At 73.3% G+C, this 56,680-nt stretch carries 50 protein-coding genes, 2 tRNA genes and 3 pseudogenes (1 of these 55 cut by a window edge); 14 read left to right on the top strand and 41 right to left on the bottom strand.

The features are described from left to right. From AC230_RS22320 to AC230_RS22310, 3 genes are all read right to left on the bottom strand, one after another. Window positions 1–1,104, bottom strand: partial view of an ATP-binding protein gene (locus AC230_RS22320; protein WP_049718130.1) — the 5' portion only. The gene continues 1,479 nt to the left of window position 1, outside the view; the window shows 1,104 of its 2,583 coding nt (coding positions 1–1,104); its start codon is at window positions 1,102–1,104; its stop codon lies off the left edge, out of view. A gap of 217 nt (window positions 1,105–1,321) precedes the next feature. Then, window positions 1,322–1,666, bottom strand: coding sequence for an STAS domain-containing protein (locus tag AC230_RS22315; protein WP_049718129.1), 345 nt, complete (start codon window positions 1,664–1,666; stop codon window positions 1,322–1,324). A gap of 144 nt (window positions 1,667–1,810) precedes the next feature. Next, complete coding sequence (locus AC230_RS22310) at window positions 1,811–2,659, bottom strand: 3-hydroxyacyl-CoA dehydrogenase family protein (protein ID WP_049718128.1); 849 nt, start codon at window positions 2,657–2,659, stop codon at window positions 1,811–1,813. Between the two features lie 203 nt (window positions 2,660–2,862). Here AC230_RS22310 and AC230_RS22305 point away from each other — a divergent pair, with 203 nt between their 5' ends. Continuing rightward, window positions 2,863–3,435 carry a cob(I)yrinic acid a,c-diamide adenosyltransferase gene (locus AC230_RS22305; RefSeq protein WP_049718127.1) on the top strand — a complete coding sequence of 191 codons (573 nt, stop codon included), beginning with the start codon at window positions 2,863–2,865 and terminating at the stop codon, window positions 3,433–3,435. A gap of 59 nt (window positions 3,436–3,494) precedes the next feature. On the opposite strand, the gene AC230_RS22300 is transcribed toward AC230_RS22305, so the two are convergent. After that, the gene (locus tag AC230_RS22300) at window positions 3,495–4,046 is read right to left on the bottom strand and encodes a hypothetical protein (RefSeq protein WP_049718126.1); all 552 of its coding nucleotides are present in this window, start codon (window positions 4,044–4,046) and stop codon (window positions 3,495–3,497) included. Window positions 4,047–4,203: 157 nt separating this feature from the next. On the opposite strand from AC230_RS22300, the gene AC230_RS22295 reads away from it, so the two are divergent. From AC230_RS22295 to AC230_RS22285, 3 genes are all read left to right on the top strand, one after another. After that, entirely contained in the window at window positions 4,204–5,379 is a 1,176-nt protein-coding gene (locus AC230_RS22295; RefSeq protein WP_049718125.1) for a sensor histidine kinase, read from the top strand. Next, a complete protein-coding gene (locus tag AC230_RS22290) occupies window positions 5,376–6,035 on the top strand; it encodes a response regulator (RefSeq protein WP_241833339.1) in 660 nt (219 codons plus the stop codon). The genes AC230_RS22295 and AC230_RS22290 overlap by 4 nt, the downstream gene beginning before the upstream one ends. Before the next feature lie 172 nt (window positions 6,036–6,207). After that, window positions 6,208–8,520, top strand: a complete 2,313-nt coding sequence (locus AC230_RS22285; RefSeq protein WP_053161334.1) for a glycoside hydrolase family 18 chitinase — start codon at window positions 6,208–6,210, stop codon at window positions 8,518–8,520. Between the two features lie 109 nt (window positions 8,521–8,629). Here AC230_RS22285 and AC230_RS22280 read toward each other — a convergent pair whose 3' ends face one another. The 25 genes and pseudogenes from AC230_RS22280 to AC230_RS22160 all read right to left on the bottom strand — a co-directional run bounded on the left by AC230_RS22280 (window position 8,630) and on the right by AC230_RS22160 (window position 34,326). After that, entirely contained in the window at window positions 8,630–9,088 is a 459-nt protein-coding gene (locus AC230_RS22280) for a DUF2550 domain-containing protein (protein ID WP_049718123.1), read from the bottom strand. Window positions 9,089–9,206: 118 nt separating this feature from the next. Next, window positions 9,207–9,584: a F0F1 ATP synthase subunit epsilon gene (locus AC230_RS22275; protein WP_049718122.1), complete on the bottom strand. Its 378-nt coding sequence runs from the start codon at window positions 9,582–9,584 to the stop codon at window positions 9,207–9,209. Window positions 9,585–9,698: 114 nt separating this feature from the next. Continuing rightward, window positions 9,699–11,141: a F0F1 ATP synthase subunit beta gene (gene atpD / locus AC230_RS22270; RefSeq protein WP_049718121.1), complete on the bottom strand. Its 1,443-nt coding sequence runs from the start codon at window positions 11,139–11,141 to the stop codon at window positions 9,699–9,701. Beyond that, complete coding sequence (locus AC230_RS22265) at window positions 11,142–12,062, bottom strand: F0F1 ATP synthase subunit gamma (protein ID WP_049718120.1); 921 nt, start codon at window positions 12,060–12,062, stop codon at window positions 11,142–11,144. Between the two features lie 2 nt (window positions 12,063–12,064). Further along, window positions 12,065–13,636, bottom strand: coding sequence for a F0F1 ATP synthase subunit alpha (gene atpA / locus AC230_RS22260; RefSeq protein WP_049718119.1), 1,572 nt, complete (start codon window positions 13,634–13,636; stop codon window positions 12,065–12,067). Window positions 13,637–13,752: 116 nt separating this feature from the next. Next, window positions 13,753–14,568, bottom strand: a complete 816-nt coding sequence (locus AC230_RS22255; RefSeq protein WP_049718118.1) for a F0F1 ATP synthase subunit delta — start codon at window positions 14,566–14,568, stop codon at window positions 13,753–13,755. Then, complete coding sequence (locus tag AC230_RS22250) at window positions 14,565–15,125, bottom strand: F0F1 ATP synthase subunit B (protein ID WP_422125619.1); 561 nt, start codon at window positions 15,123–15,125, stop codon at window positions 14,565–14,567. Before AC230_RS22250 ends, AC230_RS22255 begins: the two co-directional genes overlap by 4 nt. A gap of 44 nt (window positions 15,126–15,169) precedes the next feature. Next, entirely contained in the window at window positions 15,170–15,418 is a 249-nt protein-coding gene (locus tag AC230_RS22245; RefSeq protein ID WP_049718117.1) for an ATP synthase subunit c family protein, read from the bottom strand. A gap of 75 nt (window positions 15,419–15,493) precedes the next feature. After that, window positions 15,494–16,288, bottom strand: a complete 795-nt coding sequence (atpB, locus tag AC230_RS22240; RefSeq protein ID WP_049718116.1) for a F0F1 ATP synthase subunit A — start codon at window positions 16,286–16,288, stop codon at window positions 15,494–15,496. Window positions 16,289–16,567: 279 nt separating this feature from the next. Continuing rightward, window positions 16,568–17,007 (bottom strand): annotated as a pseudogene (locus tag AC230_RS22235) (hypothetical protein). 246 nt (window positions 17,008–17,253) lie between these two features. Continuing rightward, on the bottom strand, window positions 17,254–18,576 hold the full coding sequence (locus AC230_RS22230; RefSeq protein WP_241833338.1) for an MraY family glycosyltransferase: 1,323 nt from the start codon (window positions 18,574–18,576) through the stop codon (window positions 17,254–17,256). A gap of 112 nt (window positions 18,577–18,688) precedes the next feature. Beyond that, on the bottom strand, window positions 18,689–19,969 hold the full coding sequence (locus AC230_RS22225) for a serine hydroxymethyltransferase (RefSeq protein WP_049718114.1): 1,281 nt from the start codon (window positions 19,967–19,969) through the stop codon (window positions 18,689–18,691). Between the two features lie 64 nt (window positions 19,970–20,033). Next, window positions 20,034–20,696, bottom strand: coding sequence for an arsenate reductase/protein-tyrosine-phosphatase family protein (locus AC230_RS22220; protein WP_049718113.1), 663 nt, complete (start codon window positions 20,694–20,696; stop codon window positions 20,034–20,036). Beyond that, complete coding sequence (locus AC230_RS22215; RefSeq protein ID WP_049718112.1) at window positions 20,693–21,340, bottom strand: L-threonylcarbamoyladenylate synthase; 648 nt, start codon at window positions 21,338–21,340, stop codon at window positions 20,693–20,695. Before AC230_RS22215 ends, AC230_RS22220 begins: the two co-directional genes overlap by 4 nt. 73 nt (window positions 21,341–21,413) lie before the next feature. Beyond that, window positions 21,414–22,259 (bottom strand): peptide chain release factor N(5)-glutamine methyltransferase, encoded by an 846-nt coding sequence (prmC, locus tag AC230_RS22210; RefSeq protein ID WP_049718111.1) that lies wholly within the window; start codon window positions 22,257–22,259, stop codon window positions 21,414–21,416. 72 nt (window positions 22,260–22,331) lie between these two features. Further along, a complete protein-coding gene (gene prfA, locus AC230_RS22205) occupies window positions 22,332–23,408 on the bottom strand; it encodes a peptide chain release factor 1 (RefSeq protein WP_049718110.1) in 1,077 nt (358 codons plus the stop codon). 101 nt (window positions 23,409–23,509) lie between these two features. Further along, on the bottom strand, window positions 23,510–23,734 hold the full coding sequence (rpmE, locus tag AC230_RS22200) for a 50S ribosomal protein L31 (RefSeq protein WP_049718109.1): 225 nt from the start codon (window positions 23,732–23,734) through the stop codon (window positions 23,510–23,512). A 146-nt stretch (window positions 23,735–23,880) separates the two neighbouring features. Beyond that, window positions 23,881–24,996, bottom strand: a complete 1,116-nt coding sequence (locus AC230_RS22195; protein ID WP_049718108.1) for an LCP family protein — start codon at window positions 24,994–24,996, stop codon at window positions 23,881–23,883. A gap of 320 nt (window positions 24,997–25,316) precedes the next feature. Then, on the bottom strand, window positions 25,317–27,320 hold the full coding sequence (gene rho / locus AC230_RS22190) for a transcription termination factor Rho (protein WP_049718107.1): 2,004 nt from the start codon (window positions 27,318–27,320) through the stop codon (window positions 25,317–25,319). A gap of 419 nt (window positions 27,321–27,739) precedes the next feature. Beyond that, window positions 27,740–28,657 carry a homoserine kinase gene (thrB, locus tag AC230_RS22185; protein WP_049718106.1) on the bottom strand — a complete coding sequence of 306 codons (918 nt, stop codon included), beginning with the start codon at window positions 28,655–28,657 and terminating at the stop codon, window positions 27,740–27,742. Window positions 28,658–29,027: 370 nt separating this feature from the next. Continuing rightward, window positions 29,028–30,116 carry a threonine synthase gene (thrC, locus tag AC230_RS22180; protein WP_049718105.1) on the bottom strand — a complete coding sequence of 363 codons (1,089 nt, stop codon included), beginning with the start codon at window positions 30,114–30,116 and terminating at the stop codon, window positions 29,028–29,030. A gap of 19 nt (window positions 30,117–30,135) precedes the next feature. Continuing rightward, the gene (locus AC230_RS22175; protein ID WP_049718104.1) at window positions 30,136–31,428 is read right to left on the bottom strand and encodes a homoserine dehydrogenase; all 1,293 of its coding nucleotides are present in this window, start codon (window positions 31,426–31,428) and stop codon (window positions 30,136–30,138) included. A gap of 105 nt (window positions 31,429–31,533) precedes the next feature. Then, window positions 31,534–32,925, bottom strand: a complete 1,392-nt coding sequence (gene lysA, locus AC230_RS22170; protein ID WP_049718103.1) for a diaminopimelate decarboxylase — start codon at window positions 32,923–32,925, stop codon at window positions 31,534–31,536. A gap of 24 nt (window positions 32,926–32,949) precedes the next feature. Beyond that, on the bottom strand, window positions 32,950–33,768 hold the full coding sequence (gene nrtL / locus AC230_RS22165) for an ArgS-related anticodon-binding protein NrtL (protein WP_078871493.1): 819 nt from the start codon (window positions 33,766–33,768) through the stop codon (window positions 32,950–32,952). 57 nt (window positions 33,769–33,825) lie between these two features. Further along, on the bottom strand, window positions 33,826–34,326 hold the full coding sequence (locus AC230_RS22160; protein ID WP_078871492.1) for a response regulator: 501 nt from the start codon (window positions 34,324–34,326) through the stop codon (window positions 33,826–33,828). Window positions 34,327–34,443: 117 nt separating this feature from the next. Here AC230_RS22160 and AC230_RS22155 point away from each other — a divergent pair. Together AC230_RS22155 and AC230_RS22150 are read left to right on the top strand one after the other, a co-directional pair. Then, a tRNA-Arg gene (locus AC230_RS22155) sits at window positions 34,444–34,515 on the top strand. 174 nt (window positions 34,516–34,689) lie between these two features. Beyond that, window positions 34,690–34,762: transfer RNA gene (locus AC230_RS22150), tRNA-Arg, on the top strand. Between the two features lie 166 nt (window positions 34,763–34,928). Here AC230_RS22150 and AC230_RS22145 read toward each other — a convergent pair. Next, on the bottom strand, window positions 34,929–35,534 hold the full coding sequence (locus tag AC230_RS22145) for a polysaccharide deacetylase family protein (RefSeq protein WP_049718101.1): 606 nt from the start codon (window positions 35,532–35,534) through the stop codon (window positions 34,929–34,931). A 570-nt stretch (window positions 35,535–36,104) separates the two neighbouring features. Here AC230_RS22145 and AC230_RS22140 point away from each other — a divergent pair. The 4 genes from AC230_RS22140 (at window position 36,105) to AC230_RS22125 (ending at window position 39,615) form a co-directional block, all read left to right on the top strand. Continuing rightward, complete coding sequence (locus AC230_RS22140; RefSeq protein ID WP_049718100.1) at window positions 36,105–37,031, top strand: AurF N-oxygenase family protein; 927 nt, start codon at window positions 36,105–36,107, stop codon at window positions 37,029–37,031. 126 nt (window positions 37,032–37,157) lie between these two features. Beyond that, on the top strand, window positions 37,158–37,898 hold the full coding sequence (locus tag AC230_RS22135) for a TetR/AcrR family transcriptional regulator (RefSeq protein WP_049718099.1): 741 nt from the start codon (window positions 37,158–37,160) through the stop codon (window positions 37,896–37,898). Window positions 37,899–37,952: 54 nt separating this feature from the next. Next, on the top strand, window positions 37,953–38,303 hold the full coding sequence (locus AC230_RS32710) for a hypothetical protein (RefSeq protein WP_049718098.1): 351 nt from the start codon (window positions 37,953–37,955) through the stop codon (window positions 38,301–38,303). Between the two features lie 124 nt (window positions 38,304–38,427). Beyond that, window positions 38,428–39,615: a C40 family peptidase gene (locus AC230_RS22125; RefSeq protein ID WP_078871491.1), complete on the top strand. Its 1,188-nt coding sequence runs from the start codon at window positions 38,428–38,430 to the stop codon at window positions 39,613–39,615. Here AC230_RS22125 and AC230_RS22120 read toward each other — a convergent pair. From AC230_RS22120 to AC230_RS22100, 5 genes are read right to left on the bottom strand one after another with little or no spacing between them, the layout of a single operon-like run. Further along, window positions 39,564–40,847 carry a styrene monooxygenase/indole monooxygenase family protein gene (locus AC230_RS22120; protein ID WP_049718097.1) on the bottom strand — a complete coding sequence of 428 codons (1,284 nt, stop codon included), beginning with the start codon at window positions 40,845–40,847 and terminating at the stop codon, window positions 39,564–39,566. The genes AC230_RS22125 and AC230_RS22120 overlap by 52 nt on opposite strands. Further along, window positions 40,829–41,533, bottom strand: coding sequence for a GTP-binding protein (locus tag AC230_RS22115; protein ID WP_078871490.1), 705 nt, complete (start codon window positions 41,531–41,533; stop codon window positions 40,829–40,831). The genes AC230_RS22120 and AC230_RS22115 overlap by 19 nt, the downstream gene beginning before the upstream one ends. Beyond that, window positions 41,514–41,867: a DUF742 domain-containing protein gene (locus AC230_RS22110; RefSeq protein WP_049718096.1), complete on the bottom strand. Its 354-nt coding sequence runs from the start codon at window positions 41,865–41,867 to the stop codon at window positions 41,514–41,516. The genes AC230_RS22115 and AC230_RS22110 overlap by 20 nt, the downstream gene beginning before the upstream one ends. Continuing rightward, window positions 41,864–42,349: a roadblock/LC7 domain-containing protein gene (locus tag AC230_RS22105; protein WP_049718145.1), complete on the bottom strand. Its 486-nt coding sequence runs from the start codon at window positions 42,347–42,349 to the stop codon at window positions 41,864–41,866. The genes AC230_RS22110 and AC230_RS22105 overlap by 4 nt, the downstream gene beginning before the upstream one ends. Window positions 42,350–42,384: 35 nt before the next feature. Further along, complete coding sequence (locus AC230_RS22100; RefSeq protein WP_053161331.1) at window positions 42,385–44,922, bottom strand: nitrate- and nitrite sensing domain-containing protein; 2,538 nt, start codon at window positions 44,920–44,922, stop codon at window positions 42,385–42,387. A gap of 349 nt (window positions 44,923–45,271) precedes the next feature. Between AC230_RS22100 and AC230_RS22095 the strand changes: the two genes are divergently transcribed. Continuing rightward, window positions 45,272–46,045 (top strand): protein phosphatase 2C domain-containing protein, encoded by a 774-nt coding sequence (locus AC230_RS22095; protein ID WP_049718143.1) that lies wholly within the window; start codon window positions 45,272–45,274, stop codon window positions 46,043–46,045. Window positions 46,046–46,067: 22 nt separating this feature from the next. On the opposite strand, the gene AC230_RS22090 is transcribed toward AC230_RS22095, so the two are convergent. Further along, the gene (locus tag AC230_RS22090) at window positions 46,068–46,538 is read right to left on the bottom strand and encodes a MarR family winged helix-turn-helix transcriptional regulator (protein ID WP_049718095.1); all 471 of its coding nucleotides are present in this window, start codon (window positions 46,536–46,538) and stop codon (window positions 46,068–46,070) included. A 135-nt stretch (window positions 46,539–46,673) separates the two neighbouring features. Between AC230_RS22090 and AC230_RS22085 the strand changes: the two genes are divergently transcribed. After that, on the top strand, window positions 46,674–47,492 hold the full coding sequence (locus tag AC230_RS22085) for a lysozyme (protein WP_241833337.1): 819 nt from the start codon (window positions 46,674–46,676) through the stop codon (window positions 47,490–47,492). Between the two features lie 66 nt (window positions 47,493–47,558). Here the strand turns inward: AC230_RS22085 and AC230_RS22080 are convergent, their stop codons facing one another. Next, the gene (locus AC230_RS22080; protein WP_078871487.1) at window positions 47,559–50,327 is read right to left on the bottom strand and encodes a M4 family metallopeptidase; all 2,769 of its coding nucleotides are present in this window, start codon (window positions 50,325–50,327) and stop codon (window positions 47,559–47,561) included. 294 nt (window positions 50,328–50,621) lie between these two features. Between AC230_RS22080 and AC230_RS22075 the strand changes: the two genes are divergently transcribed. Next, window positions 50,622–51,587, top strand: a complete 966-nt coding sequence (locus tag AC230_RS22075) for a hypothetical protein (protein WP_049718093.1) — start codon at window positions 50,622–50,624, stop codon at window positions 51,585–51,587. 183 nt (window positions 51,588–51,770) lie between these two features. Here AC230_RS22075 and AC230_RS22070 read toward each other — a convergent pair whose 3' ends face one another. Beyond that, window positions 51,771–52,205, bottom strand: a complete 435-nt coding sequence (locus AC230_RS22070; RefSeq protein WP_049718092.1) for a lamin tail domain-containing protein — start codon at window positions 52,203–52,205, stop codon at window positions 51,771–51,773. 321 nt (window positions 52,206–52,526) lie between these two features. Here AC230_RS22070 and AC230_RS22065 point away from each other — a divergent pair, with 321 nt between their 5' ends. Next, window positions 52,527–53,351, top strand: a complete 825-nt coding sequence (locus AC230_RS22065; RefSeq protein WP_049718091.1) for a class I SAM-dependent methyltransferase — start codon at window positions 52,527–52,529, stop codon at window positions 53,349–53,351. 285 nt (window positions 53,352–53,636) lie between these two features. Here AC230_RS22065 and AC230_RS33965 read toward each other — a convergent pair. The 3 genes and pseudogenes from AC230_RS33965 to lon form a co-directional block, all read right to left on the bottom strand. Beyond that, a pseudogene (locus tag AC230_RS33965) lies at window positions 53,637–53,990 on the bottom strand (MerR family transcriptional regulator); the annotation flags it as partial. Beyond that, window positions 53,965–54,240, bottom strand: a pseudogene (locus tag AC230_RS34730) (MerR family transcriptional regulator); the annotation flags it as partial. The pseudogenes AC230_RS34730 and AC230_RS33965, both read right to left, overlap by 26 nt. Next, entirely contained in the window at window positions 54,237–56,675 is a 2,439-nt protein-coding gene (gene lon / locus AC230_RS22060; protein ID WP_049718141.1) for an endopeptidase La, read from the bottom strand. The gene lon and the pseudogene AC230_RS34730, both read right to left, overlap by 4 nt. Between the last annotated feature and the right edge of the window lie 5 nt (window positions 56,676–56,680).

Genomic DNA, 56,680 nt, shown 5'->3' with positions numbered 1-56,680 from the left:
GGTGTCGCCGACGAGGGCCGGCAGCTGCGCCTGGTGGGGCACCTCGCCGCCGAGGGCGAGCGCGAGGCGCAGGGTGTCGCGGGCCGCCGGACCGAGCCGGGCGGCGAGCGGCACGGCCGGCGCGACCCCGCGCGGCAGCCCGGCGAGCCCGACGGCCGGCTCCTCCGCGCCCGCCGGGGCGCCGTCCTCCGGGATGCTGAACGGCCGTTCGTCCGTGACGACGGCGGACCCGGCGACGTCCGCGTCCCGCAGCCGCAGCACCGCCCCCGCCTGGACGAAGCGCAGCGGCAGCCCGTCGGACTCGACCCACAGGTCGGCGGCCCAGTCGGCCTCCTCGTCCGTCAGCGGCCGCCCGGCGGCCGCCTCCAGCAGCTCCAGGCAGTCGGTGCGGTCGAGCCCGCCGAGCGCCACCTCCTCCACGTGGGCGCCCTCGGAGGGCGCGGCCACGCCCGGCGCCGCCGCGAAGAGGAAGGCGCACTCGGGGGTCGCGTCCAGCAGCTCGTCGAGCGCGGCGCCGCCGAACTCCAGGTCGTCCAGGACGACGACGGCGCCGATCTCCCGGACGACGGCGAGGAGTCCGGCCCGGTCCGGCCGGTGCAGCGGCGCGTGGTGGACGGCGGCGAAGAGCTCGTGCAGGAGGTCGGCGGCGGTGCGGTGACGGCCGTTCAGCCGGACGACGCCGTCGGGCGCGAGGTCCGCGCAGTCGGCGGCGACCGCGTCGAGCAGGGCGGTGCGCCCGGAGCCCGCGGGGCCGGTGAGGCGTACGGAGCGTCCGCGCGAGAGGAGTTGGCCGAGTCTGCCGCGCACCTCGCCGCGGCCGACGAGGGGCAGCGCGGGCCCGGTGTCCCCGGCGGGCTCCGGCGGCGCGGCGGCCCGGTCCCGGTCGGCGCGGCCGGCGGCGTCGTGGCGCTCGGCGGGGGCGGGCAGCCGGCCGGGCGGGCAGGGCTCTATCTCGCTGCCGTCGACGGGGTTGACGGTCAGCAGGTAGTCGCCGGCGACGAGCTGGACGACCCGGACCGGCCCGGGTTCGCGCGCGGCGGCGTCCTCCGCGGACGCGTCCGCGTCCGTGCGCGGTGCCTCGGGTTCCCGGTTCGTCGGGTCCATGGTCCAAGCCCCCAGTCGCGTGGCGTGCCTCGTGTCTCCCGGCCTTGTCCGGGCGCTGCGACCTCGGGTCCGGCGACCGCCGAGGACCGGAGCACAGACGGGAAACCGAACAGACCTTGGGACAGTATCTCCGACGGGGAGGGCACCACGGTGCCCCGGGCGTCACAGTCTCATGAGGATTGCGGACGCCGCTCCGGCGAGGCCGGCGGGCGCCGCCTCAGCGGGTGCGCTCGCACGTGGGGAGGGGGGCCTCGGGCCCCGGCTGACCGCCGTCCTCGAAGGCGAGGATGCGGTGCAGCCGGGTGGCCACCAGGACCCGGCGCATACGGTCCGGCACCCCGCGCAGCACCAGCCTGCGGCCGGTGCGCCCGGCGCGGCGGTGGGCCCCCATGATGACGCCGAGCCCGGTGGCGTCCCAGGAGTCGAGCTCGGTCAGGTCGAGGACGAGGTCGCCCCGCCCGGCGTCGAGGGCGGAGTGCAGGACCGTTCGGGCGTCCGCCGCGTTGCGGACGTCGAGGCGGCCCCCGACGACCAGTTCGGCGTGGTCGCCCCTGATGTGCATATGCGCTCCCCTGGGTGCGGCAGTGCGGTGGGATGTGGATGTGGCTCTAAGGAACTGACGGCCTCTCGCACAACAAAGTTGCCGTCTGTTAGCGAACCAATACCCAATTCACACGGTGGGGTGAACGAGTCTGGCGCCAGCGGCTCAGTACTGGTAGAAGCCCTGTCCGCTCTTGCGGCCCAGATCCCCCGCGTCGACCATGCGGCGCATGATCTCCGGCGGCGCGAACTTCTCGTCCTGGGTCTCGGTGTAGATGTTGCCCATCGCGTGCAGCAGGATGTCCACGCCCGTGAGGTCGGTGGTCGCCAACGGGCCCATGGCGTGGCCGAATCCGAGCCGGCAGGCGACGTCGATGTCCTCGGCCGAGGCGACGCCCGACTCGTACAGCTTGACGGCCTCGCCGACCAGCGCCGTGATCAGCCGGGTCGTCACGAACCCCGCCACGTCGCGGTTGACCACGATGCAGGTCTTGCCGACGCCCTCGGCGAACTCCCGCGCCGCGGCGAGGGTTTCGTCGCTCGTCTTGTGCCCGCGCACCAGCTCGCACAGCTGCATCAGCGGGACCGGGGAGAAGAAGTGGACGCCGACGACCCGCTCGGGCCGGCGCGTCGCCGCCGCGATCTTGGTGATCGGGATGGCCGAGGTGTTGGAGGCGAGGACCGTCCCCTCGCCCACCATCCCGTCCAGCGCCCGGAAGATGTCCTTCTTGACCTCGACGTCCTCGAAGACCGCCTCGACGACGACGTCGGCGCCGGCCGCGGCGTCCAGGTCCGTCGTCGCGGTGATCCGCGCGAACGCCGCGTCCGCCGCGGCGGCCTCCAGCTTGCCCTTCGCCACGAACTTGTCGTACGACGCGCGGATCCCGTCGGTCCCCCGCTTCAGGGCCTCGTCCGTCACGTCCCGCAGGACGACGTCCCAGCCGGCCTGGGCGGACACCTGAGCAATGCCGGACCCCATCAGTCCTGCCCCGATGACGGCGAGTTTCTTGGCCACTGGTGTCCCCTTCTCCCTGTGCGTGCACGGCTGTTCACGGCGGACCTTAGCGCCCGCCCGTGCGCTGGAGGAGGGTTAGAGATGCGCGTCACGTCCCACATGACGGACGTCACACTGGACAGCGCTACCGGGAGGAACACACGCCGCATTCGCGCCACTTCCGGGAAGGGCGCCCCCGCCCGCCGCGGACTACGCTCGGTGGCATGGTCAACCTGACGCGCATCTACACCCGCACCGGAGACAAGGGCACCACCGCCCTCGGCGACATGAGCCGCACCGCCAAGACCGATCCGCGCATCGCGGCGTACGCGGACGCGAACGAGGCCAACGCGGCGATCGGGGTCGCGCTGGCGCTCGGGCGGCTGCCGGACGAGATCGTGGCGGTGCTCGGGCGGGTGCAGAACGACCTGTTCGACGTGGGGGCCGACCTGGCGACGCCGGTCGTCGAGGACCCCGAGTACCCGCCGCTGCGGGTCGAGCAGACCTACATCGACCGCCTGGAGGCGGACTGCGACCGCTTCCTGGCCGGACTGGAGAAGCTGCGCAGCTTCATCCTGCCGGGCGGGACGCCGGGGGCGGCGCTGCTGCACCAGGCGTGCACGGTGGTGCGGCGGGCGGAGCGCTCCACCTGGAAGGCGATGGAGACGCACGGCGAGACGATGAACCCGCTCACCGCGACCTACCTGAACCGCCTCTCGGACCTGCTGTTCATCTTGGCCCGAACGGCGAACAAGGAGGTCGGCGACGTCCTGTGGATCCCCGGCGAGAACCGCTGACCGACCGCACCGGCCCCCACCCCGGCCGGGGGCGGGCGCAGCGGCCGCGCCCCGGGCGCTCAGCGCGAGCCGGCCCCGTCCGGCTCGCGCTTGGGCCAGAGCGTGTAGCTCAGGGCGATGACGAGGTTGATGCCGACCACGTAGAGCATCGCCTGCTGCCAGCCCCGCAGGGAACTCGTGTCCCCGGAACCCCCGACGTACCAGATCGCGGCCTGGAGCAGGGCGAGCGCCACCACCGCCGCCAGGATCCACCTGCCCGCCGCCCGCCACTCGTGGACGGTCCGGGCCCGGCCGTACTTCGGCGGTTTGACCGGCGGCGGCCCACCCGCGAAGCGGTGGGCCACGCGCTGGTCCACCCACTTGATCGTGGCGTGGCCCAGGCCCACGGAGTAACCGATGTAGACCGCCGCGATGCCGTGCTTCGTGCTCGCCGCGGCCCCGTTGCGCAGGTCGATCGCGGTGGCGATCAGCAGGACGAGCTCCAGCAGCGGCTCCAGCAACAGCACCGCCGCCCCCGCGCGCGGCATCTTCGCCAGGTAGCGCAGGGCCAGCCCGCCGGCCAGCAGGATCCAGAAGCCGACCTCGCAGGCGACGATCAGCGTGACGATCACGGTCTCTCCTTCCCTCCCCACCAGGATCCCGGTCCCCGGCGGCCGTTCCGTCGTCACCGGTGGCGATCGTGGACTGCATCCTTCGATGTACGCGGCGGACCGCCCGGCGGACCGCCGGCGGACGCCCGCACCCGCTCCGACGTGCTGTGATGGTGGCATGCCCCGCCTCCTCCCCCACCGCGACGACCTGCTGATCGCGGCCGCCGGACTCACCGGCGGCCTGGTGCTGTACGCGCTGGGGCTGGGCAGCCGGCCGGTCGTCGGGGGCCTCCCGGGGCGGCTGGCGCTGCTCGCGCTGGCGGCGATCGCCGGGGCGGAGCTGCTGCGCCGCCGCAGGCCGCTCGCCGGGCTCGCCGTGGGGGTGCCCGCCCTGGCCCTGGACCTGTGCTCGGGGAACCTCGTCACCACCACGGTGATGTTCACCGACCTGGTGTACGCGGCCGTGCTGTACGGCCCCCCGGCCGCGTACCGCCTCCTGCCCCGCGCCTGCGAGATCCTCAGCGTGTCCGGGATGCTGCTGGCGGTGGCGCTGGTCCGGCGGCCGGATGCGGTGCTGATCGGGCTCGCGCTGGCGGTGGTCACCGTCGCCCCCGCCTGGACCGGCGTCGGCGTCCGCCGCCACCGCGACGCCGCCGAGGCCGCCCGCCTGGCGGCCGAACAAACCGTCCTGCTGGCCGAGATGGACCGGCGCCAGGCCGTCGGCGCCGAGCGCGCGCGGATGGCGCGCGAGCTGCACGACCTCGTCGCGGGCCACCTGTCGGCGATCGCGATCCACTCCACCGCGGCCCTGTCGATCAACGAGGAGGAGGCGTCCCGCGAGGCGCTCGGCGTGATCCGGGAGAACAGCGTCCAGGGGCTCGCGGAGATGCGCCGCCTGATCGACCTGCTGCGCAGGGCGGGCGACGCGGACGAGCCGGCCCCCACGCCCACCCTCGACGGACTCGACGCCCTGCTCGGCCGGGCCCGCGCGGCCGCGCACGGCGCCGGCCTCCGCTTCGCGCTCCGCGACGGACGCGCCCCGGCCCGGCTGCCCGCCCCCGTCGAGCTCGCCGCCTACCGCGTCGTCCAGGAGTCGCTGACCAACGCGGTCAAGCACGCCGCCCCCGGCGAGGTGACGGTGGAACTCGCCCGCGCCGACGGGGCGTTGACGGTGCGCGTGACGAGCCCGCTGGGCGGCGGCGGGGACGGCCCGAGGGCGCCCGGCTCCGGGGCCGGCCTGATCGGGATGCGCGAGCGGGTCGCCCTGCTCGACGGGGAGTTCACGGCCGGCCCGGCCGGGGACGGGACATGGCACGTACGGGCGGTACTGCCCGTGGACGAGGAGAGCACGTGACCACCACCGTACGGATCGTCGTCGCCGAGGACCAGGCAGCCGTCCGCTCCGGCCTCGTGCTGATCCTCCGCTCCGCGCCCGGCGTCGAGGTCGTGGGCGAGGCGGCGGACGGCGAGGAGGCGGTGCGGCTGGCGCGCGGACTGCGCCCCGACCTCGTCCTGATGGACGTCCAGATGCCCCGCCTGGACGGCATCTCGGCCACCCGTCTGATCACCGGCGAGGGCCTGGCCGACGTCCTCGTCCTGACGACGTTCGACCTCGACGAGTACGTGTTCGGCGCGCTGCGCGCCGGCGCGGCGGGCTTCCTGCTCAAGGACAGCGAGGCCGCCGAACTGGTCGCGGCGGTACGGACGGTGGCGCGCGGCGAGGGCCTGATCTCTCCCGCCGTCACGCGCCGCCTCATATCGGAGTTCGCCCGCCGCTCCCCCGCCCCGGAGGCGGACGCCGAGGCCCTGGGGGCGCTCACCCGGCGCGAGCGGGAGGTGCTGGTGTGCCTGGGCGAGGGGCTGTCCAACGCGGAGATCGCCGACCGGCTGGGGATGGCCGGGGCCACGGCGAAGACCCATGTCAGCAGGCTGCTCGGCAAGTTGGGACTGCGGAGCCGGGTGCAGGCGGCGGTGCTGGCCCAGGAATGGGGTCTGGTCCAGACCTCTTGACCATTGGTACGGACCTTCTTACGCTCCCCTCACAGCTGTGGTGAGCGTCACCGCGAACACACCCCCCAACCACCTTTCAGCGCCCTCCGTTTTCGCATGCTCACCTCACGGCTCACAGGTCACGGAAGCAGCTCCATCCCCACCCTCTCCGGACCTCACCCGAGGAGCATCCTTGAACAGACATACCTCCCGGCTGACCAGGATCACCGCCGCGCTGGGCACGCTGCTGCTCCCGGCCGCGGCGCTCGTCGGCCTCGCCGCCCCGGCCAACTCGGCCGCCGCGGACGGCCCTTCGGCGACGGCGACCTTCGCGAAGACCTCCGACTGGGGCGGCGGCTACCAGGGCGAGTGGACCGTCAAGAACACCGGCACCACGACGATCGACGGCTGGACCGTCGAGTGGGACCTCCCCTCCACCACCACGGTCGGCGCCTACTGGGACGCCCTGATCACCGGCTCCGGTACGCACTACACGGCCAAGAACCGCGAGTACAACGGCACGATCGCCCCCGGCGCCAGCGTCACCTTCGGCTTCGTCGCCGCGGGCGACGGCGCACCGGCGGGCTGCAGGCTCAACGGCGGTGCCTGCGACGGCTCTTCGACCGACACCCCGCCCAGCGCGCCCGGACAGCCCGTCTCCACCGGCGTGACCGCCGACAGCGTCTCGCTGAAGTGGGCCGCCGCCACCGACGCCAAGGGCATCAAGAACTACGACGTCTACCGCGGCAAGGACAAGGTCGCCACGGTCGCCAAGCTCGCCTACACCGACACCGGCCTCAGCGCCGACACCGAGTACACCTACACGGTCGTCGCCCGCAACGTGAACGACAGGACCGGCCCGGCGAGCCCCGCGGCCACCTTCCGTACGACCAAGGGCGGTTCGGACAAGCCGCCGTCCGCGCCCGGCACCCCGCAGGCCACGGCGGTCACCGACACCTCCGTCGCGCTCAAGTGGACCGCGGCCGCCTCGGACCGGGGCATCAAGGAGTACGACGTCTACCGCGGGACGGTGAAGGCGGCGACCGTCGCCAAGCTCGCGTACACCGACACCGGCCTCACCGCCGGCACGGACTACACGTACACCGTCGTGGCCCGCGACACCGCCGGGCAGACGGGGCCCGCCAGCGCGCCGCTGACCGTCCGGACGACCGGCGGGGGCGGCACCCCGCAGCCCGGCGCGGGTGCCGTCAAGGCCGGATACTTCGTGCAGTGGGGGATCTACGGGCGCGGCTACACGGTCAAGTCCCTCGACACCACCGGCGCCGCCGCCAAGCTCACGCACATCAACTACTCCTTCTCCAACATCGACCCGAACAACCTCACCTGCCTCAATGGCGTCACCAAGGCCACCGGGTCCAACCCCCAGGACCCCAACCAGGGTGACGGCGCGGGCGATTCCTGGGCCGACTACGAGAAGGGCTTCGGCGCCGGCGAGTCCGTCGACGGCGTCGGCGACACCTGGGACCAGCCGCTGGCCGGCAACTTCAACCAGCTCAAGAAGCTCAAGGCCAAGTACCCGAGGCTGAAGGTCCTCATGTCGATCGGCGGCTGGACGTACAGCAAGTACTTCTCCGACGTGGCCAGGACGGACGCGTCCCGGCAGAAGTTCGTCAAGTCCTGTATCGACATGTACATCAAGGGGAACCTCCCGGTCACCAACGGCCGTGGCGGCGCCGGGGCCGCGGCCGGGATCTTCGACGGCTTCGACATCGACTGGGAGTGGCCGGGCTCGGAAGGCCACGCGGGCAACCACGTCTCGAAGGACGACAAGGCCAACAACACGCTGCTCTTCGCCGAGTTCCGCCGCCAGCTCGACGCGCTGAGCGGCCCGGACGGCCGGAAGTACCTCCTCACCGCGTTCACCCCCGCCGACCCGGCGAAGCTCGACGCCGGCTGGGACATCACGACCAAGGACGGTACGCCCAGCGTCTTCGACTACATGGACTACGCGAACGTCCAGGGCTACGACTTCCACGGCTCCGGCAGCGACAACAGCTGGGAGCCGAACCGGACGGGACACCAGGGGAACCTGTATCCCGACCCCAAGGACCCCTACACCACCAGGTTCAGCGTCGAGAAGACCGTCGGGACCTACCTCGACGCCGGCGTCGACCCGCGCAAGGTCGTCCTCGGCCTCGCCTTCTACGGCCGCGGCTGGCAGCAGGTCGCCGACGGCGGCGCCAACGGCGCCTGGCAGAAGGCGAACGGGGCCGCCCCCGGCCAGTTCCCCGAGGAGGCCGGGACGCGCGGCTACGACAACCTGCTGGCCTCCGTGCCCGGCCTGAAGGTCTACCACGACGAGACGGCCGTGGCGACGTACGGCTACACCGGTGACAACGGTCAGTGGTGGACGTTCGACGACGCCTGGTCGATCGGCAGGAAGACGGCCTGGATCAAGTCGAAGAGCCTGGGCGGCGCGATGATCTGGGAGATGTCCGGCGACAGCGGCACGCTGATGACGGCGGTCGACAACGGCCTCCGCTGACGCGGGCCGTGCTGCGCTCCGCGCGGAGACTCCCTGGGCGCCGGACGGGCCGAACCTCGGCCCGTCCGGCGCCCGAGGTCATGGGCGCGTTCGGAGAGACGCCCCGCGGTCACGCCACATTGACCCTCTGCCCCGGAGGCGCCGCCTCCAGCCAGGCCAGGAAGCCGGTCAGGGCGTCCTCGCTCATCGCCAGCTCCAGCCGCGTCCCGCGGTGCGAGCAGACGAGCACGACCGCGTCGGACAGCAGGGCGAGCTCCTCGTCCCCCACCGGAGCCCGCCGCTCCAGCACCTCGATCGAGGCCCGCTCCAGCAGCCGCCGCGGCCGCACCGCGTACGAGAAGACCCGGAACCACTCGATCCGGTCACCGCTGTAGCGGGAGACCCCGTACACCCACCCCTTGCCGACGGGGGGCTCGGGGGAGGCCGGCCCGTCCGGGACGTCCCACCGCAGGCTGCAGTCGAAGGTGCCACCGGACCGCTGGATGAGCCGCCTGCGCAGCCCGAAGACGAAGAGTCCCAGCAGGACCAGCAGCACGACGATGCCGCTCACGAGCAGAGCGAGGACCATCACGACCGACCTCCTCGCATCATCTAGAGCAACCGCACCTGTATTGCCTCAGCCGCGGACCGCCCTGGTTTGTTCCAGGCGGCCCGCGGCTGAGGGACGTTCTTCAGTGGGCAGCGGCCTAACCGGGCACCGCCGCCGCACGCAGCCGGACGTCCGCGCGGCGCTCGGCGGCCGCGTCGGCCTCCGCCTTCGCGCGCTCGAGCGCCCGCTCCGCACGGGTGACGTCGATCTCGTCCGCCAGCTCCGCCATCTCCGCGAGCAGCGACAGCTTGTCGTCGGCGAAGGAGATGAAGCCGCCGTGCACCGCGGCGACGACCGTTCCGCCGTCGGCGGTCCTGATGGTCACCGGGCCGGACTCCAGCACACCGAGCAGCGGCTGGTGGCCGGGCATGACGCCGATGTCACCCGATGTGGTACGCGCGATGACCAGAGTGGCCTCGCCGGACCAGACGCTTCGGTCCGCCGCGACCAGCTCGACGTGCAGCTCAGCAGCCAACGTGGCTCCTCGGGTCTCCACCCGCCGGGTCCGGCGGGCGTTGGGTCAAAGAATAGGGGACGTACGGTCCGGGGGCGGGGGCGCCCCGCCCCCGGACCGCGAGCACCGGGGTGCTCAGGAGACGCCCAGCTCCTTGGCGTTGTTCTTCAGGTCCTCCAGGCCACCGCACATGAAGAACGCCTGCTCCGGGAAGTGGTCGAACTCGCCGTCGCAGATGGCGTTGAACGCCGCGATGGACTCGTCCAGCGGGACGTCCGAACCGTCGACACCGGTGAACTGCTTCGCCGCGTGGGTGTTCTGCGACAGGAAGCGCTCGACGCGACGGGCGCGGTGGACGACCAGCTTGTCCTCCTCGCCCAGCTCGTCGATGCCGAGGATCGCGATGATGTCCTGGAGGTCCTTGTACTTCTGCAGGATGCCCTTGACGCGCATGGCGGCGTCGTAGTGGTCCTGCGAGATGTAGCGCGGGTCCAGGATGCGGGACGTCGAGTCCAGCGGGTCGACCGCCGGGTAGATGCCCTTCTCCGAGATCGGACGCGACAGAACGGTGGTGGCGTCCAGGTGGGCGAAGGTGGTCGCCGGGGCCGGGTCGGTCAGGTCGTCCGCGGGGACGTAGATCGCCTGCATCGAGGTGATCGAGTGACCGCGGGTCGAGGTGATGCGCTCCTGGAGGAGGCCCATCTCGTCGGCCAGGTTCGGCTGGTAGCCCACCGCGGAGGGCATGCGGCCGAGCAGGGTCGAGACCTCGGAACCGGCCTGGGTGAAGCGGAAGATGTTGTCGATGAAGAACAGCACGTCCTGCTTCTGGACGTCACGGAAGTACTCGGCCATGGTGAGGCCGGCCAGCGCGACGCGCAGACGGGTGCCCGGGGGCTCGTCCATCTGACCGAAGACCAGGGCGGTCTTGTCGAGGACGCCCGACTCCTCCATCTCCTGGATGAGGTCGTTGCCCTCACGGGTGCGCTCGCCGACACCGGCGAACACGGAGACACCGTCGTGCAGCTTGGCCACACGCATGATCATTTCCTGGATCAGCACGGTCTTGCCGACACCGGCGCCACCGAACAGACCGATCTTGCCGCCCTTGACGTACGGGGTCAGCAGGTCGACGACCTTCAGACCGGTCTCGAACATCTCGGTCTTCGACTCGAGCTGGTCGAACGCGGGGGCCTTGCGGTGGATGGACCAGCGCTCGGTGACCTCGTTCTCGGCCTCGGGCTCGTTCAGGATGCGGCCCAGGGTGTTGAACACCCGGCCCTTGGTGACGTCACCGACGGGGACGGTGATGCCGTCGCCGGTGTCGGTCACCGGCGCCTGGCGGACCAGGCCGTCGGTGGGCTCCATGGAGATGGCGCGCACCAGGCCCTCACCGAGGTGCTGCGCGACCTCGAGCGTCAGGGTCTTCTTCTTGCCGGCCTCGGACGGGTCGGCGACCTCGACGGTCAGGGCGTTGTAGATCTCCGGCATCGCGTCGACGGGGAACTCCACGTCGACGACCGGGCCGATGACCCGGGCGACGCGGCCCGTCGCGGCGGCCGTCTCAACAGTGGTGGTCATTTATCGGTCACTCCCCGCGGTCGCGTCGGCCAGGGCGCTCGCGCCACCGACGATCTCGCTGATTTCCTGGGTGATGTCGGCCTGTCGGGCCGCGTTGGCAAGCCGCGTGAGCGACTTGATGAGCTCTTCGGCGTTGTCGGTCGCCGACTTCATCGCCCGGCGGCGGGCCGCGTGCTCGGAGGCGGCGGCCTGCAGCAGGGCGTTGTAGACACGGGACTCGACGTACCGCGGCATCAGCGCGTCGAGCACCGCCTCGTCCGACGGCTCGAACTCGAACAGCGGAAGGATCTGGTCCTTCGCCGCCTCGTCCTCGGCCTCCGTCGTGTCGAGGGTCAGCGGCAGCAGCCGCTTGTCCACCGGGGTCTGCGTCATCATCGACACGAACTCCGTGAAGACGATGTGCAGCTCGTCCACGCCGCCCTCGGCCGTGTCCGTGAGGACGGCCTCGATCAGCGGGTCCGCCACCTTCTTGGCGTCCGCGTAGGTCGGGCTGTCCGTGAAGCCCGTCCACGACGCGGCCACCGGGCGCTCCCGGAAGGAGTAGTAGCCCACGCCCTTGCGGCCGACGACGTAGTGGACGACCTCCTTGCCCTCGCCGCGCAGCCGCTCGGTGAGCTTGTCCGCGGCCTTGATGGCGTTGGAGGAGTAACCGCCCGCCAGACCGCGGTCGCTCGTGACGAGCAGGACCGCGGCCCGCACCGGCTGCTCGACCTCGGTCGTCAGCGGGTGCTTGGTGTTGGAGCCGGTGGCGACGGCGGTCACGGCCCGGGTGAGCTCACTGGCGTACGGAGTGGACGCGGCCACCTGGCGCTGTGCCTTGACGATGCGCGAGGCGGCGATCATCTCCATCGCCTTGGTGATCTTCTTGGTCGCGGAGACGGACTTGATCCGCCTCTTGTAGACCCGGAGCTGGGCACCCATGCTCAGCCCTCGCCCAGCAGCTTGCCGTCCGCGGTCTGGAACTGCTGCTTGAAGGAGGCGACGGCGTCACCGAGCGCCTGCAGCGTGTCGTCGGACATCTTGCCGCCCTCGACGATGCTGGTCATCAGGCCCTTGTGGGCCTGGTGCAGGTAGTCCAGCAGCTCGCGCTCGAAGCGGCGGATGTCCTCGACCGGGACGTCGTCCATCTTGCCGTTGGTGCCGGCCCAGATGGCCACGACCTGGTCCTCGGTGGCGAACGGGGCGTACTGCGTCTGCTTCAGCAGCTCGACCATGCGCTTGCCGCGCTCCAGGGCCGCCTTGGAGGCCGCGTCCAGGTCGGAACCGAAGGCGGCGAACGCCTCCAGCTCGCGGTACTGGGCGAGGTCCACGCGGAGCCGGCCGGAGACCTGGCGCATGGCCTTGTGCTGGGCCGAACCACCGACACGGGAGACCGAGATACCGACGTTCAGGGCCGGGCGCTGACCGGCGTTGAACAGGTCGGACTCCAGGAAGCACTGGCCGTCGGTGATGGAGATGACGTTGGTCGGGATGAACGCCGAGACGTCGTTGGCCTTGGTCTCGACGATCGGCAGACCGGTCATCGAGCCGGCGCCCATGTCGTCGGAGAGCTTGGCGCAGCGCTCCAGCAGGCGGGAGTGCAGGTAGAAGACGTCACCCGGGTAGGCCTCGCGGCCCGGCGGACGGCGCAGCAGCAGGGAGACGGCACGGTAGGCGTCGGCCTGCTTCGACAGGTCGTCGAAGACGATCAGGACGTGCTTGCCCTGGTACATCCAGTGCTGGCCGATGGCGGAACCCGTGTAGGGGGCGAGGTACTTGAAGCCCGCCGGGTCCGACGCCGGGGCGGCGACGATGGTGGTGTACTCCAGGGCGCCGGCCTCCTCCAGCGCGCCGCGCACGGACGCGATGGTGGAGCCCTTCTGGCCGATGGCGACGTAGATGCAGCGGACCTGCTTCTTCGGGTCGCCGGTGCGCCAGTTGGCACGCTGGTTGATGATCGTGTCGATCGCCAGGGCGGTCTTGCCGGTCTGACGGTCACCGATGATCAGCTGACGCTGGCCACGGCCGATCGGGGTCATGGCGTCGACGGCCTTGTAGCCCGTCTCCATCGGCTCGTGGACCGACTTGCGCTGCATGACCGTGGGGGCCTGCAGCTCGAGGGCGCGGCGGCCCTCGGTCTTGATCTCGCCGAGGCCGTCGATCGGGTTGCCCAGCGGGTCGACGACGCGGCCGAGGTAGCCCTCGCCCACACCGACGGAGAGCACCTCACCGGTGCGCTGCACCGGCTGGCCCTCCTCGATGCCGCTGAACTCGCCGAGGACGATCGCGCCGATCTCGCGCTCCTCGAGGTTGAGGGCGAGGCCGAGGGTGCCGTCCTCGAACTTCAGCAGCTCGTTCGCCATGGCCGAGGGCAGCCCCTCGACCTTGGCGATGCCGTCGCCGGCCAGGCTGACCGTACCGACCTCCTCGCGCGAGGCCGCGTCCGGCTTGTACGCCTGGACAAAGTTCTCCAGCGCGTCCCGGATCTCCTCCGGCCGGATCGTGAGCTCCGCCATCTGGGTTCCCTGCTCTCCTTGTTGGGCCCGAAGTATTTCTTCCCCAGGGGGCTTCCCCCGTGGGACACCGTCGGCCCAACTCGGGCCGTCAGTCATGCTCTTGAGTTGGTGGCCGGTCAGCCGGCCATCCGGCGGCCCGCCTCGGCGAGCCGGTCCGCGATGGTGCCGTTGATGACCTCGTCGCCGATGCGCACCTGGATGCCGCCGATGACCTCGGGGTCGACGTCCAGGTTGAGGTGGACGCGCTTCCCGTAGATCCGGCCGAGGGCGTCGCCGAGGCGCTGCTTCTGCCGGTCGTTCAGCGGCACCGCGGAGGTGACCTCCGCGACCACGCGGCCACGGCGGTCCGCGGCCAGCTTGGAGAGGGCGGTGAGCCCCGCTTCCAGGCTACGGCCTCGCGGTGCGGTGACCAGCCGGACGATCAGCCGCTCGGTGACCGCGTCGGCGCGGCCGCCCAGCAGTGTGCGCAGCAGCCCGGCCTTGGCGGCCTTGTCGGCGACCTTGTCGGTCAGCGCGGCGCGCAGACCGGGGTTGGACTCGACGATGCGGCCGAAGCGGAACAGCTCGTCCTCGACGTCGTCCAGCCGGCCGGCGCCCTGGGCGGCGGCCAGCTCGGCGCCGGCGGCGAGCTCCTCCAGCGCGTCCACCAGGTCGCGCGAGGACGACCAGCGGGACCGGACCAGGCCGCTCACCAGGTCGGCCGCGTCGCCGCCGACCTGTCCGCGCAGCAGGCGGCCGGCCAGCTCGGACTTGGCGTCGGCGGGCTGCGCCGGGTCGGTGAGGACCCGGCGCAGGGACACCTCGCGGTCGAGCAGCGCGGTGACGGAGGCGAGGTCCTCGGCGAGCCGGGCGGCGTCGGCCGAGGCGCTGTCCAGCAGCGCTTCGAGGTTGTCGCGGGCCGAGGCCAGGGCCTCGCGGCTCGCTCCGTTCATCGGGTGACCTCAGCCTTCGTCGGGTCGGCCGGCTTGGCCTCGAGCGCGTCGAGGAACCGGTCGATGGTGCGTTCCTGCCGGACGGAGTCCTTCATGGACTCGCCGACGATCCGGTCGGCCAGGTCGATGGCCAGCTTGCCGACGTCCTGCCGGAGCGCGGCCGTGGCGGCCTGGCGGTCGGCCTCGACCTGGGCGCGGCCGGCAGCGATGATCTCCTCACGCTGCCGCTCGCCCTCGGCCCGCATCTCGACGACCATCGCGGCGCCCTGCTCCTGCGCCTCCTGGCGCAGGCGCGCGGCCTCGGTGCGTGCCTCGGCGAGCTGAGCCCGGTAGTCCTCGAGTACCTGCTTGGCCTCCTCCTCGGCGGCCTTCGCCTTCTCCAGGCCGCCCTCGATGGCCGCCCGGCGCTCGTCCAGGGTCTTGTTGATGCCCGGGAGGAGCTTCTTGCCGAGGACGACGAGGACGATGAGGAAGGCGACCAGGCCGATGACGAGCTCCGGCATCGGGGGAAGGAACACGGGCTCCTTCTCCGAGGCCAGGGATGCTGCCAGGGCGATCACATCAGTGCCTTTCGTCGCGTCAATGGTGGTCGTCTGCCGGATCAGCTGGCGTAGACGAAGCCCATGACGAGGCCGATGAGGGCGAGCGCCTCACAGAGGACGAAGCCCAGGATCTGGTTGGCGCGGATCAGGCCGGCCGCCTCGGGCTGGCGGGCCAGGGCCTGGGTGCCGTTGCCGAAGATGATGCCGACGCCGACACCGGGGCCGATGGCCGCGAGGCCGTAGCCGATGGAGGCGAGGTTGCCCTTGAGGGAAACGCCTTCGGCAAGGGTCTGGAGCGCAGCGGACATGCCGTTTCTTCCTTCTCTTTCACGGACCGGTGGGGGTTGGCCACCGGACGTCTGGGGGTCTGTGGGAGGGGCCGCTCAGTGGTGCTCGGCGAGAGCGCCCTGGATGTAGGAGCAGGCCAGGAGGACGAAGACGTACGCCTGAAGGGCCTGGATGAACATCTCGAAGACGGTCAGCAGGATGACCATCACGAAGGAGACGCCGGCGTAGGCGATGCCGATGCCGTTGAGCAGGTACCAGCTGGCGATGGTGAAGATCAGCAGCAGGACGTGGCCGGCGAACATGTTCGCGAAGAGCCGGACCGCGTGGGTGAAGGGCCGGATCAGCAGGTTGGAGAGCAGCTCCAGGACCATGACCAGCGGCAGGACCCAGCCCAGCTCCTTGTTGTAGCCGGAGATGTTCTTGATGCCGCCGATGAAGCCGTGGCGCTTGAACGTCAGCGGCACCCAGATCAGGTAGACGAGCAGGGCGAGGCCGGCCGGGTAGGCGATGATCGACGTCACCGGGAACTGGGCGACCGGGATGATCGACCACAGGTTCATGATCCAGATGAAGAAGAACATCGAGACCATGAGGGGGACGTACTTGTCGCCCTCCTTCTTGCCGAGGGCCTCGTAGACGACTCCCTTGCGGATGAAGTCGTAGCCGGCCTCACCGATCATCTGGAGCTTGCCCGGCACGACCTTGGCCCGGCCGAAGGCGGCCCAGAGGAAGACGAGCACGGTGACCGAGCTCAGCACGGCCAGCAGCATCGGCTTGTTGACCTCGACACCGCCGATGGTGAAGAGCGGTTCGAAGACGAAGGAGTGAAGGCCTGGTGTCGGGAAGCCGCACCCATCGAAGATGTGGCAATCGGTCTCGAAGGCGAGCATCTGGTCAGCACTCACCGCGAGCTCCTTCAGCGTGGCGCATAGGTACGGCAACCTCGTTGTGTCGGCGCGGCAAGCAGCCACGGAACGGCACTGGACTGGTCTTACGGTTAGGGGTGCGGCAGGTCGGCCGGCGGCCGGCGGCCACCGCAGGCGTCAGCCGGACGGACCGCCGATGTGCTCCCGCGCGGGGCGGGGCTCCGGCCGTCTGCGTCCGCTGCACCTCAGATGGCACCGGACGATAGCAGGTGAGCACACGAGCACTTATCCCGGCCCTACCTGTCATGACGGGGACTCCGCCGGCGCGGGCTTCTTCGCGTCGGCGGCGACCTCCGGATCGACGTAAAGGATCTTCATCTTCAGGTGCGCGCGCAGCTGGGCCGCGACCCAGACCAGGGTGGCGGCGAGCACCGAGAAGGCGAAGGACCGGACGTTGAAGAGCGTGGTGTCCTTCAACAGGCCGAGGAGTACGGCGATCACGAGGAACTGCACGGCGTAGAGCGCGAGTCCCATCATCTGGAACACCTGCGGCCACTGCCGCGCCGTGCGCTGGAGCATGTAGAGCCCGAGCGACATGTTGGCCAGGGCGAGCGCGGTGCCCGCGACGGCTCCGACGGCTCCCTTGCCCCCGCGAGCGCGAAGGCGACGGCAACGGCGACGACCCCCGCGGCAGCGGTCGGTACGGCGCACTGAAGTAGCGTTCGGGCGTCGTTGGCCTGCATGAAGGGTCTCTCCGGCGGAGTCGGAAGCAACGATTCGTCGGGGACGAGCGTATCCCGGGGTTCGGCGCGCAGGAGCGCGGCGAAGGGTCCGTTGGAGCTACCGCGCTACGGTCCTTCGGCTCTGCCTCCGGTTTCGTGAACGGTATCACAAACTATTTGATGAGGCCTTTACCTATATCGTGTGCTGCCTATCACACGCAAGAGTGAAGCCGCCCGTCAGGCCACTGACGGGCGGCTTCTCGTCTGCTAGCGCCGGCCGAGGTCGCGCACGGCGCGGAAGCGCGAGCGGTCGCCGATCGCCGTCGCCCCGTGCAGGCCGGCCGGGACGGGCTCGCGCGCGTCCCGCCCGGCGTCCTCGCGGTCCTCGGGCGCGGCGGGGACGGCCGCCGGCGGGGTGCCCCTGCGCCGGTACCTCGGCGGCACCAGGCGCTCGGCCCAGCGCGGAGCGCGCGGAGTGAACCGCGGCATCAGCAGCAGCACCAGCCCCACCGCGCTCAGCGCCACGATCACCAGCAGGATCCGGCCGCCGGCCTCGGAGTTCACCGAGTACGCCACCGTGCCGAAGGCGATCAGCGCCGACCAGAAGTACATGATCAGCACCGCCCGGCTGTGCGAATGGCCGATCTCCAGCAGCCGGTGGTGCAGATGACCGCGGTCCGCGGCGAACGGCGACTGGCCGTTCCACGTCCGGCGCACGACCGCCAGCAGCAGGTCCGCCACCGGCACCGCGATGATCGTCAGCGGCAGCAGCAGCGGGATGTAGACCGGCACCGTCGCCTGCACGGTCGCCTTCTCCGAGCCCGTGAACGAGCCGAGCAGGTCGGGGTCGACCTGGCCCGTGATCGAGATCGCGCCCGCCGCCAGCACCAGGCCGATGAGCATCGACCCCGAGTCGCCCATGAAGATCCGCGCGGGGTGCATGTTGTGCGGCAGGAAGCCCAGGCACATGCCGACGAGCACCGCCGCGAACAGCGTCGCCGGCGCCGCCGCCTCCACGTTGTGCCCGTACCAGAGCCGGTAGGCGTAGAGGAAGAACGCCGCCGCCGCCAGGCAGACCATGCCCGACGCGAGGCCGTCCAGACCGTCCACGAAGTTCACCGCGTTGATCGTGATGACCACCAGGGCGACCGTCAGCAGCGTGCCCTGCATGGGGGTCAGCGCCACCGTGCCGATGCCCGGCACCGGCAGCCACAGGATGGTCAGGCCCTGGAGCACCATCACACCGGCCGCGATCATCTGGCCGCCCAGCTTGACCAGGGCGTCCACGCCCCACTTGTCGTCCAGCACGCCCAGCAGCCAGATCAGCCCCGCCCCCGAGAGCAGCGCCCGGGGTTCGTTGGAGGTCTCGAAGACCGGCTTCAGGTTGGGCAGGTACGCCGCCACCAGCAGACCCGCGCACAGGCCGCCGAACATGGCGATCCCGCCGAGCCGCGGCGTCGGCTCGCGGTGCACGTCGCGCGCGCGGATCTCCGGCATCGCCCCGGCCATGATCGCGAACTTCCGCACCGGGCCCGTGAGCAGATAGGTGACCGCCACGGTGACGCAGAGCGTCAGCAGGTATTCACGCACGGGCTGCCCCAGGGATCTCGCCGGACCTCACAGCCCACCACCATATGCGCGCACGGTCTCGTTCCGTGAATGCCGATGAAGACGTTCACCACCCCCTGATGGTTGCCGACGATCAGTCCCGCGCAGGATAGGGCGGAAACGCCGCGGTCAGTTCGGCGACCTGCTCCCTGAGCCGGCCCGCCGGCTCCGCGCCCCGCAGCGCGGCCCCCATCAGGGCGGCCACCCGGGCCATCTCCGGCTCGCCCATGCCCTGGGTGGTCACCGCCGCGGTGCCCAGCCGCAGACCGCGCGCCGAGCCCCTGCCCAGGCCGCAGACGTCGAGCACGATACCGGCGGCGGCCAGCCGGCCGCGGGCCGCGGTGGCGTCCAGGCCCAGCGGGCCGGTGTCGGCGGCCACGAGGTGGGTGTCGGTGCCCCCGGTGGCGACGGCCAGGCCCTCGCCGGCCAGCCCGGCCGCCAGCGCCCGCGCGTTGGCCACCACCTGATGGGCGTACGCGGTGAACGCCGGCGTCGCCGCCTCCCCGAAGGCGACGGCCTTGGCCGCCACCGCGTGCATCAGGGCACCGCCCTGGACGAACGGGAACACCGCCCGGTCCACCCGGTCCGCCAGCCGCGCCCCGCACAGCAGCATCCCGCCGCGCGGCCCGCGCAGCACCTTGTGCGTGGTCGCGCACAGCACGTCCGCGTACGGCACCGGGGTGGGCGCCGCTCCCCCGGCGACCAGGCCGATGGGGTGCGCCGCGTCCACGACGAGGTACGCGTCGACCTCGTCGGCGATCTCGCGGAAGAGCGCGTAGTCGGGGTGGCGGGGGTACGACGTCGAGCCGCAGACGATCGCCCGCGGCCGGTGCGCCAGGGCCAGGGCGCGCAGCCGGTCGTAGTCGATGAGCCCGGTGTCCGGGTGGACGCCGTAGCCGGTGAAGTCGAACCAGCGGCCCGAGAAGTTGGCCGGGGAGCCGTGGGTGAGGTGCCCGCCCTCCCGCAGGCCCATGGCCAGCACCTTGTCGCCCGGCCGCAGCAGCGCCGCGTAGGCGGCGAGCACGGCGGCCGAGCCGGAGTGCGGCTGGACGTTGGCGTGCTCGGCGCCGAAGAGCGCCTTGGCCCGCTCCGTGGCGACCCGCTCGGCCAGGTCGGCCACCTCGCAGCCGCCGTGGTGGCGGGCGCCGGGATAGCCCTCGGCGTACTTGTCGGCCAGCGGCGAGGCGAGCGCCGCGAGAACGGCGGACGAGGTGAAGTTCTCGGCGGCGATCAGCTGGAGGCCGGTCGCCCGGCGGTCGGCCTCGGCGAGCAGGATGCCCGCCATCTCGGGATCCTGCCGCAGCAGTTCCTCGGCGCCCCGGCCCGGGCCGGGTGCGAGCCGCGGGGCGCTGACGGGTGCGGGGGTGACGGGCATCGCGGGCTCCGTGCGGTGGGCGGGTGAGCCGTGCTCACCACCCAATGTAGGCCCGCGCCCGAGGCTACGCAGGGTGCCGGTCGGCCGGGATGCCGGTGAGCGCGGTGAGGACCGGGTCGAGCGCCTGGTTGATCTCGTCCCCGATGGAGCGGAAGAAGGTGATCGGCGCGCCGTAGGGGTCGAGGACCTCGTCGGCCTCCGCGTCCGGCGCCAGCAGCCAGCCGCGCAGCGCGGCCGCGGCCTGGACCAGGGCCCGGGCCCGGGCGACCACCCCGCCGGGGCGGACCGGGTCGGGCAGCGTCACCGGGTCGATGGCCCGCACCAGCCGGGTGAACTCCTTGAGCGTGAAGGTGCGCAGGCCCGCCGAGTGGCCCATGGAGATGACCTGGGCGCGGTGGTCGCGGGTGGCCGTGAGGACCAGGTCGGCGCGGATGACGTGCTCGTCCAGCAGCTCCCGGCCCATGAAGCCGTGGGCGTCGGCGCCGAAGTCGGCGAGCACGGTGGCCGCGTGCGCCTCCATGGGCGCGCCCTCGTGGCCCCAGGTGCCCGCGCTCTCCACCACCAGGCCGCCGGCGCCCGGGTCGCCCAGGCGCTCCGTCAGGGCATGGCGGGTCAGCCGCTCGGTGATGGGCGAGCGGCAGACGTTGCCGGTGCTGACGTGGAGGATGCGGAAGATGTCGGTGCTCGTCTCCGGTCCCGCTATGCCACGCCCCTGCGGGGCGATCAATTCGCCACCTCGAGGTCGGGTACCACCTCGCGGAGCTGCTCGGCGCTGATCGCGCCGGCGCGCAGCAGCACGGGGACCTTGCCGGTGACGTCGACGATGGAGGACGGCACGTCGGCCGGGGTGGGGCCGCCGTCGAGGTAGACGGAGACGGAGTCGCCGAGCATCTCCTGGGCGGCGTCGCAGGTCTGCGGGGCCGGGTGGCCGGTGAGGTTGGCGCTGGAGACGGCCATGGGGCCGAACTCGGTGAGCAGCTCGATGGCGACCGGGTGCAGGGGCATGCGGATGGCGACGGTGCCGCGGGTCTCGCCCAGGTCCCAGGTCAGCGAGGGCTGGTGGTTGGCGACCAGGGTGAGCGCGCCGGGCCAGAAGGCGTCGACGAGCTCCCAGGCCTGCTCGGAGAAGTCGGTGACGAGCCCGTGCAGGGTGTTGGGGGAGCCGACGAGGACGGGCGAGGGCATGCCCCGGCCGCGGCCCTTGGCCGCCAGGAGGTCCCCGACGGCCTCGCGGCTGAAGGCGTCCGCACCGATGCCGTACACGGTGTCGGTGGGCAGCACGACCAGCTCGCCGCGGCGGACCGCGGCGGCCGCCTCGCGCAGACCGGTCCTGCGGTCGGTCGCGTCGCCGCAGTCGTATCGCCGAGCCATTAGCCAACCTCCTCGAACGGGATGTCTGTGTGAGCGGGGTGCGTCCCCCGGGAGGACGCGGTGGTCGCCGTCGTCACGGCATCGCCTTCCGGGCCGTCGCGAACCGGGGGCGGTTGTTGAGGTCGGGGTGGTCGGCCGCGTCGGCCCAGCCCCGCTCCTCGGTGAAGATCCACGGCACCTGGCCGCCCTGGGTGTCGGCGTGCTCGATGACGACGACGCCGCCGGGGCGCAGCAGCCGGTGGGCGGTGCGCTCCAGGCCGCGGATGGTGTCGAGGCCGTCCTCGCCGGAGAACAGGGCGAGCTGCGGGTCGTGGTCGCGGGCCTCGGGGGCGACGTACTCCCACTCGGTGAGCGGGATGTACGGCGGGTTGCTGACGACCAGGTCGACCTGGCCGTCGAGCTCGGGGAGCGCGGTGAGCGCGTCCCCGTGGTGCAGCTGGACGCGCGAGCCCTCGACGTTCTTGCGCGCCCAGGACAGGGCGGTCTCGTCCAGCTCGACGGCGTGCACCCGGGAGCGGGGCACCTCCTGGGCGAGGGCCAGGGCGATGGCCCCGGAGCCGGTGCACAGGTCGACGATGAGCGGCTCGACGACGTCCATGGCGCGCACGGCGTCTATGGCCCAGCCGACGACCGACTCGGTCTCGGGCCGGGGCACGAACACCCCGGGGCCGACCTGGAGTTCCAGGTAGCGGAAGAAGGCGCGGCCGGTGATGTGCTGGAGCGGTTCGCGGGCCTCGCGGCGCGCGACGGCCTCCCAGTAGCGCGCGTCGAAGTCGGCGTCGGCGACGAGGTGGAGTTCGCCGCGTTTGACGCCGTGGACGAAGGCGGCGAGCTCCTCCGCGTCGAAGCGCGGGGAGGGCACGCCGGCGTCGGCCAGCCGCTGGGTGGCCTGGGCCACCTCGGCGAGCAGCAGGTTCACTGGGCCTTCCTCCTGTAGCGCTCCATGCCGGTCTCCTGGGGTTCCGTACGCTCCGTGCGCGGGGTGCGCGGGTTACTGGGTGGCGGCGAGCTTGGCCGCCGAGTCGGCGTCGACGCACGCCTGGATGACCGCGTCGAGGTCCCCGTCGAGCACCTGGTCCAAGTTGTACGCCTTGAAACCGACGCGGTGGTCCGAGATGCGGTTTTCCGGGAAGTTGTAGGTCCGGATCTTCTCGGACCGGTCCACGGTGCGCACCTGGCTGCGGCGGGCGTCGGCGGCCTCGGCCTCGGCCTTCTCCTGGGCGGCGGCGAGCAGCCGGGAGCGGAGGATGCGCAGGGCCTGCTCCTTGTTCTGGAGCTGGCTCTTCTCGTTCTGGCAGGAGGCCACGACACCGGTCGGCAGGTGCGTGATGCGCACGGCCGAGTCGGTGGTGTTGACGGACTGGCCGCCGGGGCCGGACGAGCGGTAGACGTCGATGCGCAGGTCGTTGGGGTTGATCTCGATGTCGATCTCCTCGGCCTCGGGCGTGACGAGCACGCCGGCGGCGGAGGTGTGGATGCGGCCCTGGGATTCGGTGGCCGGCACGCGCTGGACGCGGTGCACGCCGCCCTCGTACTTCAGCCGGGCCCAGACGCCCTGGCCGGGCTCGGGGGTGACGTTGCCCTTGGTCTTGACCGCGACCTGGACGTCCTTGTAGCCGCCGAGCTCGGACTCGGTGGAGTCGATGATCTCGGTCTTCCAGCCGACGCGCTCGGCGTAGCGCAGGTACATCCGGAGCAGGTCGCCGGCGAAGAGGGCGGACTCGTCGCCGCCGGCGCCGGCCTTGATCTCCAGGATGACGTCCTTGTCGTCACTGGGGTCGCGGGGGACGAGCAGCAGGCGGAGCTTCTCGGTGAGCTCCTCGCGCTGCTTCTCCAGCTCCTTGACCTCGGCGGCGAAGTCGGGGTCGTCCGCGGCGAACTCGCGGGCGGTCTCGATGTCGTCGCCGGCCCGCTTCCAGGAGCGGTAGGTGCCGACGATCGGGGTCAGCTCGGCGTAGCGCTTGTTGAGCTTGCGGGCGTTCGCCTGGTCCGCGTGGACGGCGGGGTCGGCGAGCCGCTGCTCGAGGTCGGCGTGCTCGCCGACCAGTTCCTCGACTGCCTCGAACATCTTGATTCCCTGTGAGAAACGGACGGACCTGCTGGACGACAAAGCGCCGGTGCGGCCCTCCCCCGGCACGCGGGGAAGGGCCGACCGGCGCGAGCGGGCCGCTACTTCTTGGCGGACCCGGCGTTCTTGCCGAAGCGGGCCTCGAACCGCGCCACACGGCCACCGGTGTCGAGGATCTTCTGCTTGCCCGTGTAGAACGGGTGGCACGCGGAGCAGACCTCGGCACGGATGGTGCCGCCGGCGATGGTGCTCCGGGTGGTGAACGAGTTGCCGCAGGTGCAGCTGACCTGGGTCTCGACGTACTCCGGGTGGATGTCGCGCTTCAAGGGTTCTCCTAGTTTCGGGAGGGCACCGGGTCGAGGGGCGGGATTGCCCCCCCGTGAACCGGGGCCGACGTACCAGTCTGCCAGTCCTGGCCGTATCCCCCAAAACCGGGGGTGGGGGCCCGGTATTCCCGGGGCCCCGGGGGCCGCTACCTGACCACGCCGTCGGCGTCGGTCTTCGTCCCCTCGCCGTCCTTGAGGGCGGACTCGGGGATGGGCCGGTCGTCGTGGAGCGCCTTCCAGACCTGCTTGGCCTGGGGCAGGGGGGCGACGCGGTTCTTGTCGAGCAGGTCGGGGCCCACCGGGAGGGTGGTCATGTGCATGTCCCCCGAGCCGATCCCCTTGAGGCCGTTGGCGAAGGAGAGCAGCTTGTCGACCGAGGCCAGCTCGGAGTCGGTGGTCAGCGCCTTGGTGGCGGTGTCGGCGATCCCGTAGAGCTTGGCGGGGTTGGTGAACAGGCCGACGGACTTGACCTGGTCGATGAGCGCCTTGATGAACGCCTGCTGGAGCTTGATGCGGCCCAGGTCGCTGCCGTCGCCCACGCCGTGCCGGGTGCGCACCAGCCCCAGGGACTGCTCGCCGTCGAGCCGGTGGGTGCCCGCGGGCAGGTTCAGGTGGCTCCACTTGTCGCGGATGGGCCTGGTGGTGGTGACCTCGACGCCGCCGAGCTTGTCGATGAGCTTCTGGAAGCCGGCGAAGTCCACTTCGAGGTAGTGGTCCATGCGGATGCCGGTCATGGCCTCGACGGTCTTGACCGCGCAGACCGCGCCGCCCACCGAGTAGGCGTCGTTGAACTGGGCGCGCCGGACGGCCGGGCTGACCTTGCCGTCGCGGGTCCGGCACTCGGGGCGGGGAACCATGGTGTCGCGCGGGATGCTGACGACGCTGGCCTTCTTGTGGCCCGCGTAGACGTGGACGATCATCGCGGTGTCGGAGCGGGCGCTGCCCTCGTCGCGGCCGTACTGGCCGTTGGCGCCGGCCCGCGAGTCGGAGCCGAGGACGAGGATGTCCTGCGAGCCGTTGTCCACGTTGTCGGGGCGGTCGGTGCCGAGCGCGGAGTTGATGTCGACGCCGTGCAGGTTGCCGTTGAGCTTGAAGTAGGCGTAGCCGATGCCGGAGCCGCCCAGGACGACCAGCGCCGTGGTCGTCCAGAGGGCTATTCGCCAGCCCTTGCGGCGCTCGCGGGGCTTGCGCCGGCGGCCACGGGGCCCGCCGGGACGCCGGCGGCGCCCGCCGGCCCTCGTACCCCTGCTCTCGTCCGCCATACCTTCCTCAGTCCTCCGCTGGTTCGGCTTCCCCCCTGCCGTCGTGGAACTCAGACGGCGAGGTCTGCGACAGGGTTGCACGGGGCCGTGTGAGGGCTTTCTTAGGAACCGGCGGGAAACCGCCGCGCCCGGATCTCGGCCGCACCCCCCGCGACCTGCGTTTTCGCCCGTTTCGACGGACTTGCTGGGGCATGCGCCGGGCGGTGCCCCTGTGGCGGAAGTCTCAGAAGGTCACGGGGAGGACTCGACAAGATCACGACGGCGAAAAGGCGGAACCCCCTCCCGCGGTGCGGGAGGGGGTTCCGCCTTTTCGCGGACCGTCAGTCGTTGCCGTTGCCCGGCGCGGGCGCCGTCTTGGCGATCTGCATCAGGAACTCGGCGTTGGACTTCGTCTGCTTCATCTTGTCGAGGAGCAGCTCGATGGCCTGCTGGGAGTCCAGCGCGTGCAGCACGCGGCGGAGCTTCCAGACGATGGACAGCTCGTCGGCGCCGAGCAGGATCTCCTCCTTGCGGGTGCTGGACGGGTCGACGTCCACCGCGGGGAAGATGCGCTTGTCGGCGAGCTTCCGGTCGAGCTTGAGCTCCATGTTGCCGGTGCCCTTGAACTCCTCGAAGATCACCTCGTCCATCCGCGAGCCGGTCTCGACCAGCGCGGTGGCCAGGATGGTCAGCGAGCCGCCGTCCTCGATGTTGCGCGCGGCGCCGAAGAACTTCTTCGGCGGGTAGAGCGCGGTCGAGTCGACACCACCGGACAGGATGCGCCCGGACGCCGGGGCGGCCAGGTTGTACGCGCGGCCCAGGCGGGTGATGGAGTCGAGCAGGACGACCACGTCGTGACCCAGCTCGACGAGGCGCTTGGCGCGCTCGATGGCCAGCTCGGCGACGGTGGTGTGGTCCTCGGCCGGGCGGTCGAAGGTCGAGGAGATGACCTCGCCCTTGACCGACCGCTGCATGTCGGTGACCTCTTCCGGACGCTCGTCGACCAGGACGACCATCAGGTGGCACTCGGGGTTGTTGGTGGTGATCGCGTTGGCGATCGCCTGCATGATCATGGTCTTGCCGGTCTTCGGCGGGGCCACGATCAGACCGCGCTGGCCCTTGCCGATGGGCGCGACGAGGTCGATGATCCGGGTCGTCAGCACGCCCGGGTCGGTCTCCAACCGCAGCCTGTCCTGCGGGTAGAGCGGGGTCAGCTTGTGGAACTCGGGCCGCCCGCGGCCGGTTTCGGGCGCCATGCCGTTCACCGAGTCGAGGCGCACGAGGGCGTTGAACTTCTCGCGGCGCTCGCCGTCCTTGGGCTGGCGCACCGCGCCGGTGACGTGGTCGCCCTTGCGCAGGCCGTTCTTGCGGACCTGGGCGAGGGAGACGTAGACGTCGTTGGGACCGGGCAGGTAGCCGGAGGTCCGGATGAAGGCGTAGTTGTCGAGGATGTCGAGGATGCCCGCGACGGGGATCAGGACGTCGTCCTCGGACAGCTGCGGCTCGCCCGCGAAGTCGTCGCGGCCGCGGCGGCCCCGGCGGTCGCGGTAGCGGCCGCGGCGGCCCCGGCGTCCGCCCTCGAACTCGTCCTCGTCCTGCGGGCCCTGCTCGGCGCGGCCGGCGCGCTCGCGCTGCTGGCGGCCGCCGGCCTGCTGGCCCGCGCCCTCCTCGCCGCGGCCGCGGCGGTCGCGCTGACCGCGCTCGCGGCGGTCGCCCTTCTGGCCGCGCTCGCCGCGGTCCTGGCGGTCGCCCTTGCGGCCGCCGTCGGCCTCCGCCTCGGGCTTGTCCGAGGTGAGCACCTCGGTACGGGCCTCCCCGCGGGTCTCGGTACGGGCCTCGGCGCGCGCCTCGGTGCCCTCCGGGCTGCCCGCGGGCGCGGTGGCCCGGCGGCGGCGGCGCTCGCCGGCCGGCGCCTCGTCGCCGCCGCCCTGGCCCGGGATCTCGATCTGCTGCTGGGCCGCGGCCTGCTCGGCGGGGGCTTTCCCGTCCGCGCCCTCGCCGGTGCGCGCCCGCGAGGTCGCGCGGCGCTTCGGCTTCTCCGCCGGGGCTTCCGCGGGCTGCTCGGCCGCGGGCTTGGCGGCGCCGCCGGAGGCGGCCTGCCTCTCCTTGATGACCTCGATCAGCTGGCCTTTGCGCATCCGCGCGGTGCCCTTGATGCCAAGGCTGGAGGCGAGCTGCTGGAGCTCGGCCAGCACCATGGCGTCGAGGCCCGTGCCCGAGCGGCGCCGCCGCGGGGCGGCGGCAGCACCGGTGGCAGGCGCGGCGGGAGCGTCCGTGGCGGGCGCGGAGGCACTCTTGTCAGTGCCGGCGGCGTTCACGCCCATCAGATCGGTGGTGTCGCTCACGAAGGGGTCCTTCCCTGGAGCGGGCGTCGGCCTGTCTGGCTCGGCGACCGGTTGTGCTGTCCGGCTGCGGTCTGCTTGCGGACCGGGCCGGGGCGGTGGTCCGCCGCGGTACGGCGGAGGAATCAGTGCATTGATGCCGACGTGAAGGAATCAGTGAAGAACAAGACGCATCGCTTCACTCATGTCGCCCACGCCGATTCCGGAGCGTGCTCGAATCTGCTCAGGCAGTCTGGGAGGCTCCCGGAAGAAAAGCGGTCCCTGATCGGGACACAGAGCACCGAGCCGATGTGGCTTCGGGTGCAGACTTGAGGTTAACACTACCGGATCCCACAAACATTCCCCCTCTCAAAGACCGGCAACCGTGTTTCCGCGGCGCCTTCTCCGGCGACCGGCCCGCCCGGGCCGCCGCCGCCCCTGACTCACGCGGCGAGCGGCAGCACGCTCGTCCCCCCGGCGTCGAGGGCCAGCCGGTTGGCCGCCCATCCCTCGCCCGCCAGCCGCGCGACCTTGTCGGCCGCGCCGTCCTCGACCAGCGCGAGCACCGTGGGGCCCGCGCCGGAGACGACCGCGGGCACACCGTCCGCCCGCAGCCGGTTGACCAGGGCCACGCTCTCCGGCATCGCCGGGGCGCGGTACTCCTGGTGGAGCCGGTCCTCGGTGGCCGGCAGCAGCAGCTCCGGACGCCGGGTCAGCGCCTCGACCAGCAGCGCGGCCCGGCCCGCGTTGGCCGCGGCGTCCACGTGGGGGACCTGCCGCGGCAGCAGCCCCCGCGCGGTCTCGGTGGCGACCGGGCGGCCGGGGACGAAGACCACCGGAACGATGGAACCGGCCGGGTCCATCCGAATGGCCCGGGCCGCGCCCCCGTCCGTCCAGGCCAGGGTGAAACCGCCGAGCAGACACGCGGCGACGTTGTCGGGGTGGCCCTCGATCTCGGTGGCCAGCTCCAGCATCGCCCGCTCGTCGAGCCGCTCGGCCCCGCCTATCGTCACCGCCCGGGCGGCCACGATCCCCGCGCAGATCGCGGCGGCCGACGAGCCCAGGCCCCGGCCGTGCGGAATGCGGTTGGCGCAGACCACCTCGAGGCCGCGCGGCTGGCCGCCCAGCAGGTCGAACGTGGTGCGCAGGGACCGTACGAGCAGGTGGCTCTCGTCGCGCGGGAGGGAATCGGCGCCCTCGCCGGCGATGTCGATGTGCAGCCCGGATTCGGCCACCCGGACGACGACGTCGTCGTAAAGGCCCAGGGACAGACCGAGGGCGTCGAAGCCGGGACCGAGGTTCGCGCTGGTGGCAGGGGTGCGCACTCGGACGGCGGCGGCGCGGAAGGCGGGACCGGCCATCGCTCGATGACTCTCCTTGATGTGGCCTTGGTAGGGCGTGCGACATCCGCAAGGGGCCGCGACGGCGACACCGCATGGAGGGCGGCTCGGTTCTGCGACGGGGCGGAGTGAGGACAGCCTATCGAAGGAAGGTTCTGTGGCGACATAGGGCGCACAGGAGGCGCGCGATGCGTGTCGCCTGCGGCGCGCCGGATTTGGGACGGTCTTTCCCTGATCATGCCCCTTCCTGTGCGCCGGGGCGGAAGCGCCGGACCTGCCCGGGCCGCACACCGGGACGGCCCCCGCGAGGGGGGCGCGCCCCCGGCGCACGGCGCGGGCGGGGCCGCCGCCGCGCGACGGCCGGCGCGCCCGGCCGCCGACGGGCGGCGGGCTACGCCAGGCCCAGCCGCTCCGCGGCCGTCGCGGCGTCCACCGGGACGGTGACGGGCTGCGGGGCTCCGGCCACGGCCCAGTCGGGGTCCTTGAGCCCGTTGCCGGTGACCGTGCAGACGATGCGCTGGCCCGGGTCCACCAGGCCCTGCTCGGCCGCCTTGAGCAGGCCGGCGACGCTCGCCGCCGAGGCGGGCTCGACGAAGACGCCCTCCTGCGCGGCCAACAGCCGGTAGGCGGCGAGGATCTGACGGTCCGTCACCTCGTCGATGCGGCCGCCCGACTCGTCGCGCGCCTGCTCGGCCGGCTGCCACGAGGCGGGATTGCCGATGCGAATGGCCGTGGCGATGGTGTGCGGGTCCTTCACCGGCGCGCCGCGCACGATCGGCGCCGAGCCGGACGCCTGGTAACCCCACATGCGGGGGGTGCGGGTGGCGAGGGCCCCCCACGGGGAGGAGGCGTCGGCGTACTCCCGGTACCCCTTCCAGTAGGCCGTGATGTTGCCCGCGTTGCCGACCGGCAGCACATGGATGTCGGGGGCGTCGCCGAGCGCGTCCACGATCTCGAACGCGGCCGTCTTCTGGCCCTCGATACGCACCGGATTGACCGAATTGACCAGCGCCACCGGGTAGTTGTCGGCCAGCCCGCGCGCCAGGTCGAGACAGTCGTCGAAGTTGCCCGCGACCTGGAGGATGCGCGCCCCGTGCACCAGCGCCTGCCCCATCTTGCCGAGCGCGATCTTGCCCTCGGGGACGAGGACGGCGCAGACCATGCCCGCGCGCACCGCGTAGGCGGCCGCGGAGGCCGACGTGTTGCCCGTGGAGGCGCAGATGACGGCCTTCGCGCCCTCCTCCTTGGCGCGCGAGATGGCCATCGTCATGCCGCGGTCCTTGAAGGAACCCGTGGGGTTGGCGCCCTCCACCTTCAGGTGGACCTCACAGCCGGTGCGCTCGGAGAGCACCTGCGCCGGCACCAGCGGCGTGCCGCCCTCGCGCAGCGTCACGACCGGCGTGGCCTCCGAGACCGGCAGCCGGTCGCGGTACTCCTCGATGACGCCCCGCCACTGACGGGTGGGCTTGTTCGCACTCATGGTGGTTCCTCTTGCTTCCCTACTCGCCCTCAACGCGCATGATGCTCGCGACCCCGCGCACCGTCTCCAGCCGGCGCAGCGCCTCGACCGTGGCCGACAGCGCGGCGTCGGCGGCCCGGTGGGTGACGACGACCAGCGCCGCCTCGCCGTCCTTGCCCTGCTGGCGGACGGTGTCGATGGAGACGCCGTGCTCGGCGAAGACCATGGCGACCTGCGCCAGGACGCCCGGCCGGTCGGCGACGTCGAGGCTGATGTGGTAGCGCGTGACGACCTCGCCCATCGGGCTCACCGGCAGCGCCGCGTACGCCGACTCCCCCGGGCCGGTGGTCCCGGCCAGCTTGTTGCGGCAGACGGCGACCAGGTCGCCGAGGACGGCGGAGGCGGTCGGCGCGCCGCCGGCGCCCGGGCCGTAGAACATCAGCTGCCCGGCCGCCTCGGCCTCGACGAACACCGCGTTGTACGCCTCGCGCACCGAGGCGAGCGGGTGGGTCAGCGGGATCATCGCCGGGTGCACCCGGGCCGTGACGGAGCGGCCGTCGGCGGCCCGCTCGCAGATCGCCAGCAGCTTGATGGTGCAGCCCATCTGCTTCGCGGAGGCGAAGTCCGCGGCCGTGACCTCCGTCATGCCCTCGCGATGGACGTCGTCCAGCCGGACCCGGGTGTGGAAGGCGATGCCCGCCAGGATCGCGGCCTTGGCGGCGGCGTCGAAGCCCTCGACGTCGGCGGTCGGGTCGGCCTCGGCGTAGCCCAGCGCGGTGGCCTCGTCCAGCGCCTCGGAGTAGCCGGCGCCGCTGGTGTCCATCTTGTCGAGGATGAAGTTGGTGGTGCCGTTGACGATGCCCAGCACCCGGTTGACCTTGTCGCCGGCCAGCGACTCGCGCAGCGGCCGGACGAGCGGGATGGCGCCCGCGACGGCGGCCTCGTAGTAGAGGTCCACGCCGTGCTGCTCGGCGGCGGCGTGCAGCGCGGCGCCGTCCTCGGCGAGCAGCGCCTTGTTGGCGGAGACGACGCTCGCGCCGTGCTCGAAGGCCGTGGTGATCAGTGTGCGGGCCGGCTCCAGACCGCCGATGACCTCGACGACGACGTCGATGTCCCCCCGTTTGACCAGGGCGGTCGCATCGGTGGTGAGCAGCTCCTCGGGGACCCCGGCGCGCACCCGGCCGGGCCGGCGGACGGCGATCCCGGCCAGCTCGACGGGGGCGCCGATCCGGGCCGTGAGGTCGTCCGCGTGCGTCGTCATGATGCGCGTCACCTCGGAGCCGACTACTCCACAGCCCAGCAGCGCCACTTTCAGCGGACGCGTACGCATCATGCGACCTCGTTTCTCATACATCTTGGGTGGTACACAGTCTCACTCACCGGACGGGCCGTTCCCCAGCCCGTCCAGCATCCGAGACCACGCCGTTCGGGGACAGGATCAGCCGACGTCGAGCCGGAGCAGATCCTCTTCCGTCTCGCGCCGGACGATCGCGCGGGCCGTGCCGTCCCCGACCGCCACGACGGGCGGGCGCAGCGCGTGGTTGTAGTTGCTCGCCATGGACCGGCAGTAGGCGCCGGTCGCGGGGACCGCGATCAGGTCGCCGGGGGCGAGGTCCGCGGGGAGGAAGGCGTCGCGCACGACGATGTCGCCGGACTCGCAGTGCTTGCCGACGACGCGGGAGAGCATGGGCGGTGCGGTCGAGGTGCGGGAGACCAGCGCCACCGAGTACTCCGCGTCGTAGAGCGCCGTACGGATGTTGTCGGACATGCCGCCGTCGACGCTGACGTAGGTGCGCAGTCCGGGCAGCTCCTTGACCGTCCCCACCTCGTAGAGCGTGAAGGCGGTCGGGCCCACGATCGCGCGCCCGGGCTCGACGGACAGCCGCGGCACCGCGAGCCCGGCGGCGGCGCACTCGCGCTCGACGATGGCGCGCAGCGCGCCGGCGATCTCGTGGGGCTCGCGCGGGTCGTCGTCGGAGGTGTAGGCGATGCCCAGGCCGCCGCCGAGGTCGATCTCGGGCAGTTCGACGCCGTGTTCGTCGCGGACCTCGGCGAGCAGGCCGACGACGCGGCGGGCCGCGACCTCGAAGCCGGAGGTGTCGAAGATCTGCGAGCCGATGTGCGAGTGGACGCCGACGAGCTCCAGCCCGTCGAGCTTGAGGGCGCGCCGCACGGCCTCGGCCGCCTGTCCCCCGGCCAGCGGGAGGCCGAACTTCTGGTCCTCGTGCGCGGTGGCGATGAACTCGTGGGTGTGCGCCTCGACGCCGACGGTGACGCGGATCTGCACCCGCTGGCGCGTCCCGGCCGCCTGGGCGACGTGGGCGACGCGCACGAGCTCCTGGAAGGAGTCGACGACGATCCGCCCGACGCCGGCCTCGACGGCGCGGGTGATCTCGTCGAGGGACTTGTTGTTGCCGTGCAGGGCGATGCGCTCGGCGGGCATGCCGGCGGCGAGCGCGGTGGAGAGCTCGCCGCCGGAGCAGACGTCGAGGTTGAGCCCCTCCTCGTGCAGCCAGCGCACGACGGCGCGGGAGAGGAACGCCTTGCCGGCGTAGAAGACGTCCGCGTCGGGGCCGAACGCCTCGCGCCAGGCGCGGCAGCGGGCCCGGAAGTCCTCCTCGTCGAGGAAGTAGGCGGGCGTCCCGAACTCCTCCGCCAGGTGCTTGACGTCCAGCCCGCCGACGGTGACGGTGCCGGCGGCGTCGCGGGCGACGGTGCGGGACCAGACGCGCGGGTCGAGGGCGTTGAGGTCGGCGGGCGGCGCCGGGTGGTGCCCCTCGGGCAGGACGTCGGCGTAGCGGGGCCCGGCGGGGTGGGCGGAACGGCTCATGGTGGCGATCCCCTCGTGAGGCGCTCAGAGGTGTGCGGGTGCGGTGATGCCGAGCTGGTGCAGGCCGTCGGCGAGCACCGTTCCCGTGGCTTCGGCGAGGGCCAGCCGGGCACGGTGGACGACCGAGGGTTTCTCGTCGCCGCGCGGCAGCGGCGTGCAGGACGTCTGCCAGCGCAGGAAGGCGTCGGCCAGCCGCTCCAGGGCGCGGGCGAGCCGCTCCGGGTCGCGGGCGGCGACGACGCGGGGGTGGTCGGCGAGGACGGTCAGCAGCGGGCCGTCGGGCTCGCCGTAGACCTCCGCGGCCTCCGGCCCGAAGCCGAGGTCACGGGCGTTGCGCAGCAGCGCGCGGCAGCGGGCGTGCGCGTACCGCACCCGGAAGAGGGGGTTGCTCTCGCGCTGGACGAGCAGCAGGTCGCGGTCGAGGCCCGGGGGGCAGAGCAGACTCCAGCGGGCGGCGTCGGAGCCGAGCCGTCGCACGAGGGCGTCGGGGGCGCGCAGCGGAAGCGGTTCGCTCTCCCCCGGGCGCGCGAGCGCCTCGCGCACGATGCGTGCGCCGTGCGGGCCGTCCAGGGTGATGTTGAGGAAGCCGGGCCCGGCGATCTCGACGCGGGCGATGCCCGGCTCCTCCGCGAGCCGGCGCCCGATGGTCTCGGCCACCTCCCGGGCGGGCCGTCCGCTGTCCTTGGCCAGGCGCAGCGCGACGTTGGTGGCGTAGTCGCCGCAGCCGGGCCGGGGCGGCACCCGCACGCCGGCCGTCGCCGGCACCACGGCGGGCAGTTCGTCGGCCTCGACGGCGCGACGCACGGCGTCCAGCACGGTGCGGGAGAGATCGGCGGGGGTCACGGCCCCCAGCCTAGGGGAGGCGGCGGGGCACTCCGCCAACCGGTTTCCGTCGGCGTGCTATCCGGCGGGGCGTACGACCGGCTCCGCGTCCCCCGGGGCGGCTCCTTCGGCCGGCACGGCGTCCCCCGCTCCCCCGCGGCCGCGGCGCAGTCTGCGCACCATCCGCACCAGATCCGCCGGCTCGAAGGGCTTCGCCAGGAACGCGTCCACCCCCGCCGACCGCCCGCTCTCCACCTCCAGTTGGGTGCAGGCGCTGATGATGGCGACGGGTATGTGCCGCGTCCGGGCGTCGGCCCGCAGGCGCGCGGCGGTCCGCAGTCCGTCGAGCCGGGGCATGACGAAGTCGAGCGTGACGACGTCCGGGAGCACGGCGTGCACGATCTCCAGGCACTCGGCACCGTCGGCCGCGGTCACGACCTCGAAGCCCTCGAGCTCGAGATTGACCCTGATCAACTGCCGGATGACCTTGTTGTCGTCGACAACGAGGACCCGGCCGGACAAGCCAGGCACACCCCGAGAGTAGGCGCGCGACCGGCGCCGCGTCCGGCTTTTCCGCACTTCCGCCCCCTGCGGGCGAGCCCCCCGCTCCCCGCCCGGCAACCCGTTACGGATCACCCGCCCGGAGCTGGTACTGTTCTTCCTGTCGCCGCGAGCGAGAGCCCGCACGGACGACACGCCCCCGTAGCTCAGGGGATAGAGCAACGGCCTCCGGAGCCGTGTGCGCAGGTTCGAATCCTGCCGGGGGCACTTCGAAGGAAGTGCCGGAAGACCCCGCGATCAGCCGCAAGGCGGACGCGGGGTCTTCTGCATGCCCCGGGGCGGGGCGGCGGTGTGAGCGGAGTCACGGTTTCCGGGCCCCGTAGCGGCGCCCTTCGTGGTCATCGCAGGTCAGCGGAGCATGTAGAGTAGTTCTCGCAGCCGGCGCTCGTAGCTTAACGGATAGAGCACTTGACTACGGATCAAGAGGTTGCAGGTTCGAATCCTGCCGAGCGCACGCACCGAAGGCCCGTTCCGATCTCATCGGAACGGGCCTTTCGCATGGGCGGGGGCGAACGCGCGGCCCGCGGGCCGGACTTGGGGGGTCGCGGCCCGAAGGCGCCCGCGCCGTCGCGATCTTGGGACCGGATCCCGGGTTCGGGGCTTGGGTTCCGATCTTGGGGTCAGATCTTGGGGAAGCTGAAGCCGTAGCCCTGCTGCTTCAGCCAGGGAAGCGTTTCTTCCATGGCGGCCAGCGTCTGACTGCGGTCACCGCCCGCGTCGTGGAAGAGGATCGTGGGGCCGTCGGCCACCTCCCGCTTGACGTTGGCCACGATGCGGGCGGTGCCCGGGCGCTGCCAGTCGCGGCTGTCGACCTGCCAGCCGAGGGGGCGCATGCCGTGGGCGGCGGCCACCTTGCGGCTGTAGGGGGTGAACGCGCCGCCGGGGGCGCGGTAGTAGCGGACCTTCGTGCCGTCGCCGGCGGCCTCCTCTATCAGCTTCTGGGCGTCGAGGATCTGGCTCGCCTGGTAGGACTCGGGGCGCTTGTCCATGGCGGTGTTGTGGTCCATGGAGTGGTCGCAGAGCCGGTGGCCGTCGGCGACGACCTTCTTGACGAGGGACGGGTACTCCTTGGCGCGCGGACCTATCATGCAGAAGGTCGCCTTGACGTTGCTGCGCCGCAGCAGGTCGAGCACCTTGGGGGTCCAGACGGGGTCCGGGCCGTCGTCGATGGTGATGTTGACGACCTTGCCGGGGCTCTCGCTCTCGTGCGAGATCTCCTCCGACACCGGCCCGCCGGCGTCGGGTTCGGCGGCGCGGCCGCGCTCGCGGGGACCTTCGTCTGCGGCGCCTCCGCGGCCACGCGATCGCTCCCCGCGCCGTCCGAGCTCTGGTGGGCCATCGCCGCCGAGCCCACTATCACCCCGAGGAGCGCCAGTCCCGACGCCGCCGCCACGGCGATGTGCCGCCCCCGCCCGGTAGTTTGCGACATGAACGATCCACTCCCTCGCACGCCTGTCTGTACCCTGCCCGCGAAGACGTGCTTGTACCGCATGTCGTTCCGTTATGCGGTATCGCTCACAAAACGGTGACAAAGCAGGCACCATGTGCCTGAAAAATCCTCAATCACCGTACGGCGCTCACTCTTCCGGCTTCCGCGCTCCATCTTCCCCCGGAATCAGCCCGTCCAGCGCCACGGCCCCCGCGGTCGCCGACAACAACGTCCGGTACGGCCGGAGATGTTCCGTGCGGCCGCCAACTCGGCCGTTCCCCCGCCCTCATGGCCATTGACGGGCTTGCTGACAAGTAGTCTCATAAGCTGTGACCACGGGTAACCCGCAAGTGAGGTGGGATCGGTCATGCCAGAACGGACGCCTGTGACGGAAACGGACGCGCTCGGACCGCTCAGGGACCGCGAACAGGTCGCCCGGCGGCTGCTGGAGTCCTCCGCACGGCACTCCTTCGACCCGGACACCGAGCTCGACTGGGACGCGCCGCCCGAGGAGGGCAAGTGGTACTGGCCCCCCGAGCTCGTCTCCCTCTACGGCACCCCGCTGTGGCGGCGGATGCCGGAGGAGCAGCGTCTCGACCTCGCGCGGCACGAGGCGGCCTCGCTGGCCTCGCTGGGCATTTGGTTCGAGATCATCCTGATGCAGCTGCTGGTCCGGCACATCTACGACAAGCCCGTGACGAGTGCGCACGTGCGGTACGCGCTGACCGAGATAGCCGACGAGTGCCGGCACTCCAAGATGTTCGCCCGCATGATCCAGCACGGTGGCGCGCCCACGTACCCCGTCCCGCGGCTGCACCACAACCTGGCCCGGATCCTCAAGACCGTCTCCACGACGCCCGGTTCCTTCGCCTGCACCCTGCTCGGCGAGGAGATCCTCGACTACATGCAGCGGCTGACGTTCCCGGACGAGCGGGTGCAGACGCTGGTCCGCGGCGTCACCCGGATCCACGTCGTGGAGGAGGCGCGGCACGTGCGGTACGCGCGGGAGGAGTTGCGGCGGCAGATGCGGAGCTGTCCGCGGTGGGAGGCGGAGCTGACGCGGCTGAGCTGCGGGGAGGCGGCGCGGGTCTTCTCCGTCGCCTTCATCAACCCGCAGGTGTACACGAACGTGGGACTCGACCGGCGCGAGGCGATGGCGCAGGTGAAGGCGAGCGGTCACCGGAGGGACGTGATGCAGGCCGGTGCGAAGCGGTTGACCGATTTCCTCGACGAGATCGGGGTGTTGAGGGGGGTGGGGCGGAAGTTGTGGCGGAGCTCCGGGTTGCTCGCGTGAGGGGTTCGCCCCGGGCCCCTCGCCGGGCCCCTCACCGGGCCTCCGCCCCTCGCCCGTGGCGTCATGGGGAAAGGCGGGAAAGGGCGGGGCGGGGGCGGAACTCCCCCGACCCACTACCCTTCCCGCATGAGCGGCAGCAGGAGCAGCGGGACCTCGTCCTACCGACGGCTCGACGTCGCCCGGCGGCGGGCGCAGTTGATCCGGGCCGCGCTCGGGCTGTTCGCGCACCGGCCGCCGGAGGACGTCTCGCTGGACGACGTGGCGGCCGCCGCCGAGGTCTCCCGGCCGCTGGTGTACCGCTATTTCCCGGGCGGCAAGCCGCAGTTGTACGAGGCGGCGCTGCGCAGCGCGGTGGAGGAGCTCACGCAGTGCTTCGCCGAGCCGCAGGAGGGGCCGCTGAGCCGCCGGCTCTCGGCGGCGCTCGACCGCTACCTGGCCTTCGTGGACGAGCACGACACCGGGTTCAGCGCGCTGCTGCGCAGCGGCAGCGTGGTGGCGACGTCGCGGACCGGGGCGATCGTCGACGAGGTGCGGCGCGGCGCCGCGGAGCACATCCTGGCGCACCTGCGGGTGCCGGAGCCGGGGGTGCGGCTGCGCATGGCGGTGCGCACCTGGATCACCGCGGTCGAGGGCGCGTCGCTGGGCTGGCTGGACGAGGGCAAGCAGCCGCCCGTCGAGGAGCTGCGCGACTGGCTCCTGGACCACTTCGTGGCGCTGCTGCTGGCGACCGCCACGGGTGACCCCCAGACGGAGGAGGTGGTCTCCCGGGCCCTGGCCAGGGAACCGGCCGACGGTCCGGTGGCGTCGCTGGCGCGGCGGACGATGACGCTGCTCACCCGGGCGGAACATCTGCTTCCGGCCCCGTAGGGGATCCGTGGGCGACCCGCGGGCGCACCCGTGGGCACCCCGTAGGCTCGGGGCGTGCGAAGCGAAGACGTGCCCTTCGAGGGCGGGCCCCTGGACGGGCGCGTGCTGCCGGTGCTGCTGGGGCCGACGGGGCATCCGCCCAAGGTCTACGAAGTGCCGGTGCCCGACGCCGGCGGCGGCCCGCCCACCGTCCTCGTCTACCGGCGGACCCAGGCCGGGACGACGCGCCGGCTGGGGCTGCCGAAGGGCTGGAGGTACGTGTACGACCCCGAGGGACGGCGGCGCACGGGCCCCCGGTGGCCCTGGTCGCGCCCGGCGGCCGATCGTCGGGCGGCCGGCCGTCCGGCGGCCGACCACTCGGCGACCGATCACCCGGACCCGGCAACCAACCGCCCGACGGATTGACCGCATTGGGCGGTTTCGGCCACGGACGTGCCCACAACGCCCTATTAATGCTACTGCCCCATGACACGATCCTCCCGAGGTCCGACCGGACCCCGCCCCCGACCGCGGCCCAGGAGGTGAACCCGTGTCAGGACGGCTGGTGCGCCGTCTGTGCGCCCTGCTGCTGGCCGCCGCCGTCGCCCTGCCCGGCCCCGCCGCCCCCGTCCACGCCGACCCGCCGCCCGGCCGGCCGGTCAGCACCCTGCTCGGCCGGCTGCGCACCCTCCACCGCTCCGCCGAGGAGGCCACCCGGGCGTACGAGGCCACCGACGCGCTGCTGCGCCGGCAGCGGGCGGCGGTGGCCCGGTCGGAGGAGGAGCTGGCCCGGGCCAGGACGGAGCTGGCCGACAGCCGCGACGAGGCGGGCCGGCTGGCCCGCGAGCAGTACCGCGGCACCGCCGAGGCCCTCTCCCCGCTCATCACCTTCCTCTTCACCGCCGATCCCCGGCCCGCGCTGGACCGCCGGCACGAGCTGCGGCGCGCGGCCGGCCGCCGGGCCGGCACGCTCGGCCGGCTCGCGGACGGCGCCCTGCGCATCTCCTCCCTCGCCCACCGCGCCCGCGCGGCCCTCGACGCCCAGCTGAGCCTGGCCGCGGAGAAGCAGCGCCGCCGCGACACCGCCCGCGACCGGCTCGACGAGGTCGAGAAGCTCCTCGCCGCCCTGACCCCGGCCCAACTGGCCGAGCTGCGGCGGCTGGAGGAGAGGGAAGAGCTCGCGGACCGGCCGCCCGCCGACGGCGCCCCGCCCACCCGGCACGGCGCGATGGCCGTCGACTACGCCTACCACCAGCTCGGCAAGCCCTACGTGTGGGGCGCGGCCGGCCCCGCGTCCTTCGACTGCTCCGGCCTCACCTCGCAGGCGTGGGCCCACGCGGGCAGCGCCATCCCCCGCACCAGCCAGGAGCAGTGGCGCTCCCTGCCCCGGGTCCCGCTGAACCGGCTGCGCCCCGGCGACCTGGTGGTCTATTTCCGGGACGCCACCCACGTCGCCCTCTACATCGGCGCCGGCCGCGTCATACAGGCGCCCCGGCCCGGCACGGTGGTGCGCATATCCCCGCTCGCCGCCAACCCGCCGCTGGGCGCCGTCCGCCCCGACGCGCGGCGGGACGGCCGGGAGGGGCGGGACGACGGGGACGCGGACGGGGCCGTGGTCGCCCCGCCCCTGCCCGTCCTCCTCGCCGCGCCCCTCGCCCCGTCCCTCTCCCGCACCGCACCCGCCGCTCAGGCACCGGACCGGGCCGGGGCCGCCGACCGCGCCACCTCCCGCAGGTAGGCGTCCGCGGCGGCCTCCTCGAAGAGCCAGCCCTCGAAGTCGGCCGGGTCCGCGAAGCCGTTGGCGAACCGGTCGGCGACCGGCTGGAGGCCGGCCGCCGCGCCGATGAGCCGCCGCAGGTGCCCGGGCGCGGGCGCCAGCATCGCGTTGGTCCACCGCGTGGCGTGCCGGGCGTCCGCCGTCCACCAGCGGTCGAACGCGGACCGCATCCACGCCTCGTCGAACGCCCCGTCCCCGCGCTCCGTGACCGACTCCAGGTACGACGCGGCGCACCGGGCCGCCGAGTTGGCGCCCTGGGTGGTGACCGGGTCGTTGACGACGACCGCGTCGCCGACCCCCAGCACGAGCCCGCCCGACGGCAGCCGCCCGACCGGGTCGCGGACGACCGGGGTGTAGCGCCCGGCCAACGTGGCGCCCGCGTCGGTCAGTTCGACCTCGGTGGCCCGCCCGTACTCCCAGGGCGTGAAGCGCTCCACCAGGGCCAGCATCCGCGCCAGGTGCTCCTCCGGCCCCCCGGCATCCTGGAAGACGTCGAGCGGGCCGCCCGGCAGGCCCTCCCAGAAGAGGATGTCCGCCCGGCCGGAGAGCGTGAGCGCCGGTATCACCAGCAACTCCCCCACGCCCGGCACGATGTTGCAGCGCACCGCGTCGTACTCCGGGTGCTCCGGGCGCGGGCCCAGGCCGTGCACGTACGCCAGCGCGAGGCAGCGCTGCGGCGCGGTGTACGGCGAGCGGGCCGCGTCGCGGGGGAAGAGGTCCGCCAGCTCGCCCTTGCCGGCGGCGACCAGGACGAGGTCGTAGCGGTGCGCGAAGTAGTCGAGGTCGCCCACGGTCACGCCGTGCACGACGAGCCGGCCGCCGCGCGCCGCGAAGGTCTCCAGCCAGCCGGCCATCTTCAGCCGCTGGTCCACGGACTGGGCACAGCCCTCCAGCCGGCCGACCCAGTCGACGATGCGCCGCACCCGCCCGCCGCCGCCGGGGCCCGGCGGCGCGGCCACCGAGACCCCGAGCCCCTCGATGCGCGGGGCGCGCCCGCTCCAGAAGTCGAGGCCCAGCTCCCGCTCGTGGGCGAGGGCGGAGGCGAACATGACCTGGGTCGAGGTGACCCGGCCCGAGCGCATCTCGTCGGCCGTGCGGCTGGAGACGAGCGTCACGTCGTACCCCCGGGACTGGAGGCCCAGGGCGAGCTGGAGTCCGGACTGGCCGGCTCCGACTATGAGGATCCGTCGCATGGTTCCCTGTCTCGTGGCTCCCTGCCGTGCGCGCCCTGGCGGGGTCCGGCCGGACGGCAGCGCGGTTCGGGGGTGACGTCGAGGGCGCGGCCGACGAGGGTCAGCAGGGACTCCACGACCGTGACCCGCTCCCGGGCGTCCATGACCAGCACCGGGACGCCGGTGGCCAGGGACAGCGCCTCGCGGACCGCCTCGGCCTCGTAACGGGGCGTCCCCTCGAAGTGGTTGACGGCCACGATGTACGGCAGGCCGCTGCTCTCGAAGTAGTCGAGGGCGGGGAAGCAGTCCTCCAGCCGCCGGGTGTCGCACATGACCACCGCGCCGATGGCCCCGCGCACCAGGTCGTCCCACATGAACCAGAACCGCTTCTGGCCGGGCGTGCCGAACAGGTACAGCACCAGGTCGGGTTCGAGGGTGATCCGCCCGAAGTCCATGGCGACGGTGGTGGTGTCCTTCTCCGGGACGGCGAGGACGTCGTCCACCTCCTCGCCGGCCACCGTCATCACGGCCTCCGTGCGCAGCGGGGTGATCTCCGAGACGGAGCCGACGAACGTCGTCTTCCCGACGCCGAAGCCGCCCGCCACGACGATCTTCGTGGCGGAGGGGGCCCGGGTCCGGCCGTGCTGGTCCGGCTTCTCCCGGGCCGGTTCCGGACCCGTTATGGTGTCAGATCCTGCGAAGTCCACACTGCACCCTTTCGAGCAGCGCGCGGTCGGGCCGGCCGGTGCCGTGACCGGGGCCGTAGACGCGGATTCTTCCCTGGTCGGCCAAGTCGCCGAGGAGGACGCGGACCACCCCCAGCGGCATCCTCAGCAGCGCGGAGACCTCGGCGACGGAGCGCAGCTTCCGGCACAGGCCGACGATGGCGCCGATCTCGGGGAGCGCCCGGGCCGCCTCCTCCCGCCCTCCGCCGGGCGGCGCCTGGACGAACGTCTCCAGTTGCAGGACGTGTCCGCAGGGCGCGCGCCCGCCGGTGAACGAGTACGGGCGCACCCGCGCCGCCGTCCGCGGGCCGCTCACCGGACGGCCTCCACCGACTGCCGCAGCTCCCTGCGGAGTTCGGGGGTGAGCACGTGTCCGGCCCGGCCGACGAAGAGTGCCATGTGGTAGGCGACGACGCTCATGTCGCAGTCGGGGGCGGTGTGGACGCCCAGCAGCGAACCGTCGCTGATGGTCATCACGAACAGGCTGCCCTCCTCCATCGCCACCATCGTCTGCTTGACCGTGCCCCCGTCCATCAGCGCCGCGGCGCCGGTGGTCAGGCTGCCCAGGCCCGCGACGATGGTGGCCAGGTCGGCCGTCGAGTGCCGCGGGCCCTCCGGCCGGCAGCCGGCGCGCCGCCCCTCCGGGTCGGAGGAGAGCAGCAGCAGACCGTCGGAGGAGACGACGGCGACCGACCGGACGCCGGGCACCTCCTCGACCACGTCGGTCAGCAGCCAGTGCAGGTTGCGGGCCTCGTGGCTCAGCCCGTACCCGGCGCCGCCGTGCGGGCCGGTGCCGATGGGGGTGACGGGCGTCGCCCCTCCGGAAAATGCAGTCAACCGCGTGCCTCCTCGACATCGCCGCCCTCGTTCGGCGCCCCGGCGCGGCGCCGATCACTGTCCCGCTGCCCCGCGAGCTCCTGCGCCACGTCGCGCCGCCCCTCCCGGGCCCCCTGCTGGAAGCCGGCGAGCTTGGCGCGCAGCGCCTCCGCGTCCACGCTCCGGCGCATGGGCCGCACCGGCGGCGGCTGCGGAACGCTGCGCGGGGTGCGCTTGGGCAGCCCCGTGCCGGTCGTCGCGCCGGCCGCCCCCGCGGACGGGGACGGCGGCGGGGCCGGTGGCGCGGGCCGCTCGGGGGCGGGCGGCCGGGCGTGCCGGCCGGCGGGGGTCTGCGGCCCGGGGCCGGCGGGGCGCTGCTCGGGCACCACCGGCCGCACCCCGGGCGGGACGATCAGCTGGATGGTCGCCTCGTCCGGCGGCCCGGACGGCGCGGGCTGCGGGGCGAAGCCCGCCATCCGCCGCGAACGCCCGGGCAGCTGGTGCGAGTTGGCCTCGGCGGTCGCGCCCGGCAGGTGGACCGGGGGCGCCGTCGAGGTGCCCGGGACGGGCGGGGCGGCCTGCGGGTCGGCGACGGCCGGGGGGCCGGCGGGCAGCAGCCGGGCGGGCAGCACCACGACGGCCGTGATCCCGCCGGGCCGCTGCTCGCGGAGCTGGACGCGGACCCCGTGCCGGGCCGCGAGCCGCGCCACGACGTACAGCCCGAGGCCCATCGCGGCCTCCTCCGGGGGTGCCGGGGCCACCGCGCCCGGCGGCTCCGGATCGCCCTGCGCCAGCAGGGAGTTGATCTCCTCCAGCCGGTCCGGCGCCATGCCGATGCCCTCGTCCTGGATGGAGAGCATCACGTCGCCGTTCTCCAGGAGCCAGCCGGAGACCTGCACCGGCACGTCGGGCGGGGAGAACGCCGTGGCGTTCTCCAGGAGTTCGGCCACCAGGTGGCTGATGTCGTCCGAGGCGAAGCCGGCGAGCTGGGCGCGGGCGGGCAGGGAGTGGATGCGCACCCGCTCGTAGCGCTCGATCTCGCTGACGGAGGCGCGCAGCACGTCCAGCAGCGGCACCGCCCCGGCGTGCCCGCCGGTGTGCTCGGAGCCGGCGAGGACCAGCAGGTTCTCGCTGTGCCGGCGCATCCTCGTGGCGAGGTGGTCCAGTTTGAAGAGGACGTCGAGGCGGTCCGGGTCGGCCTCGTGGGCCTCCATGGCCTCGATGACGCCCAGCTGCCGCTCGACGAGGCCCAGGGTGCGCAGCGACAGGCTCGCGCAGGTGCTGTGCGCCCGCCCGGCGGTGCGGGCGGCCTCGGCGTCCCGCAGCCGGTCGCGCTCGCGCAGCGTGTCGCGCTCGGCGGCCAGGTCCTGCCGGGCCGCGTCCAGCCGGGCGCGCTCGCCCTCCAGCAGGTCGATGCGCTCGCGCTGCCGCACGACCGTGCCGTGCAGGACGTTGACCGAGCGGGCGACCTCGGCGAACTCGTCGTCGCGGCCCTTGACGGACACCGGCTCGCGGGCCGCCGGGTCGGCGCAGACCCGGCGGGCGCCGAGCCGCAGGGCGGTCAGCGGCCGGGTCACGGAGCGGGTGGAGCGCACCCCGGCCAGCAGGGCCACCAGGAAGCAGGCGCCGACGAGCCCGGCCCGGGTGCGCAGCGCGGTGACGTCCTTGTCCCGCACCCGCTCCAGGTGGTCGGCCTCGGCGGCGGCGAGGTCGGACTCGACGCCGCGGGTCGTGCGCAGCCGGGCGGTCAGGGCCGTGCCCAGCGCCTCGGCCTCGGCCGGGGTGGCGGAGGGCGGCTGCGGGCCGGAGAACAGGCCCGCCAGCCGGTTCTCCACGGCCGTCCGCCCGGGGGTGCCCGTCGCGCGGGCGTAGGCGTCCTTGGCCTTGGCCGGGGCGAGCTGGGCGAAGTCGGCGAGGGCGGCGCGCTCGCGGGTGTCGGTCTGCTGGGCGGCCGCGGCCAGCGCGGCCCGGTCGCCGCGGGCGGCGAAGGAGGCCAGGAGCAGGCCACGGGTGGCGGACGCCTCCTCGACGGCCCGGCCGAGCAGGGCCACGGCCGCCGCGTCCCCCGTCCCCGCCCGGGCCGGGAGCCGGGCCGCCAGGGTGCCGGCGACGCCGTGCAGCGCCTGCACGGTGGCGGTGTACTGACGGAAGACGGTCAGCGCGTCGTCGTGGCCGGTCAGCACCGTGCGCCGCTGCCGGGTCAGCTCCTCCAGCCGCTCGCGCACCCCGGCGGGCAGGGCCGTGCGGGACGCGCGGGACGTCAGGAACGCGCCCAGCCGGCGGTCCACCGCGGTCCGCCGCGCGGTGAGCCCGGCGGGGACGCCGCCGCGCCCGGCCGCCACGTACGCCGTGACCTCGTCCCGCTCGTCCGCCAGGGAGTGCGCGAGGCGCACCGCGTCCTCGGCCGCCCCCGCCAGCGGGACGAGCCGGCCGGTGTCGGCCGCGTCCCGCGAGGCGTCGGCGACGCCCAGGGCCCCCGCCCCCAGGACCGCCAGGGAGGCGAGCACGACGGACACGGCCAGCCGGTTGCGGGCGCGCGCGGTGCGCTCGGGCACGCCCGTGGTCTGTTGCTCTCGCTGGCCGCCCCGAAGCCGCTTCTTCCGCACCGGTGCTCACATTCCGCTCTGTGTGGTCTCGTCGGTCCCGTCCGTCCACCCCCTGGTGCTGAAGTGGACCTTGTCAGCACGGCAGCGGGGCATGCGGCCGTCACCGGCCCGCCCACTCGAAGGAGTGGGGTTCCGTCCCGGAAGTTGCCGTGTGCGCCGGCGTCGTCCACGATGCGCGTCCGCCCCGTCGCCCTCCCCCGGCAACCGCCACCTGATAAACCGCCCGGCGCGCCGGAAGGATGCGCGCCAACCGCCGTGGAAATCACGGCCCGTGCGGCGGCTCGGGCACACTGGCCCCATGCGTATCGAACTGGCCGGGCGGCCGGGCGACCCCTCCCGGCCGGACGAGGACTTCGTCTCCGCCATCCTGCCCGCCTCCGGGCGGGGCGGGGCGCTGGTCCTGCTGGACGGGGTGACCCCGCCGCCGGACGGGGACGACGGTTGTGTGCACGGGGTGGCCTGGTTCACGGCGCACTTGGGCGGCGCACTCGTCGAACTGTGCGCCGCCCGGCGGGAGATGAGCCTCCGGGAGTGCCTGGCCGAGGCGATCGCGCGCACCGCGGCCGCCCACGGGGCCGGCTGCGACCTCGGCCACCGCCGCACCCCGCAGGCCACGGTGGTGCTGGCCCGCTGGGACGGGGCGCGGGTGGAGCACCTGGTGCTCTCCGACTCCGTCCTCCTCGTCGGGCGCGCGGACGGCGCCGTCGTCCCCGTCCTCGACGACCGCATCGCCCGCCTCGCCGCGCGCGGGCCCGTCACCGACGCCCAACGCAACGCGGAGGACGGCTTCTTCACCGCCGCCGCGGATCCGGCCGTCGCCGGGCGGGCCGTGACGGGCGTCCTCCCGCGCGCCGAGGTGCGGGCGCTGGCCGCGCTGAGCGACGGGGCGTCCCGCTGGGTCGAGGTCTTCCGCGCCGGCGACTGGGCCCGGTGCCTGGACCTCCTCGCGAAGTCCGGGCCGCGGGCCCTGATCGACCGGGTGCGGGAGGCGGAGGCGGCGGACCCGGACCGCGTGGCGTTCCGCCGGGGGAAGACGCACGACGACGCGTCGGCGGTGTACGTGGAGCTCTAGCCCCTCGGGGAGGAGCGCCCCGCTACCCCCCGAGGCTCGTGTTCAGCTGGCGCAGCAGCCGCGCCAGTTCGCCGATCTCGCCGCGGTCCCAGCCCTCCAGGCGGCGGACGTACTCCGCGCGCCGGGCCTCGCGGACGCGGGCGAAGCGGGCGCGGCCCTCGGCGGTGAGGTCGACGAGGGAGGCCCGGCCGTCGGCGGGGTCCGGCGTGCGGGCGACGAGGCCGAGCTCGTCGAGCGCCCGCAGCTGCCGGCTCATCGTCGCCTTGCCGACCCCGAAGTAGGCCGCGAGGTCGGTCGCCCGCTGCCGCCCCGCGTCGGCGAGGCGGACGAGGAGCCCGTACGCCGCCGGCTCCAGCTCGGGGTGGACCTCGCGCGCCATCTCGCCGGAAGTGGCCCGCGCGCGGCGCAGGAACACGGACAGCTCGCGCTCCAGGGCGAGGAACGGCTGGTCCTCGCCCTCGGCGGGCGGCGGCGTGGCGGCGGTCTGGTGCACGGTGGCCCTCTCCGGGTCGGCAGGGGTCGACAGGATCGAAAGGGCCCAGTATTTCGCAGGTTCCGACCCGCTACAGCACCGCCGCCCCGGGTATGACATGGACACACCACCCCCCTGGGAACGGAGGCGGCTGCATTGTCCAGAACCCGAACCGCCGCGATCGCCTTATTCGCCCTCCTCGCCCTGCTCCTCACCCTCCCCGGCACGGCCCGCGCGTCCGCCGGCCTCGCCCCGCCCCGCCCGGCCCACCCCGAGCGCGACTGGATGGGCTCGACCATCCGCGCCCACGAGGGCGGCCGGAGCCCGAACAGCCCGCCCCCGGTGGCCGCGTCCGTGGAGGGCGTGGACGTCAGCAGCCACAACGGCGAGGTCCCCTGGGCCACCCTCTGGAAGTCCGGTGTCCGCTTCGCCTACACCAAGGCCACGGAGGGCACCGGCTACACCAACCCCTACTTCGCCCAGCAGTACGACGGTTCGTACGACGTCGGCATGATCCGCGGCGCGTACCACTTCGCGCTCCCCGACCACTCCTCCGGCGCGGCGCAGGCGAACTACTTCGTCGACCACGGCGGCGGCTGGTCCGGCGACGGCAGGACGCTGCCCGGGGTGCTGGACATGGAGTACAACCCGTACGGCAGCACCTGCTACGGCAAGAGCGCGAGCGCGCTCGTCTCCTGGATGAGGGACTTCTTCACCACCTACCGCGAGCGCACCGGCCGCGACGCGGTCATCTACACCTCCACCACCTGGTGGCGGCAGTGCACCGGCGACAACGGCTCGTTCGGCTCGGTCGACCCGCTGTGGATCCCGCGCTACGGCTCCTCGCCGGGGACGCTCCCGAACGGCTGGGACTTCCACACCTTCTGGCAGTACACCGACACCGGCCCGACGGTCGGCGACCACGACCGCTTCAACGGCTCGATGACCCGCCTCCGGGCGCTGGCCGACGGCTGACCGGCCGCCGGGCGGAACGCCGTGCCCCCGGGGTGCCGGGGGCACGGCGTTCCGGCGCTCGGCCGCTCAGCCGCAGGTGCCGGCCGGGCGGCCCCGCGTGACCAGGTCGGTGTAGCCGGTGGTGGCGTCCAGCCACACCACCCGCCGGCCGCTCTCGGCCACGCCCCACAGCTGCTCGCCGCGGTTGCACGAGACCCGCGCCCGCTGCGTGCCGTCGGGCGTGAACTGCCAGATCTTGGCCAGGGTCTCGTTGCGCGGCTCGGCGGCCGGCGTCTCCGCCGTCACGGTCACCGCGTCCTCCGAGGCCGACAGGGAGATGCCGTTCAGCGCGTCCTTGCCCTTGGCCGGGCTGACGTCGATGACGCCCGTCCCGTCCAGGGCGGAGCGGCGCACCGCGGTCCGCGGGCTCTCGGGGTCCTCGCCGGCGAGCCAGTAGACGTACCGGGAGGTGAGGGCCGTCCGCCCGACGAGGTGGCCGGGGTCCAGCTCCTGGACGACGCTCCGCTTGCCGGTGGCGGTGTCCACGAGCCCGAGGATCTGCCGGGCCTTGCCGCCCTCCCGGTGCTCGTCGACGAACGCGACGCGGCCGTCCTTCAGCGAGGGCCGCCCGGTCGACGCGAAGCGGCTGGACGCGCCCGGTTCGAGGACGACCGGGTCGGTCTCGCCCATCCGCACATACACGACCCGCGAGGTGCCGCGCCGCCCGTTGACCTGGAAGGCGACGGTCCTGCCCTCGACGGAGACCGAGGAGTAGCGGTAGCGGTTGGTGTACAGGGTCTTGACCGGCCCGCCGGCCAGCGGCCGGGCCAGGAGCTCGACGGTGCGGCCCTTGTACGCCGTCCACACCACCGTCCTGCCGTCGGTGACCGGATCGACGTGGTTGCGGCCGTCGTTGGGGCTGATCAGCCGGGACTGCCCGGAGCCGTCGATGCGCCCGGCCCACACCGAGTACGCCTCGGTGCCGTCGTCGTTGGACGTGGAGGCGGTCCACCAGCCGCCGCCGGCGCCCGGCCGGGTCGCGTCGGTGTTGACCTTGCCGAGGAGCCGGTCGGAGTCCACGCCGAGGGCGAGTTCCCAGCCCGGGACGATGCCGTGCCCGTTGAACGCCCGCTCCACCGCGCGCCGTTGCCCGGCGTCCAGCTTGAGGTCCCCGGCCGCGGCGAGGACCGCGTCACGGCCCTCGGTGAAGCCGTCCAGCGGCGTCATGTACTCGGTGAGCGCCTTGAGGACGAGCTTGTCGGCGAGCACCGGGCCGAGGTCCTTGCGGACGTCCCACAGCGCCCCGGAGAAGATCGTCGAGTTGAGGTGCACCCCGCCGTTGTCGGTCCCGAAGGCGACGCCGAGGAAGGACTTGGAGGTGGTCCTCCCGTCGTTGAGGTCGCGGATCGCGCACTCGCGCGGGGACCTGGTGCGGCACAGGGTGTCGCCGAGCAGCCCCGAGTCGGGGCTGTCCATGGGGATGCCGAAGGTGTCGACCTTGATGGCGTTGCCGAAGTAGTCGGCTATCGCCTCGTTCATGGCGCCGGACTGGCCCGCGTAGACGAGGTTCGCCGAGTTCTCCACGACGCCGTGGGTCATCTCGTGCCCGACCACGTCCAGCCCCGAGGACATCGGACGGTACTCGGCGTCGCCGTTGCCGTACACCATCTTGGTGCCGTCCCAGAAGGCGTTGACGTACGGCATCCCGTAGAACGTCACCCCGACGACCGAGTTGAGCTCCCCGCCGCGGCCGTTGAGGCTGTCGCGGCCGTGCCGGGCCCGGTAGTAGTCGTAGACCTTGCCCGCGGCCCAGTGCGCGTCCACCGCACCCGCCTCGGTCGCCTCCTTGCCGAAGGCGGGGGTCTTCGAGCCGAACTCCTTGAGGCCCTCGGGCCACGTGCCGGAGACGTCCCCGACGGACAGCGCGTGCCCGTCGAAGGTCGCGATGTCCTTCTTGCTGCTGTCGCGCATGCGCGTGCCGTCGCGCATGACGTATTCCTTGCGCTGCTCGTCGTACGAGAGCTGGAGGCCGACGCCCTTGCCGTCGAGCCGGGTGCCGGTCCCCTCGACGGCCGGCCGCCCGCCGGTGTCCGCCCCGGCCGCCGTGCGCGACGGCCGCGCCTGCGCGCCGCCCGCGGCGGCGGCCCCCGGCGCGCCGAACGTCTTGATGCCGCTGTACTGCAGCACCGGGTAGCCGGTGCGCGCGTCGACGTAGACCTCCTGCAGCACCGGCTGCCGCGTGGCGGGGTCCGTGCCGCGCACGGTGACGTGCCGGGTGAGGACGCCCTCGCCCCGGGGCAGGACGACCAGCCCGCGCGCGGTGCCGGTCAGCGGGTACTCCGCGTCCTCGGCCGGGGCGCGGACGCCGGCCCCGTGGGCGCCGAGGCGTGTGGCGGTGGCCTCGACGGCGCGGTCGACGGCGAGTTCCTCGTCGACCTCGGGGGTGGTGTCCGCGGTCAGCCCGGTGAAGTACTTGCCGGAGGTGCCGGTGACCACGCGCTTGCCGTTCCTGTGCTCCATGCGCACGACGTACTGGCCGCCGAGGACCTCGACGCCCTTGTACCGCTGCTGGAGCCGGACGGTCTCGGTGGTGCCCGCCTCGACCGTCCGCACGGGCCGGAGGTTCCGCCCGGGGTCGGCGATCCGGTAGCGGCCCTCCTTCGCGGCGAGGTGCCCGCGCGCGGCGTCGGCCGCGCTGCCGCCGGCGGCTGCGGGCTCCCGGATGCCGGTCACCAGCGCGGGCGTCGCGGTCCTCGGCGCGGGGATGACGCGGGCGGGTCCGGCGGCCGGGGGCGGGTCCGCCGCCTTCGCCGCGTTGGCCGGGGCGGCCGATACGACGAGTGCGGCGGCGCCCATCAGCGCCGCCGCACCCGTGATGCCGCTCTGTGCCCTGCTTCTCCCGGATCTCCCGGATCTTCTGGTACGTGCACGGGGATTGCGCAAGATATCCCTCCACGTCATGCCGGACGGCCGTCCGACGGCCGGCCCACCTTTGGGCAGAGCAATGCAAGCGGTGGCAGCGGCCGGTTCTCAACGGCGTGTTCACGTCGCAGGTGAGTTTCGGCCGGACGGTGTGGGGCGGGCGCGGGCGGGGTAGGAGCACCGGCCCTTCTTCTCCTGCCGTGCGAACAACCAACAGAAAGTGGGGTCATGTCCGGCATACGCCGCCGCGCGCTCGTCGTCCTGCTCACGCACCTCCTGGCCGCCGAGGCCGGCCTCGCGGCCTTCCTCCACCTCAGGGACCGCCTGCCGACCCGCCTCGCCATCCACTTCGACGGCGAACGGGCGGACGGCTTCTGCGACCGCACCGCCTTCCTCGTCGTGGCCCTCGCCCTGCCGGCCGCTCTCGCCGCCGTGTTCGCCGCCCTGTCGGCGCTCAGGCGCGTCCCGCCGGCGCACCGGCGCGGACTGGCCGCCATCGGCAGCTCGTTGTCCGGCCTCTTCGGCTACTTCCTCGTCGCCACGCTCTGCGCCAACGCGGACGTGACCGACGCCGCGGCCGTCCGGATGCCGGCCTGGCACGTGGCGGCGGGCCTCGGCGCCGCGGCCGTCACCGGCGGGACCGGCTGGCTGCTGGGCGGCGGGGACGCACCGCCGGCCCACCCGGGCGGACCGGCCGGACCGGTCGTCCGACTCCCCCTGGCGGACGGCGAGTCCGCCGTCTGGACCCACGTCATCGGCTCCCGGGCGCTGCCCTTCACCGCCCTCGGCACCCTCGCCCTGGCCGTGCCCCTCGGCTTCCTCGCCGGCCCCCTCACCGCGGTCGTCCTGATCGTGATCGGCCTCCCCCTTGCGGCGCTCTCCAGACTCCGCGTCACGGTCGACCGCCGCGGCCTCACCCTGGCCTCCACCGCCCTCCCCCGCCCCCGCCTGACCATCCCCACGGAGCGGATCCTGGACGCCTCCCGCCGCGACATCGGCGCCTGGCGCGACTTCGGCGGCTGGGGCTACCGCGCCGTCCCCGGCGCGAGCGGCCTAGTGCTGCGCTCCGGGGAGGCGCTGTCCGTACGGCTCACCACCGGCGGCGAGTTCGTCGTCACCGTGGACGACGCGGCCACGGCGGCGGCCCTGCTCAACACCCTGGCCGCCCGCGCGCGCACGGCGGCGGGGGCCTGACGGTGCTCTTCCGGGTCGCCCCCGGCTCCCCGACACCCCTGGCCGGCCAGGTCGCCGCCTGCGTGCGCGGCGCCCTCGGCGCCGGCGCCGTACAACCCGGGTGAGCGCCTCCCCGCCGCCGACGAGGACGTCCTGGCCCTCGTCCGCGCCTCCCTCACCGAGGGCCGCTGACCGGCGTTCCGGTCAGCGGCGCCCCCAGGACGCCGTCGCGACGACGCGCCCGCCCGCGTCCTTCAGCGTCGCCTTGTCCTTGGTGTTGTTCCAGACGTAGGCCCGCCGGTTCTGGTACACGTCCTTGGCCGTGTCCTTCCCCTTGCCCGTGTGCACGCGCACGGACGCGTGCGGCGCCAGGCGGACCTTGCCGAACCGGTAGACGTGGCGCGAAGTGTCGGACAGCGTCCACCGGTTGAGGTCCACGGCCTTCTTGCCGGTGTTGGTGATCGTCACCCACTCCGCGTTGAGGCTCTTGGCGGACCGGTCGTCCTTGCCCGGGCTGTCGTACTGGATCCTGCCGAACACCACGGGGTTCCTCCCGGCCGCCGAAGCGGGCACGGCGGCGGAGGCGAGCACGACACCGCAGGCGGCGGCGGTGACGAGACGGGCTATGGCTCGGGACAAGGGGACCTCTGCTTTCGGTCGCTTGCATTTGGGCGCTTGCATTTGGGCGCTTGCTTTCGGCGCTGCGCGATCAACCCGCCCACTCTGCCGCAGCACCGGGCGCCCCGCGCGCGGATTCGCCGCCCATGTGACGCACTCCTCACGGGCGTGAGCAGTGCGTCATACCGCGTCGGCGAACCGGGGGGGTGCCGTCCCGCCCCTGCTCCGCGTCGGTGGCCCGCCGGGCCGTGCCGGGGACGACCCTCCGGAAGGCCCGGGCGCGGGGCGGAAGAAACAGTGAAGGGCTGGGCACGGGGCCCGGCCGCTCCCTAGCCTGGCCCCATGCCCAGCCCCGACAGCCTCCGCACCCCCGCCACGGTCTTCGGCGAGGCCGCCGAGCAGTACGACGCCGGCCGCCCCGGCTACCCGGACCGACTCGTCGACGACGTCCTGGAGTTCACCGCCGTCCCGGCGGCCGACGCGCTCGAGGTGGGCGCCGGCACCGGCAAGGCCACGCTGGCCTTCGCCGCCCGCCCGGGCGTCACCCTCACCTGCCTCGAACCCGACCCCCGCATGGCGTCGGTCCTGACCCGCAACTGCGCCCCGCACCCCCGGGTCACCGTCGTGGGGGCGGACTTCGAGACCTGGTCGCGCCCGGGCCGCCGCCCCTTCGACCTCCTCCTCTCCGCCCAGGCGTGGCACTGGATCGCCCCGGAGGTCCGCTGGTCGAAGGCCAGGCAACTCCTCCGCCCCGGCGGCACCCTCGCCCTCTTCTGGAACGACTGGTACGTCGCGGACGACGCCCTCCGCGAGGACCTCGCCGCCGCCCACGACCGCCACATCCCCGACCGGCCCCCGCACTCGATCCTGGACAAGGTCCCCAGCGGCTCCGTCATGACGTCCGACTCCTGGGTGCCGCGCGAACTCCTCGCCGACGGCGGCTTCACGGACATCACCCACCACCAGTACCCCTCCGTCCACCACCGCTCGACCTCCGGCCTCGTCGACATCCTCACCTCGCTCTCCTTCTGCCGGGCCCTGCCGGAGCCGACCCGCGAGGCGCTGCTGGCGGACGTCGCCTCGGCCGTGGACGCGCACGGCGGAGAGGTCCGGCTGGACACGCGGACCGGCCTCTTCCTGGCCAGGACGGCCCGGCCGGCCCGCTGACCGGGTCAGCGCCCCGGCCGCGCGAGCGCCTGCCCCGGGCAGCGGTCGCCGGCCGCGACGCCGATCGTTCCGGCCCCCGCGGCCGCCCGCCGGGCTACCGCTCCAGACAGGCGTACAGCGCCGCCGGCCCCTTGAGACACCGCAGGCTGCGGGCGTCCAGCTCCCTTTCCCGCGCGGCCGGTTCGCCGAGCACGTCGGCGGGGCCGCCCTTGGTACCGAGGGCTCCAGGACGGCTCCGACGGCCGCGAGCGGCTGGTGGCCCCGGCGGAGGAGGGCGACGATGCGGGCCCTGCGGAGCGTGTCACGGTCGTAGAGGCGGTAGCCGGTGCCCGGTTCGCGGGCCGGGTGGAGGAGGCCCCTGGACTCCCAGAGGCGGAGCACGGGCGGGCGGACGCCGACGGCCGAGGCGGCCTCGCCGATCCGGGGGGGGCGGCGGGGACCGTCCGGGGCGGCGGGGCGCCCCGCCAGGCCTCGCGTACGGCCGCCAACTGCCCGCTCTCGCGGGCGGGTTCCGCGTGGCTCGCGTCGATCGCGGCCGGCGCGGCGGCCGTGTCGCCGGCGTGGACGGCGCGCATGACCGTACGGGCGGCCGGCCGTGGCCGCCGGCCAGCTCGCGGACGGCGACGAGGGCGTCCACATGGGCCCGGGTGAACACGCGGTAGCCGGCGGGCGTGCCCTCCACGGGCGGCAGGACGCCCGCGTCCAGGTAGTCGCGCAGGTGCTGCACGGAGAACCCGGCCGGGCGCGCCGGCGCGCCCGCCCTGGCGCCCGGCGACGGCGAAGCGGTCCGCGACTCGTCGTACGCGGAGGTGGGGCGGTGGCGCGTCGGCGCGCGGGAGGGGTGAGGGCGCCCTTCCCGCGGCCCGGCCGCCGCCCCGCAGGGCGTCACGCCGCCACGGCGACCTCCACCGAGGCCGGTTCCAGGGCCAGTTCGAGGACCTGGCGGACGTCCGACACCGGGTGGACGGAGAGCTTCTCCAGGATCTCGGACGGCACGTCGTCGAGATCCGGCTCGTTCCGCTTGGGGATGACCACGGTGGTGATGCCGGCGCGCTGCGCGGCCAGGAGCTTCTGCTTGACGCCGCCGATGGGCAGGACGCGGCCCGTCAGGGAGACCTCGCCCGTCATCGCGACGTCGGGGCGGACGCGGCGGCCGGAGAGCAGCGACGCCAAGGCCGTGGTCATGGTGATGCCGGCGCTCGGGCCGTCCTTGGGGACGGCGCCGGCGGGGACGTGGAGGTGGACGCCGCGCTCCTTGAAGTCGCCGACCGGAAGCTCCAGTTCGGCGCCGTGGGAGCGGAGGAAGGAGAGGGCGATCTGGGCGGACTCCTTCATCACGTCGCCGAGCTGGCCGGTCAGGGTCAGGCCCGCCGCGCCCGTCTCGGGGTCGGCGAGGGACGCCTCGACGAAGAGGACGTCGCCGCCGGCGCCCGTCACCGCGAGGCCGGTCGCGACGCCGGGGACGGAGGTGCGGCGCTCGGCCGGGTCCTGGGCGGACTCGGGCGTGTGGTGGGGGCGGCCGATGAGGGGCCGCAGCCCGTCCGCGTCGATCGTGAACGGGAGGTCGCGCTCGCCGAGTTCGTGCTGGGTCGCGACCTTGCGCAGCAGCCGGGCGAGGGAGCGCTCCAGGGTGCGGACGCCCGCCTCGCGGGTGTACTCGCCGGCCAGCTTGCGCAGGGCGTCGTCCGTCACCGCGACCTCGTCCGCCGTCAGACCCGCCCGGTCGAGCTGCCTGGGCAGCAGGTGGTCGCGGGCGATGACGACCTTCTCGTCCTCCGTGTAGCCGTCGAGACGGACGAGCTCCATGCGGTCGAGGAGGGCCTCGGGGATGGACTCCAGGACGTTGGCCGTGGCGAGGAAGACCACGTCGGACAGGTCGAGTTCGACTTCGAGGTAGTGGTCGCGGAAGGTGTGGTTCTGGGCCGGGTCCAGGACCTCCAGCAGGGCCGCGGCCGGGTCGCCGCGGAAGTCGGAGCCGACCTTGTCGATCTCGTCCAGCAGGACGACGGGGTTCATCGAGCCCGCCTCCTTGATCGCGCGGACGATGCGGCCGGGGAGCGCGCCCACGTAGGTGCGCCGGTGGCCGCGGATCTCCGCCTCGTCGCGGACGCCGCCCAGCGCGACCCGGACGAACTCACGGCCCATGGCCTTGGCGACGGACTCGCCGAGCGAGGTCTTGCCCACGCCGGGCGGGCCGACGAGCGCGAGCACCGCGCCATCCCCGCGCCGCCCTCCCCCGGGCTCTCGGCTTCGCTCGAGCAGGGGGGACCCCCATTCCACGCCCAGCCCCCGGTCGGCACGCCGCTTGCGCACCGCCAGGTACTCGGTGATCCGTTCCTTGACGTCGTCGAGGCCCGCGTGGTCCGCGTCGAGGACGGCGCGCGCGCCGGGGATGTCGTAGGCGTCCTCCGTGCGCTTGTTCCACGGCATCTCCAGGACCGTGTCGAGCCAGGTGCGGATCCAGCCGCCCTCGGGGCTCTGGTCGGAGGCGCGCTCCAGCTTGTCGACCTCCTTGAGGGCCGCTTCGCGGACCTTTTCGGGGAGGTCGGCGGCCTCCACCCGCGCGCGGTAGTCCTCCGACTCGTTCCCCGGGTCGCCGTTGAGCTCGGCCAGCTCCTTGCGGACGGCCTCGAGCTGGCGGCGGAGGAGGAACTCGCGCTGCTGCTTGTCGACGCCCTCCTGGACGTCCTTGGCGATCGACTCGGCGACGTCCTGCTCGGCGAGGTGCTCGCCGAGCTGCTTGGCGGCGAGCCGCAGGCGGACGACCGGGTCGGCGGTCTCCAGCAGCTCGACCCGCTGGGCCACGGTGAGGAACGGCGAGTAGCCGGCGTTGTCGGCGAGCTGGGAGACGTCGTCGATCTGCTGGACGCGGTCCACCACCTGCCAGGCGCCGCGCTTGCGGAGCCAGCTCGTGGCGAGGGCCTTGTACTCCTTCATCAGCTCGGCGACCGCGCCGGGGAGGGGGTCGGGGGTGACCTCCTCGACCACCGTGCCCTCGACCCAGAGCGCGGCGCCCGGACCCGTCGTCCCGGCGCCGATGCGGACGCGGCGCAGGCCGCGGATGAGCGCGCCGGGGTCGCCGCCGGAGAGCCGGCCGACCTGCTCGACGCTGCCCAGGGTGCCGGTGCCGGCGTAGGTGCCGTCGAGGCGCGGGACGAGCAGGACCTTCGGCTTGGACCCGTCCCGCGCGGCGGCCTGGGCGGCCTCCACGGCGGCACGGACCTCGGCGTCGGTCAGGTCCAGGGGCACCACCATGCCCGGCAGGACGACCTCGTCGTCGAGGGGCAGCACGGGCAGGGTGAGCGGTGCGGACGTCGAAGCCATGATCT

The sequence above is a fragment of the Streptomyces caatingaensis genome (genome assembly GCF_001187435.1).
GTDB lineage: Bacteria > Actinomycetota > Actinomycetes > Streptomycetales > Streptomycetaceae > Streptomyces > Streptomyces caatingaensis.
Note: the sequence above shows the minus strand (reverse complement) of the source record. Positions and strands in the feature narration are given on the sequence as shown.

What these genes read in the sequence shown, in the direction of transcription:
- atpA (WP_049718119.1), bottom strand. Translation starts at nt 13,636, where the DNA reads ATGGCGGAGCTCACGATCCGGCCGGAGGAGATCCGGGACGCGCTGGAG.
- AC230_RS22065 (WP_049718091.1), top strand. Translation starts at nt 52,527, where the DNA reads ATGCCCAGCCCCGACAGCCTCCGCACCCCCGCCACGGTCTTCGGCGAG.
- thrC (WP_049718105.1), bottom strand. Translation starts at nt 30,116, where the DNA reads ATGAGTGCGAACAAGCCCACCCGTCAGTGGCGGGGCGTCATCGAGGAG.
- AC230_RS22245 (WP_049718117.1), bottom strand. Translation starts at nt 15,418, where the DNA reads ATGTCCGCTGCGCTCCAGACCCTTGCCGAAGGCGTTTCCCTCAAGGGC.
- thrB (WP_049718106.1), bottom strand. Translation starts at nt 28,657, where the DNA reads ATGGCCGGTCCCGCCTTCCGCGCCGCCGCCGTCCGAGTGCGCACCCCT.
- AC230_RS22305 (WP_049718127.1), top strand. Translation starts at nt 2,863, where the DNA reads ATGGTCAACCTGACGCGCATCTACACCCGCACCGGAGACAAGGGCACC.
- AC230_RS22215 (WP_049718112.1), bottom strand. Translation starts at nt 21,340, where the DNA reads ATGGCTCGGCGATACGACTGCGGCGACGCGACCGACCGCAGGACCGGT.
- AC230_RS22095 (WP_049718143.1), top strand. Translation starts at nt 45,272, where the DNA reads ATGCGTATCGAACTGGCCGGGCGGCCGGGCGACCCCTCCCGGCCGGAC.
- AC230_RS22140 (WP_049718100.1), top strand. Translation starts at nt 36,105, where the DNA reads ATGCCAGAACGGACGCCTGTGACGGAAACGGACGCGCTCGGACCGCTC.
- AC230_RS22255 (WP_049718118.1), bottom strand. Translation starts at nt 14,568, where the DNA reads ATGAACGGAGCGAGCCGCGAGGCCCTGGCCTCGGCCCGCGACAACCTC.
- AC230_RS22075 (WP_049718093.1), top strand. Translation starts at nt 50,622, where the DNA reads ATGTCCGGCATACGCCGCCGCGCGCTCGTCGTCCTGCTCACGCACCTC.
- AC230_RS22135 (WP_049718099.1), top strand. Translation starts at nt 37,158, where the DNA reads ATGAGCGGCAGCAGGAGCAGCGGGACCTCGTCCTACCGACGGCTCGAC.
- atpB (WP_049718116.1), bottom strand. Translation starts at nt 16,288, where the DNA reads ATGCTCGCCTTCGAGACCGATTGCCACATCTTCGATGGGTGCGGCTTC.
- AC230_RS22120 (WP_049718097.1), bottom strand. Translation starts at nt 40,847, where the DNA reads ATGCGACGGATCCTCATAGTCGGAGCCGGCCAGTCCGGACTCCAGCTC.
- AC230_RS22265 (WP_049718120.1), bottom strand. Translation starts at nt 12,062, where the DNA reads ATGGGTGCCCAGCTCCGGGTCTACAAGAGGCGGATCAAGTCCGTCTCC.
- lysA (WP_049718103.1), bottom strand. Translation starts at nt 32,925, where the DNA reads ATGAGCCGTTCCGCCCACCCCGCCGGGCCCCGCTACGCCGACGTCCTG.
- AC230_RS22315 (WP_049718129.1), bottom strand. Translation starts at nt 1,666, where the DNA reads ATGCACATCAGGGGCGACCACGCCGAACTGGTCGTCGGGGGCCGCCTC.
- AC230_RS22225 (WP_049718114.1), bottom strand. Translation starts at nt 19,969, where the DNA reads ATGCCCGTCACCCCCGCACCCGTCAGCGCCCCGCGGCTCGCACCCGGC.
- atpD (WP_049718121.1), bottom strand. Translation starts at nt 11,141, where the DNA reads ATGACCACCACTGTTGAGACGGCCGCCGCGACGGGCCGCGTCGCCCGG.
- AC230_RS22280 (WP_049718123.1), bottom strand. Translation starts at nt 9,088, where the DNA reads ATGGTCCTCGCTCTGCTCGTGAGCGGCATCGTCGTGCTGCTGGTCCTG.
- AC230_RS22080 (WP_078871487.1), bottom strand. Translation starts at nt 50,327, where the DNA reads ATGGGCGCCGCCGCACTCGTCGTATCGGCCGCCCCGGCCAACGCGGCG.
- lon (WP_049718141.1), bottom strand. Translation starts at nt 56,675, where the DNA reads ATGGCTTCGACGTCCGCACCGCTCACCCTGCCCGTGCTGCCCCTCGAC.
- prfA (WP_049718110.1), bottom strand. Translation starts at nt 23,408, where the DNA reads ATGTTCGAGGCAGTCGAGGAACTGGTCGGCGAGCACGCCGACCTCGAG.
- AC230_RS22195 (WP_049718108.1), bottom strand. Translation starts at nt 24,996, where the DNA reads ATGGCGGACGAGAGCAGGGGTACGAGGGCCGGCGGGCGCCGCCGGCGT.
- AC230_RS22175 (WP_049718104.1), bottom strand. Translation starts at nt 31,428, where the DNA reads ATGATGCGTACGCGTCCGCTGAAAGTGGCGCTGCTGGGCTGTGGAGTA.
- AC230_RS22295 (WP_049718125.1), top strand. Translation starts at nt 4,204, where the DNA reads ATGCCCCGCCTCCTCCCCCACCGCGACGACCTGCTGATCGCGGCCGCC.